Raw genomic sequence first — 47,241 nt, forward strand, 5'->3', positions numbered from 1 at the left:
TCTCTTGAGAATCAAGATCGTAGTATTCTGATATAGGTAACGTGACAACGATATCCACGGATTGAGGGGCTAACCCTGATTCCTGTAGTGCTTGTTGAATACTAAGCGCATTAATGCCGTTATATTGATATTTAATATTCGTTGTAACTTCAATTTCCGTGCTATTTGGAGAATAAGAATATTTTTGGCCTTCTAATAAATAATTATAAACTTTATTGTTATTGAATGATTCTGCTTTCCATGTCGAAATAAAACCATTCTTTATCACTTGTGTATGTAAATGATTTTTTTCATCGAACCATGCCAATTTCGTTGCGGTAGAGCCATCATCACAAAATACAATCATTTTAATTCCTTATTTGTTATACATGACAACCACTATACTACCACATTTATTTAAATTAAGGTAGCTTTATTATGTTATATTCTTTTTTTTGTTTTTTAATGCAACTGTTATGGTTGTTTTAATGCTCTTTATCTAGGATGTATGAATGGTTAATACTACCACATGGTCATTAAAGTGGTATTAATATAAAATATATAAGATTTATGATGTAGTAATATACTACCATTTGAAATTAAGTGATGCTCCCAGAAAAATGATCAGAGAATTTCCCAGAAAAAATAAAAAGAAGGATGTCGCTGCTAATAGCGGCTCCGCTTGCGTTCCCCTATGGAATGTTAGAAGGGCGATGAAAAAAAAGCGTACTGTTTAAATAAATTGAATGCCTAACAGAAATCAAATTTATCAATTTCAATAAGTTAATTCTGAAGGAATCCCTTACTGCCCGATGCCAGCTTGCCATACGCCCATTTTGAGGGGACGGCAAGCCTTAAAGTGGCTTTCGCGGCATATCCTCGCCACACGTGGCTCCGGTATTCCACGTTCCACTTGACCCCAAATGGTCAATGGCTGCGTGACATCGGGCAGTAAGGGAACGGTGACATGGGGTCACCTCCTACTGTCCCACTAAATAGGAGACACTCCACATGTCCCGATTTATACAAGGCGACAGCTTAAAAATTATGGCAACTTTTCCTGATAATGCAATCGATTTTATCCTGACCGATCCGCCTTATCTGGTTGATTACACCGACAGAACAGGGCGCTCAATTGCTAATGATAAAACTGACGAATGGTTATTACCCGCCTGTCAACAAATGTTTCGCGTATTGAAGCCAAATAGTTTGATGGTCAGTTTTTATGGTTGGAATCGGGTTGATAAATTTGTTGATGCATGGAAAAAATCCGGCTTCCGTATTGTTGGTCATCTCGTTTTCAAGAAACGTTATGCATCAAAAACTGGGTTTTTAGGTCACAGCCACGAAAATGCTTATCTGCTGGCGAAAGGCCGTCCTGTGATGCCTGTAAAGCCAATGAGAGACGTACAGTCTTGGCAATACACAGGTAATCTTTATCATCCAACTCAAAAGCCCGTCAGTAGTCTACAACCACTCATAGCGTCTTTTACGCAACCTAACGCAATTGTACTCGATCCGTTTGCAGGTTCTGGCTCTACCTGTATCGCTGCTGCGCTTTCAGGACGGCGTTACATCGGTATTGAGCTTCTTGCTGAATATCATGCCATTGGTCAACAACGTATTGCTGCTTTGCGTGCTCGTCGTGTTGCTTAAAGGGGAAACAAAGGGCGGTATATCCGCCCAGTTATTTTTATTATTTATCTTTTCGTGGGCTATTTCTTTTAATTGGCGTAATTAATGGTTAAATGAATTATGTTATGGTTTTATTTTTGTATTTTCAGCTATTTCTTTAAGTTTGGCGTAAATATTAAATAATAAAATAATTAATTCACAAGAAACCCGAACACCAATAAGACCAATAACAATTGTGGTTAATCCACCTATAAAACCTGAGAAAAAACCACCTAAATGACTACCAGCAAAAATAGCAGCAATTCCAGAAAACAAAACGGCTATTATCCCCAGCCAATAAAAAATTATTATAATCTTAGGGGTTATCATTTCATCTAATTTTAATAAAGATTTAAACATGGTTATTTCCTCTTTTTTATTTCTCTGAATTGGTTAATAAATTGCATTTTTAAAACTTTGTTTATTCCAGCGACCCGTAAATTTTATTCTCATTCATTTTTCCGGATTTTATTTTCTGATAATGTTGATAAATTTTTCTCGCATAGTGGAAACGATTTTTAATTGATGTATTGGTATTTCTCGTTCCCGCGTTATACATGCCAACGGCTAGCCAATTTTTTCCGTAGAGAGCAAAGTTCCGACTTAAAATCATGGCACCAATATGAATATTTAAACAAGGATGATTGATTAAGTTACTTTCAGTTAACGTAGGGTATTCATTTTTAATTACGTTAAAGGTTTTGCTATTAATCTGCATCACCCCTAAATCAAATGAGCCATCTTTATTTTTGTTTTTTGCATGGGGATTAAAGTTTGATTCTTGTCTGGCAATGGCTCTTAAATAATCGGGGTCAATATGATAATAACTTCCGGCTGTCTCAAAACAATCGGCAAGCGATAATTTTGAGACAGCAAGAAAAAATAGCCACATTAAATTTTTAATTTTCATCACGCAGCTCTTTATTCTAAATTAGAACAATTCGGCATATTGTCGCCCCTATAAAGCAAAAGTATTTTTTAAAGATATCCCAATCATCATTTTCAATTTTACCTACTTAAATCAGCTTTTTCTACCACTAACTCACACCACACCACACGCAAAATAAATTTTGCATAATTTATATTTAAATTTCAGTTATTTATGTAATAATAGATTTTTTTATAATCAACAAAAATGATAAGTAAAAAATATTTTTTAAATAAGTTATAACTATTTTTTAATAAACTAATGTTATTTAATGAAAAAATATCAAAATAAAGTTTATATTAATTTTTAATTAAGTTTTAACTTATTTTTTAAATAGCTTTAAAGTGTGATATAAATCAAAAAATACAGCAATAAATAGTTATAACTTAATATTAATATATCTATAACTTAATTATATAATACACAATTACGTGTAAATTTAATTCATTTTTTTTGAGGATTGAAATGAAAGGCGAAAAAAATCATCCCGTTCTGTTGAAAATTCCTTTCAGTATTATGGATTTTATCGATGAAATGGTCGATGAAAAACTAAAAGATGGTGAAAATAAATCTACTGCAAACCGGACAGCGGTTGCATTGGAAATACTAAAAATAGGGGTCAGGGTTTTAAAGAAAAAAAATGAACAAAGGGGCAATAAGGATATTAGTTTAGATGAAAAACTCGCTTTAATCGCTGATGCTGTCCTTAAATCAGAATTAAAGTTAGACTCCATGTTTGAGTTTGCGCATAAGCGTCCTCAGGATATTGACGACAATATGATTAAAGCGTTTGGTTATCAAACTGTGAAGGAAAAAATCAATGAAGTGGATTATAAAGTTAGTCATTTTTTTAGACAAAAATAAAATAACGTTTTTATTTAGGGGCTGTCGTTACGAGTTAAATACAGGTATGGATTGTTCTTTTTTTAGGCAAAAAAAAAATAAAAAAGGTAACGTTGCACCTCAGGTTTGATTAAATTACTCATCATACCACGATGATCATGAGTGAATTTTGACCACAATCTGAGGGCTAAATATACTATCTCTCGGTATGTTCATCTTGTGACTACAGCCCCAAGGATTCTATAATTGAATCGCAGAATTTTAGCAGTGGTGCATAACGGAAAAATGCTGTTTTTACACAACCAGAAATGCCTAATAGGCTATTATGAAAAGCATTTTTCCCTTTTGCAAAAGGGAGGGCATCAAAATCGGTGCTAAAAATCGGCATTGCAGCTGCGTCAAATGCGGTGCTGATAGACCGGTTCTCCTTTCGCCGAAACGTGCATTACTTTAAGATTTTTTATTCCAATAAACCCGGGGCGATTCAGTTGACTACTACACCTTGAGCTTGATAAGTTATATTTAATAAATGACATAAAATAAGCAACTGTCTTGAACGATATATTTATGGAGCAGCGTTATGATACGAGTCATCCCATTCTTCGTTCTTTCTGAGCATCGCATTCAGGATGGTCAGCAGTTTGCGCATACAGGCAACCAGTGCCACTCTTTTGGCTTTTCCTGCTGCAACCAGTCGTGCGTAAAATGCTTTTATCACCGGATTGGAGAGAGTTGCAACCAGTGCAGCCATGTACAAAGAGGTTCGTACTCCGCCCCTACCGCCAAAAATGGTTCGTCGTCCCCTAATTGTACCCGAGTCCCTGTTCACAGGAGCTATGCCCACAAGCGTGCTGATTTCTCGTCTCGAAAGGGTGGCCAATTCAGGAACTTCAGCCACCAATGCAGCAGCAGTCATGGTGCCAACACCTTTAATGCTGCTCAGGCGTTCAGCAGGCTTTTTAAAGTGGCTCTGGATGTGACTGCTCATATCCGTATCGATCTTGGCAAGCTCATCTTCCAGCGCTTTGATAATGGTATTAATGCTTTTTCTGCTTTTAGGATGAGCAGGATGCAACCGATTATGCTCAGCCACCAACATCGTAATCAATTGGGGTCTGCGCACCACCATTGCAGCAAGAAGCATACACTCAGAATGGCGATTAATGACCTCAGCCATCTGCGCGAGCTCCCCGGAGTCAATGCGATCAGTTTTTGCCAGGTATCCCATAGCGCGGTCAAAATCACGGGCCTGTCTAAGATTAACCATAACCACCGCGACATCAAATCCTTCAGCCTAGAGCTAGCAGACCACAGCAGCTTCAAGTCCTCCTGTTGTTGCCTCCATCAGGATCAGCGCTACAGGGTGCTTTCTCAGTTCGGCAATAATACTGTTATCAAAGCCCTTATAGTCATTACTGACTGTAAACTGTGTAATCTCGTGGCTGGCAGCAATGTCCAGCGTTACTTTGGATACATCAATGCCCACACAAAGTGGATTTGGCTGACTCATATTACCCATCCTTGCAAATACGTTATGAATTACGGACAACTGTTCGGGTTTCAGATGAGTGGCTCAGTATATATGTCATTAGCTTATTCTCTGGCTATAAACCCTAGGGGGAATCAGACTACATACCCCTTGCCAAATCTAATCACTATTATTTTAAACAAATTTCAAGATACAAGTGGGGGCAATAATTTCAGTGAACTTAACTGTGCCAATTAGTTACAATGACCCTTTTGTTGAACGTCTATATCAAGACATTGGGGCGCTCATCGTCGATCAATCTGGTGATGTTGGCGATATCGAGTCAAGGCTATTAACTCTTTCCAATGCCAACAGCGTTTCGGTACGCTCATACCGAGAGCGTAATGGTTCACTAGGGATCCCTGATAGTGCTTTTCGGGGCATATCGCTTTTTCATTTTCGTGATATTACGCCAGTACAGCGTTTCTTAACAAGCGGTACTTCCAAGCGTGGGCGAGGTTACGCAGACTATTCAGCACGCGGACTCGATCTGATGCGACAGTCCATTGTTACCAAAGCTCGCAAATACGTATTTAAAGTGCTCGATAAACCAGCTGTGTTCCGTATTGTGCCAGAATCTCAGGCGGCGCAGGGTGTCATCATGGCTTGGGGCATGCAGCTACTTTCCGATGAATTCGGTGACCCAAGTAATAGCGCCTGTGTGGTTGATCGTACAGGTGTGAACTTCAGACGCTTGGAGCAGGGTCTGAATAGGGCGATTGCAGCCCAGCAACCAGTCGTGCTAATTGGCGGATCGTTTGCTTATGTCACACTCTGCGAGGAGCTGGCCAAGCGTAAGTGTCGTTTCGAGTTGCCTACCGGTTCATGCGTGCTTGATGCCGGCGGCTATAAGGGTCGCTCCCGTGTGTTAAAGGCTGGTGAATTCCGGCAGATGTTGTGCACTACATTCACTATCAATGAATCGCAATGCATCAATCTGTTCGGCATGACTGAACTCGCGAGCCAGTTGTACGATAGCGCAGTAACGGAGCTAGGGCCTGGTGGCGAACGACCCAAGCGAGGGCATCTGTCAACCCGAGTGTGGGTGCGGGATGTATGGGACTGGCATCCCGTCAACAAAGGTTCTGGCTTGGTCGAAATCGCCGATCTGTGCATTATTGATCGTCCACACGTTTTTTTTACCGGCGACTGGGGTGTGTCCTCTGATGAGGGCGTAGCAATAATTGGCCGCGTACAGGATACTGAAACGCGCGGTTGTACACTATCGTTCGAAGAGGTCTCACTACCATGAACAGCATATCCTGGATCCCACCATCGGTTTCAGCGGCAGTGACGTCCGAGCTCGTAGAACTATGCACCAAAGTACCTCCAGATAAGGAGGTGGCTTTATTATACGAGCGACCACATGCCGGATCTTGGAAGAGGGCAGCTGTTCTACTACGCAAGGCAGGCGAGCGTCTGAAAGCCATGCCCATTGCACAGATCATCGACGCGATAGATTGTGCGGCCACTAAATGGTGCAATCCAGCGTGGCCTGAGAGGATTGCTTGCCGTGACCGCGTTGCACAGTTCACTGGCTTCTCTCCAGAAGTCGTCGATCGCAGCTTTGACTTAGAATTGAGGAACTACCGTGCAGATTCCCTCTGGCGCGTTCTTCGGCGCGAGATCGGTGATCCAGGGGTACTGGACGGCGCGGTTTTCGATATTAATCTGTGGGGCTACACCACTGCGGTTGGGCCTAATCTCGTGGCAGCCATCTTAAGTGGTAACGTGCCTGGCCTCCCAGCACTGTCAATCGTGCGTGTTTTATTAGCCAAGGCACCAATGATCGCCAAAGTCGCCAGCGGTGAACCGTGCTTCGCTGCAGAGTTTGTACGTAGTCTGCACAAGATTTCCCCCGTGCTTGGTGATGCATTGCTTGTCACCTACTGGAGAAGCGACGAAACTGAGCAGCTACGGGAAGTCACAACTGAAGTCGATACCGTCATTGCTTATGGTGGTATTCCTGCCCTTAAAGCATTGCGAGCGGTGCTGCCACCAAGCGTGCGCTTGCTCGAACATTCGCACAAGCTCTCTGTTGGCTATATTACTCGTGACCATCTTGCGCTCGAACAGAGCCGTCTTGCTAAGGCTATTGCGATTGATATTTCGACCTTCAACCAACAGGCTTGCATTACGCCGCAGGCATACTTCATCCAGGATGAAGCCGGAACGGTCGCTAGTTTCGCTACTATGGTTGCCGCGGCACTGGAGGCCATGTCTAGGAAGCTTCCGCTTGGTACACTATCGCTATCATGTGCTGCCGCAGTGCGACTGGCTCGTTTAGATAATAGTTGGGTCACCGCTATAGATGCGAATACCTCTCTCGAACACGACAAAGGACTCGAATTCACCGTGACCACTGCAGCCACACTGGGGCAATACGAATCCATCAGAAACCGCTTTTTGTGCCTGATCCCTGTGTCCGGTATTGACGATGTCGTCGCACAGCTTGCCCCGTGGCGCTCACACTTACAAAATGTCGGACTCGGCTGTGAGCCGACAGAGCTTACGCCGCTACTACATCAATTCTCACGGATCGGCGTGTCACGAATCTGCTCGCCAGGGCGTATGGCAGAGCCCAGCATGATGTGGTGCCACGATGGGCGCACATGCGTTGCCGAACTGCTGCGCTGGTGTGACGTCGAGATGCACGAATTAATCCCGAAACACGAGAGCTGATATGACTCCACCAACAAAAGCCTTGATTAACGCCAGACACTTTCATCCCCATCTGCCGCACTTCGTAGAAGTAATCGATTGCACGCTACGTGACGGCGAACAATCACCCGGTACGGCGTTCAGTGTCGCGGAAAAGGTGGATCTCGCCTACTCACTATGTGCAGCTGGTTTGACCATGCTGGATGCCGGTTTCCCAGCCGCCTGCGCGGCAGATGTCGAGGCGATACAGGCTATCAGGGCATTAGGTTTGCCGCTAAAGGTGGCGGCCACCGCGCGGGCGTTACCGAGGGATGTAGCACTTGCGGCGGAGGCACACGCCACCGATGTGTTTATCTTCTTACCTACCAGCGACTTCCGCCTGCAGCAGACGTTGGGGGTAGATCGCCGAGATGCGCACAACATGCTGCAGGCCGCCGCGCTGGAAGCCGCGGGGCATTCAATGGGTGTTAACCTTGTTTTCGAGGACGCAACGCGCGCGGACATGACTTGGCTTTGCAACCTGGCTCTACAACTCGCCGGCCAGGTACGTATAGAGCGTCTTGTATTGGCGGACACTGTGGGTTGCGCCCATCCTGCGTCTATCGCACAGTTATTCAGGACTGTCTCTGACCGGATCGAAGGAGCCACGCGGTTGTGCGCCCACTGCCACAACGACTTTGGCCTCGCCGTCGCCAACACAATAACCACTGTGGCGAGCGGTGCCAGCGCAGTTACCTGTACAGTCAATGGTATTGGTGAACGAGCTGGCAATGCCGACTTGTCAGAGGTTGTGGCAGGCCTTACCCATCTTTATGGTGTTAAGCACGGTGTAGATCCAACTCATCTGGATTCACTTTCCCAGCAGGTGGAGGAAATCAGCGGTATCTATGTCAGTGCGAACAAACCGGTTACAGGTATGAATGTGTTCCGCCACGAGTCTGGAGTGCATGTCGATGCGACAGTCAAACAGAATCGCAGCTACGAGTTCTTACCCGCCGCATGGCTTGGTCGACGACACGAATACGTGCTCGGTAAGCACAGCGGGACTGCTGTCGTGCGAGCTCTGTTAGCTGAAACTGGGCAGGTCGTCGATAACACGCTCGTCGATGATATACTCGCGCTTGCCAAGCAGTCGGTGAATAACAAGGATCACGCAGCCTACAGTGCTGCGTATCGTTCTCACCGGCATGTCCAGCGTACTTTGCTGGCTGGACAGGACTTAAATGCAATTAGCCGCGTGCTTGCCGCCAAGCGCTTTACTTCGGAGGAACAGTGAATGGCTGCCACACTAACCGAAAAAATTATTACATCACACACGATCGCGGACACCGACGGTGTATTCAGACTAGTTCGGGTCGACGCAGTGCTGGGGCACGATGCTACGATCGCGCTTATAGCCGATGAATTTGAACAGCGCAGGTTGTCTGTCTGGGATCCTACCAAAGTACTTTTCACAAACGACCATTTTTCTCCACCGGCTACCGTCGAACGTGCAGACATCTCTCGCCGTTTCATCGAATTTAGTCGTTCGCAGGGTATCAAACATTTGATGATCGACCGTGGCATCTGCCACCAGTTACTGGTGGAGCATCCGCTGTGCCAGCCGGGTAGACTGATTGTGGGCGCCGACAGTCATACAGTGATGGCCGGCGCTATCGGGGCATGCGCGACTGGGATGGGCTCAACTGATATTCTGTTCGCGCTTGCAACAGGCTCTATCTGGTTGCGCCTCCCACCGACAATCCGTGTGACGTTCATTGGTACGATCAATTATATCTGCAGTGGACGCGACATTGTTCTCGAGCTTCTACGTCAGATAGGAGAAGACGGGGCACGCTACTGCAGCCTCGAGTTCCACGACCACAGCGTGCCAGGCCTCAGCCAGGACGAGCGTTTTGCGATCTCCAACATGGCAGTCGAACTCGGGGCCAAGTTTGGCGTGTTCGTGCCGGACGCCATCACGGCCAACTACATCGAGCGCCGTGATGGCGTTCTTCTGCAAGAGCTCGTTACGCCAGACGAAGGGGCAAATTACTTGCGCGATATCGAGCTCGATCTACACACTCTGACGCCACGTATAGCTAAACCTTGGTCGCCTGGCAACGTCGTAGGTGTGAACGAGCTGAACGACGAGGAGATCACCGTCGCCTTTCTCGGTTCGTGCTCCAGTGGTCGACTATCGGATATCCGTATTGCTGCAGAGGAGATGGCCGGTAAACACGTCCATCCGAACGTAAGGTTCGTCGTTATACCGGCATCGGTCGAGGTATTTCGCGCGGCGCTGAGTGCAGGCTATGTGGAGACCCTGACCGATGCCGGTGCTATCTTTAACCATAGCAGTTGTGGACCGTGCGGCGGAATCGACAAGGGTGTACTTGGTCAATCCGACGTGTGCGTGTCCACCTCGAACCGAAACTTCCGTGGCCGTATGGGGCACTGGACAAGTCGCACTTACCTAGCGAGTGCGCGCACCGTATCTCGGGCCGCTCTTGCAGGTATGGTGTCACGCGACCTGTATCTCCATGATGGCCACCTGTAACCTGTAAGAGGATGCTCATGAACGATATCAGGGGCACTATTTGGCGATTCGGCAATCACGTTAATACCGACGTGATCCACGCGCCGGAATATTTCAGCTTGGATCCTGAGCGGGTTCGCCAGGGTCTCTTTCATAAGTTAGATCCCACGCTCCAACCTAGGATTCGAAAAGGCGACCTATTCGTCGCGGGCTGCAATTTTGGCTGTGGATCCAGTCGTGAGACCTCGATCCGTAGCCTGCTGCTGAACAAAGTTGGGGCGATTATCGCCGTTGACTTCGCGCGGATATTCTTCCGAAACGCACAGAACAATGGTCTTCCGTGTCTAACTTTCCGCAATCCCGAAGACTTGCAACGTCTACAGACAGGTATGCCGGCAACGCTGTCCTTCACAGATGACTGTTTCTTAACGCAAGAAGGACAGATAATTTCACTTGAGCCAGTACCACGCTTTATCCGCGATATATGGAAGGCGGGAGGTCTTCTAGAATACGCCCAACTTGGAGCACATCTATGAATACGCCGACATTACGCATCCAGTCTTGGCGCGGCGTCTGGGGTGAATCCCTGCTTCGCGAGGTGCTACAACCTTTTGAGGAAATGACGGGAATTGCCACCAAGAGAGTGTTCCATGTCGGGTTACACCTACCCGAATCGCTTACTGATGCTCTCGATCACCGCCGCGAACCTCCAGTAGACGTTGTGTGGTGTAACACTCCACAGGCCTTACGCGCAGCGCGGCGCGGATGGGCAGCACCATTGTCGGATGAGATACCGTCAACCGCACTGTACGATCGGGCCCACATGAATACTAGTCATCCAGATGACCGCAATATTGCGCAGGTGTATGCGGTTCATTACGTGCTGCTTTATCAGCGGAGTTACTTCCCACTTACACCACCTTCAAGCTGGAACGTACTTTTTCAACCAAAATTCGCAGGGCGTATTGTCCTCTATCCCGGAGGAAACGGCATTTTTCCTGTAGCGCAAGTACTGGGCGGTGGCGTAACCAGTGACATCCCGCTTCGGATGGCACCGTGTTGGTCTATTGTTCAACGACTTGCGTCACAACTAGGGACATCGGACTACAGCATCGGCCTCGAGAGAAGATTGAACGACAGAGCGATCGCTCTATGTTATCGGGCATTGCCCAATGCGCTCGTATTCCAGTCTGATGGGCTTGATGTTGGCTGGGTTACCCCAGACGAAGGCATCGCAGACACGACTGATGCGCTGTGGATTCCGCGCGGACTTGACTACAAGCGCACTGCACAAGCACATAGCCTGATCGCGTTTGCACTATCGGCAGAGATCCAGTCGCGATGGTGCGCTACCTTGGGCACCTTACCCATGCACCGAGATGCAGCGATTCCGCCATTATTCGCTTTGCATCCACGGCTACCTTGCAATGCCGGTGACAATACAGGCATATTGAACGTGTCCGAAGCCACCAAGGCTATATGGGAGCCAACTTGGGCGCGCAGGTTTGATTACCTTACCATGTCAATTCCCAAACGAAAGTAAGCGTCGTTAAATCCGCACATTTTTTTACTTCTCCTAATTTGCCATAATGTTCATCGCTAAAAATTGAGGAGAAATATCAGATGGGAGTTTACCGTACAGATGATGAATGGCGAGCCATCATTGAAGCTCAGCAATGTTCTGGATTAAATCCAACTCAGTATTGTCGTCAGAATACGATTACGTTCAACACACCTGTGATAATTGGAATAACATTGATGGAGATCACCGAATAACAAAATGGGCCAAAAGTGATCTCCATCGATGTTAATAGGTGATCTTTTTCATGGTAATACGCAGCTGAGATCAGCTAAAGTCGAAAGGGTCAAAAAATAGCCTTAACGTACAATAATTTTCGATATCCAAACTGACCCCTTATTCGGAGCCATCATTTTAATCTCCATACTCTTTTTCTTTGATTTTTTGTTTTTGTTCTTCTTCATGATGATATGAGATATTGATTTCCTCATTTTCCTTTTCCCGTGTCGGAGACTCTTCTGCGAGTTGAAGATCGGGTATTTTCTCATCATCATGCAGTAGTGCCGATTCTAGTGTTATGTCTTGCTTCTCATTAATTTTTTCTATTTCTCTATCTTGCGGTAAACTTTCATGGATTTCATTTATAGGGATATTGGTATTATCGAGTTCAATCACAATCGAATGGTCTTTGGTATCTTTTTTTAAGGCTTCATCAAATTGTGATAGTGAGTAGAGGTTAACGCTGTTCTCATCATTGCCTTTGTTCAGCACAATATAGACGCCATCGGATGCACCTTTGTAAGTGGCTTCTGCGATGTCTGTTTTTCCTGTATAAACGCCAACCGGAATATGAAGATTTCCTCGTTGAATACCGTGTTCGTTAGTGACGGGTAATAATAATTCAGGTCGGTCATGATGGGAAAATCTGGCCACTTCAAGTAGTGATGGTTCTATCTTTTGTGCCAGCTTTGTGGTACCAATTTCTTTGCTGTTATCCCAAATTCTGATTTCATTTCTAGCCAGTAGGTCTTGCTGTTTATTCAGGATGTCATGCGCGGTTAATCTGTCACCGGAATTTTTTGTCAGGTTTTTCATCCAGGCATTGCCATCTGATAAATAAAGCTGAACGTGTTCTTTTGCGCGGGATAACTCCACATAGGTGTTGTCCATTGCTGCGAGGGTACGCTCGCCTTCATAGACGATGACATACGGATAAGAAGCGCCTTGTGAGGCATAGCTTGTGATGGCATAGGTGTAATCCAGATGCCTATCAGCATATTCTTTTTGTGGTTGATAGGTCACGAGCTTGCCGTTTAACTCAATATAGAGCTTATCGTCCTCAATCCGCTTTATCATTCCCCTTTCGTTATTGGCAATATTGCGGTCTTTATCGGTTGTGGTGAGGCGGATTTTTTCACCTTCTGAGACTTCAATGGTTTTGTCTTCAAAAAGTGCGACGATGGCAGGATTCACTTCAAGCGGTGACAGGTATTTCTCCTGATTATTTTCCCGATTTGCCAGGCTCACAATGCCTTCTTTTGAAACTCCTGTTATCTCAAAATAGTGTTGATTGATTTTTGCGATGTGCCCCAACTGGTTTTGCCAAAATTGGCTATCTTTTAAATCCGCTTCCTGATGGTTGATGCGTTGTAAAACAGGAATACGGGCTGATTTACCCAGCAGCGGTTGACTTTGCATCACCGCATGAATGTTTTCATTTAACTGATTTCGATCGGCATTTAACTGGGTGATAATCACCGTGTTATCACGCGCCTCTTTCGTTCTACCCACATAGTCATCAATCACCATTTTTATCATTTGATTGTCGTTTTCCTGTGGTTTACCTGATGAATTCCCCTTCATGATTGAGTTTTCTGGGATAAATGCGCCATTATTTCTTGCTACCAGGTCAGGGGAAACCTGACGAATAATATCCAATGATTTTTGTGTGTTTCCAGCAATAATTGCTTCAATGGCGGGTTTTAATTCGGGGGTTTGTCTGACGATTTCGTCCATCACCACTTTATCGGCGGCACTTCGTTGCCAGGCAAGGGCAAAAGGGGCGCCCCGCTCAAAGGCTTTTAGCTGTTTTGCATCCCCTGAGAGGACGACTCTTCCTGCGTTATCCGTGATGTTAAGCAGCAATTCTGCCAGGGTTTTATTGCCAATCATCGAGCTTTCATCAATCACAAACAGGGTATTTTTATACGATGTTTTGAGGTTGTTCTGGTGCTTTTCCATCAGGAAACTGGCAATAGTTTGGGATTTTATGCCCGCTGTCTGTAATTCATTGACGGCTTTATGGGTGGGTGCGAGGCCGACGATATTCACGTCGGGTCGATTATCGTTAAGTGCTTGTGCTACCGTTTTAAACTGGGTGGTTTTCCCGACACCGGCATAACCTTGTATCATGATCGTCTGGTCTTTTGAGGTTAAAACCAGTTCGGCGGCTTTTTGTTGACCTTGGGTTAATCCGGTAAAATGTAGTTTTTCGTTATTTTGGATTAACGGTAATTGACTGTTTTTGCCCTGTAAAATCTGCGTGAGGATTTTGACCTCATTATCAAAATCTTCTTTGCGAATAAAGCGCCCATAAAACTCGTGCGTTGTTTCATCCACGCATTTCACTTCACCTTTTTTTAGGCGTTGTTTAAAAGCGTTTATGCAATCATTAAACGTAAAATTACTGGATTTTGCTGCATCGGTAATCACATCCAGGCTATTAAAAACCATACTTGATTTTGTCCGCCGGTCAATCGTGATGTTTAGCTGTTTTTGGATATCAGGAGTGACATTATGTTTTGCGACATCGGCGGCTTTTATGAAGGATTCATTGCCTTGTTGGATATCCGAGAGCACGGTGGTGCTAATTTCACTTTGCTGTAACCGTTTTTGGATACTTTCGCTATCCAAACCAGTGATGCCGATAATATTCTTCCCGCTGCGTCTTATCTGGTTGATAGTCGAATTATTCACTTCTTTTTCGTTAAAAACCGCAATCACCGTTTGGGTTTTATTAAGACTATTTCCAAATGCTTCACAGTAGTGGTATTCCAGTTTGCTATCAGCTTTCGGGGTAAATGATGCTTTTTTACCATGTTCATCTTCCATGATGATTTTATCGGCAAATAAAAAATTGCCTTTTTTTAGTTCCGTCACTGTAAATGTTTTGCCCGCCTGGATATTTTGGCCAAATACACCGGTTGATTTCACTCTATCACCTTCTCTTAATTCCATTTCTTGTACTTTAAAAAGATGATAGTGACTATCGATTTTATTGATTGAAAGCGCAGAGGTGTTACCCGCATTATCCTGTAATAGAAGTTTATTATTTTGTTTGCTAATGCGTGTTATCTGATACTGCTGCCGTTCATTTTCTGTGGTGCGCTCAAGTATCATGCCGATGTTGTAGGTATTACGCTGATTGCGGTTAGCGGCATCTAAAAATATCGATTTTTTGGTGGTCACTACTATCTTATTTTCAGACAGCAATCCTTTTTCGATTAAAATATCACGGGTTTTGGCTGTTATCGCTTCTTTTGTTGGGTTATTTCCTGCCTGAATGATGACATCCTTATTTAAGGCATAAAGGTTAGCGAAATGATTAGCAGCAGCCTGTATTCTGCTTGCTTTGTCCTGTTCAGGTATAAAATAGAAATGTTTATCGGCATTCGATTCAAAAGCGTTAATCGGTTCGGCGCCGAGTGCGCGGGCTATTTCACTGGTCAGCCCCTTATTTTTACGGCTTGCGCTATCTAATGCAATAATCGTGTCGCCATCGGTATATGAACGCCCCAGTAACGACGCGACTTTTTTAAGGGGTAAGTGTTCAGACTGGTAAATCCCGATTAATTGCCGTTTATGGTTGTTTTTCTGGGGGTCATTTAAATAGTCATCAATGCTGATGGTTTTTACTTTCTTATTGACATGCTCCTGTAATTTATCACTGATTTTTTTATTCGGTGTGATAATCACGGTATTTAACTTATTTTCTTTGGCAAGGGCATGGATTTCGTCTATTACCTGAATCTCATAGGCAAACCCGCCTTTAAGATTAACCAGATTAAATCTGACATTGTTTTGGGTAATATTTTTGGCTAACGCGCTTTCCTGTGCTGTTGTTAATTCATGTTTACTGTACCGCAACTGATGAATTAACGTGCTGACCTCATTTTCCTGTTTAAGGTGGGTTTGGGTGGTTAACAGCGTGCTTTCTGAATTAAGTGGTACGAGATTTCCCTGTTTAATCTCCTGGTTAATTTCCTTGCGTAATGTTTCTAATACTTTCGGCTGGCAAGGGATGCGATTAATGACATGGGTTAATAATGCATCATAGGAAAATCGGGTGTTTTTATCCGATAGTACCTTAATCGATTGTGAAATGACCTCTTTAAGATTAACCTCTGGTGTTGATGGGTTGACGGTTTCTGCTTTTTTCACGTTATCCGCGGAATATCCCGTTTTGGCAAGTCTTGCTTGCCATTCTTTATGCAGTGTCTCAACATTGGTAAAGGTTTTTGCCTTACGGGTGGCTAACACGGCGGCACTCTTTTGTTTAGCGGAAGCGGTTTCGCCTACCGCCTCGACAACCTCTTTGCGCCTGGATGAAAAAGGTTCGGTTGGCACGCCTTCTATTTCCCATAAGCCATTTTTCCCTGTTGAAACAAAAGAAAATCCCTGCTTTTGCAAACTTTCCTTTAGGTGCTGGCGATAAATAGACCCAAAGGTAATCTGTAGATCGCGGATAATTTCGTTAAATCCATTGCGGTTGATTTTATCCGATGACAGTGTTTTCCAGCCTTTCTTATCTGACCAGGTAGCATTGATTAACAAGGCATGGGTATGTAAATTAGGGTCGAGATTGCGATTAGTGGTATGCATAAAAAGGGCAGCAATTGTATTGCCGGTCATTTCCGTTTGCGTGATCCCTTTTGTCATTGTGCGGGTTGAGCTTATATTTTCAATCTCTTTGAGGGCTGATGCCACCGCCTTTTTATGTGCATCAAGCACCGCAGTATTGCCTTCAACCAAGGCTAATACCGAAACACTTTTGGGCGCGGAAAAGGTTAAATCATAGCCTGGTCGATGCTGATTTTTACCCGTTTTATTAAAGCTTAACTGCGTGCCATCCGGTAATCTCCCTTCCAGCATCTGTTCAAAGGTGTTTCTATCCACCGTGTCGGTTAATCCTAATCGTTGTGCGCCTTTACCAAACCATTGTGTCCCTTCTTCACCGACAAAGTAATAGTTATCCTTTTCTTCATAATAGTTAGCACTGGCAGAAGCACCCCCACTGGTAAGATTTTTAACCGACAGCATAGGCTAAATTTCCTTTTCTGTGCTTTTTTCATGTGTTAGGTTGTTGTTTGTCTCCTGTGCTGGGTTATCCAAGTTATTCTCTTCTGCTTCTAATACTGGTTTGCCAGTTTTTGCGGTGCCATAATAATTAACCGGTTCAACATAATGAGAAGGTTCAGGGGGTGTTATTTCCATCGTCTGCGGGTTGTTGGTCTGGTTTTGATTGCTTTGATCTGATTGATTGCGCCGACCGGTTACCAGCTTATCGAGCTTATTTTCAATCCCCGATTTATTCAGTTCCTGCTCAATCTGGTTATCAAAAATGGCTGAGACGTTGCGCTCAATTTTCCCTGCGGCAATCGTTTCATACTGCCTGTGTTCCAACGTGAGTTTGACAATTGGCACATCCCCAAGAAGTGAAACAAAACACTGCAAATCATCCAGATTCTGAATATCCGAGAAGCTGACAATTTTTTCACGGGTATCTTCTTTAGAAAAGTTTACGCCATCACGGATGGTATCGACCCCATAGCTATACTGGTCACGAAATTTCAGTAAACGGGTTTCGCCGAGTTCTTTTTGTACCCACTCTGCGACACTGCCACTGGGGGCACGAAAATACAGGGTGGTATTGACCAAATCCCAGATAGCGCGCGCTTCCTGAGCGCCATAGTTCGCTTCCAGTTGCGAGAAGTTTTGAATGCCGATGAGGGTTGCCCCACCAAACTTACGCGCTTCGGAGAGGTAATCGAGAATAACGGGCAGTTTATGAAGGCTCGGTAACTCATCTAATATCGTCCAGATACGCCGTTCTCTACTCGGTGGTAAGGCTAGTACCGATTGCATGGTGATATTGAGCCAGGTGCTGATTAACGGCTTTAAGGCAGCATGCAAACGACCATCACTGGAGATAAAAATCCAGGCATCTTCATCGGCATTTCGCACCCATTCCCGAATTGAAAAAGGCGGTTTACCTTCTTTTTCCAATCCCTGACAGTAGCGCAAGGCTTTGACATAAGCACTTAACACAGTACGAATGGTCATGGCGGTTTTTTCTATACTGCCATCGACCAGATTAGCCGCATCGGTGCCCTGTACAAAATCATGCAACTCAGTCAGAGAAATCGATAATAACCGCTGTAATAATTTTTTAATCGAACGGTCAGAGTGCGCGCGCATATGCTCTGCGGTGGCGACAAACAAAAGACGAGCGGACATCAGCCAGAATGGGTCACCGCTTTTGGCATCGGGGAATAAGGGCAGCGCAAACGTTTCAAAATCAGCTCGGTCTTGACATTCGCGCCATAAATCCCAGTTCGGGCAACGTGCATCCATTGGGTTTAAGATAATGTCCTTGCCTTCCCGATAAAAAAGCGGGATAAAGTTATTGCCTTTATCATAGACAATCGCTCTTTTCCCCTGTTTTCTTACCTGCGTTAACAGGTCATTAATGACGGTGCTTTTCCCTGTTCCCACGGTGCCATGCAGTCCAATATTTTGTTGTTCGCTGTTTTCAACCAGGTGCAAATCGCCAATTTTAAGCGGTGAGAGCTTGCCTTTGGCTTTTAAAAATCGGTTAATCTCTTTTACTGACCCTGCCAGATAACGACCGCCGATAATCTCATTTTTCCGCTGCTGTGCGCCTTTTTTACCTAACCACCAGAACACTGCCACAATCAGACCCACAAAGGTAAAGGAGGCGACACCCCACGCCCAAAATGCCGCTTCTTTCAATAACACATAGCAATAAATAAAATACCGATCTAGGCGCACCTCTCGGGCGGTTTTTTCAAATTCAACCACCTGACCGGTTCTTGGGTTTAACCAGTGAAAGGTGAAAGTGCCGCCTTCACTGCTGCCAATCGCCTCCTGTAGCGGTATGACCAGTGTATCCATTGCCCAGTAAGCTAACCCGTGTATCATCTTCTCGACGGGGATTTGCAAGGCGATGGTGGCAAAAAAGACCATCACCGTGGCGATAATTACCCAGAACGCCACGATATTGGCTATCTGCATAAACATCGCCACCATGTATTTAATTACCTGACCACCCTGGGTCATGTTTCTGGCATCAAGACTCATGATTACGTTTCCTTAGCAATAGGAAGCCCAATTAGTTATCGAAAAAGCATTAAGTTAACTGTGCTTTATTTTTTGAAAAATTAAAGGATATTGGCGATGCTTTTGGCTAACTGGTTTTCCAGTTCCGGTTTTGCTTCTTCAAATTTCAGGTTGACCTTATTGGCATTGGACACAATCCGCGTCTGGTATTTATGACGGTTGGTAGTTTCGGTGCTGGTCTGCAATTGAGAACCGGAGGTTCCCTGTTTAAGACGGGCGGTATCATTTACCGTCACATTATTGTTTTTACTTAATGCACTAATCTGCAAATCGGTGATCATGGTGTAATTCACATCTTCCACCATCGCATCCGCTGCTGCGCCAATCAGCCCTGCGGCTAATCCCACGCCTAATGCGCCACCGGTAGAATCGACGTTATAAGCCATGGCACTTGCGCCCACCGCTGCGCCAAGGGCTGCGCCTTCATAACCTTGCGATAAAAAGCGTTGGGCATCTCTTAAGTCCATCTTATCGGCTTTTAACACATTGGCCTGTATCCAGTAATAGGCGGCGTTGGGGTTATTCACCACGGTATAGCCTTTGGCTTCAACTGCTTTTCGAATCAGGTTCGGTAAACCCGACATCTCTTTATCGGACGTATTTTTGATTTGTAGGTAGACGGTTTTCTGGGAAGCGGGATCTAACCAGATGGTTTCGCTCATCTGGGTTTTTACTTCAAGGTTGCGTTTTTTCACTGCCGTACTGACTGCACTACAGCCTGTTATAGCCACAGATGTCGATATTAAACTAACTAGCAATAAACGCTTAAAAGGGTGTGCCATTTTATAAAAACTCCATGTTAAAGGTGTAAGGGATTACTTGAACAGAATGCTGTTCAAGTAAAAAGGTGATAAAAATGGTTATATCTTAGGATTAACTATCACGACGGCTATAGTCATCATGATCAAACCCACTTGTCGTGCTGAAATCATTGTCATAGTGACTAGATGAATTAAGTGATGAATCATCATAAGAACTATCAAACGAATAGGAAGATAAAGATCCTCCTATATCATAACTGCCTGAACCGTACATATTTCCAGCACAATCTGAACCACATCCACTCATTGATAGCCCCGTGGCTGGATTAGTATCTAATCTATCAGAGATATCATCATCAAAAATATTACTATTTGAATGTTCACTATTGAAAGGAGGAAAGTTATGTGATGAATTAAGACTGTTATTAGGAGCACCGGATAAATGCGGAAAAGCAATAGCAGAGGTGAAGAAAAAGTTAACCAACGCAGAAATTATAATCCCGAAGTAAACTATTTCTGAAAATTCATATCCTTCGAGTAATTCTCTGGCCAAAGTGAAAAGATTGCCGATTAAAAAAGCCAAAATAACAAGGGATTTATAAGTTTTTGGGGTATTACGCCAGTTTTTTGAAAAGAAGCAACATAAAGCCCCTACATTAATGACACTCATGGCGATCATGGAGGAAGTTTGTTTGAAATAAAACAAGAATAATACTTCAAGGATCACCATCATAATAACAAATGAAAAGAATTTCATTGTGATTTACCTCCTTTCTCTTCGTACCTTTTAATATTAGCCGATTTTTCCTTATTTATCGCCTTCTCATTGGCGGTTATTTTATCCTGAGTGGGTGCCACCTGGTGTCCAAAATCGGTTTTTTCTGCCCGTATTGCTTTCGCATATTCACCGGTATTAGCCTCGGCGGATTCAAGTAGACTGACTTTATTGCTTTCACCGGTCTCAGGGTTAACAACGGTTTGTTGTTGCCGAATCTGGCCTTTATCGGCTTGCTTTTCCAATTGTACCGCACTTTGATTAAAGCCGGCTGGATTATATTGACTGGCATCATGTGGGACTTGAATGCCTTGATAATGACTGGCCACCACCGTTTGATTGGCAAAGTGATTATGGCGAATATCCTCCGCAATTCTGTCACTAAACTCGCTCACCAACGCTTCACGTTGTGCTCTAACCGCAGGTGACCCAGAATCCGTTAATACATGACTTGCCTCGGCTTCGCCCAAACGCGAATAAGCAAATTGGGTAAACTCCTGCTCTAGGCGGTGTGAAGCACTTAGGCGCTCAGTTTCCGTTAAATTGGCTTGCTCTGAGATGCGCTGTTCTTTAGTTTGGCTAGCAGTGAATCCGGCAAAGTTTTCGCTGGTATTTTGTAATGAAGTTCTCAAGTCTCTCATTAAAGAACGGGTTTCCGAATTAGAGATACGACTAATTTCATCGTCTGTCATATTCTTAATAACGGTTGCGGATTGACTCGATGCGAAATCTTTTGCCACTTGCATATCTTCGCTGGTTTTGTTGCTTTTCGATGCAGAATCTGTGTTTGTGTCTGTCCATCGATGATCATATCCGGCTTTAAGACTTGCTTTTCCTAATCCAATGCTAATGGAACCGCCAGCATCAACAATATCCGCACTATCCGTTGAAGTTCTATTTTCTCTCGCTGTACTGTTATTTGAAGACATGGCTTCTTTTACGTATTGGGATTGTCGTTGAACATCTTCAACCGCTTGGCGTTGTTCACTGGATAATTTACTATCTTGCGATCCCTGCTTGCTAAACTGATTACTTAGCGCAGTTGAAATATTGTAGGTATCATTAATGGCACTTTTTAAGCCCTGATGGTAACTTTCACTTTCTTGGTGTTGACTGCTTAAGGCTTTGCTAAAGCTGGTGTCGAGCATGGAACTGGTGTCTAAGCTAAACGGCAGTTTTGAGATGGCTGGTGTGGTATCGACAATATGCTGACCACTTTGGGTGGTGCTAATCATCGCTCCGTTATCGATTTGCTGGCTGGAGAGTCCCGCTTTGTAACTACGGTTTAAATCGGTTTTAAAGCCGTTAATGTTTTCCACCTGCATATTAGCCATGTTGTAATTGCCACTGGCCACCGCTGACGCATCCGCGGTCGTTGCCCCTGCCAGAGCGTTCCCCAGATAGGAGCCGGCACTGGCAATCTGTTGCCCCAGTGAGGTGAAGAGTTTAAAACTCAAAAACGGAATCGACATCATCATCCAGCCCGCAATCCCTGCGGTAGTGCTCCCTGTCTGGGTCAGTCTGTCCAGATTCGAGAAGGTGACATTTTCCCCACTAAAGGTCGTGGCCATCATAAAATTATAAATGTGATTAAATATGGCAAACATCACCGGCCATAACATCAGACTGCCCATGATGTTCAGATAATTAATTATCACCTTGTACGTTATTTCTCTCACAAAAAGCGCTAATGCCATAATGGGAAATAAGGAAATACACAACAGCATCAACACCGTATTGAGTTGCGGTAACATTTCACTGGCCAGATGATAACTGGCCTGATGGGACAAACGCATTTTTGCCAGCGACTGTTCGGTGGTAATGAGATTTAACCCCGCAGGGTCATTCATGGCCGCGGCATAGGCATTAAAACCTTTTCTTAAGCCCGCTATCATGATGTTCTGTTTTAAAATATCCGCGGCAGACTGGCTGGCTTTCATGAAGTAGTTATAGCTCCCTTCCAGCATATGCGGTAACACCATCGAGGCATCGTGCCGGCCTGGAAACAGTTTACGCGCATAAAACATCAGCGTACTGCCGGTTCCGGTGGTATCCAGATTAAGTAGCGTTTTGAGTTTGACGGTAGCTTGCTGGCAGGTCATAAACTGACGGCTTACGCCTTCTTTTTTTTCAGATTCCCATCCCTGATAATAAATCCCTCTTAAGGGACTGGGTTTTGAAAAAATCAGACTGTAGATATCACGGGTATTGAGTAGCTGGCTTAAGCTGTATTTGTGGTTTAGCTGGATATCAGGAATAACACAGTTTTTGACGTATTCACTGAAATTGGCGTTAATTTCAGGGCTATGGCTGTGAAAACTTAATGATTCCTGCATCAGTTTTTGGCCAAACATCAAGCCGGTTTTGCTGTAGGCGACACTGTCGGGTAGGTGGAAAAAATCATCATAGAAGGTTGCCACGGAATGCCCGATACCGGTCAGTAGCCAAAGTGGGGTGGCCAGTCCCACTGGCACATTATCCACCCGATTGATTTTATCTGGTCTCGTCAGGTCGTTGACTACCACCGTGACTTTCGGTGTAAGCAATAATGCCGTCACACAAACGAAGGTGAATCCCCAGGCAAAAAGCCCTTTTAAGTCATGGGTTTTAACGTACGTCATCACGCAGGTTAAAATACCGAGCGTTTCCGCTAGATAAAGTAGCCCACCCCAGGTGCGATGATTGACCATGGCTGCCACCGCATTCAAGGTTTGGGTCACCATATCGCCGCCACTGATAAACCAGGTATCCAGTACCATCTTACCCTCCAAACTGATAGTTGCTCATCAATCGGGAAGACAAACCCGATGAGAGTTGCTGGCGCAAATAGTGCAAATTGCGCTCAAGCTCCAGCAGATGATTTTGATTAATACGCATTTTGGTTAAGCGTTGTGCCATTTTCTCGCGCACGGTTTTAAGGCTATTTTGAAACTGTTTGTTTTCTTCTTCGGTATTAAGACTCCCTGCCCCTGCTACTTCCACCAAATCAATCAGGCCGTCGATATAGCTCACCACCATGTCGCTGGCGATGTATTCGGAAAGCGACGTCACCATCGACTCATCGAGGCTTAATGAGGCACTGTCAATCACGTAGCGCAGGATTTGCACGCGGGTGCTGCCAATCAAGGCACGCTCTTTGTCCGTTAGCGCCGCATCGGTGGTGGATTTTTTAAACAGGCTTGACAACAACGTTTGGATTTGTGCTATCATGCCATGGCTGGCGGTGACTGTGATTTTGCTCTTCGTTGGCTTTAGGCATTGCGTGACATCGTCACAACGATAAACCTCCGTTGTGCCACCTTTTAAAATTGCGTCCATTACACTGTCACTTGCGCCTAGCCCTGGTAAAATCGACAATTCTCCTTGATTGCCATAAATCACGGTGCCGACCAGCGTCATCATTAACTCCTTTAATTCCCTGTCTGAACTTATAAATTGATTAATCTTTTCAAACGCGCTCCAGGTTAAGTTGCGATTGCGCGGTATCCGCTTTTTTTCTTCCTCATTGGCGTGCTGGTTAAAGACTTTATTGCTTTCATCACCCACACCACAGCCCTGACGGGAGGCTGCCCAATCCGCAAAAACACTGTGACTACCCGCGATATCCTGACAAATATGTTGGGTGGCCGCTTGTGTTTTTGGCCACAATCCACCGACAATACCCTGGGCGGCCTGACAGGTCGAAATATTCATATTGTTAATATCGGCGGCCATCTTTTGCAGATAATCTTTAACCGCTTTCACTTGCGGCAGTGCAGTTTCTAACGCCAGGTCAAACGCGTAACCGGCGGCATTACTTAAAATCTGTTTGGCCATCACTTTTATCTGGTCGGAGTTAATAAAACTAAATGACCCTAGATAGGCATCAATGCCGCCACAACCGGATTTCATTTCGGGTAAGGTGACTGAGATAAGCTGGATTTGCCTGACGGGATTACGCAAAAAAAGCGACCCACCGGTGAGATAACCTGCGGCCTGCCCCTGCCAAGCCGCCGCTTGGGTGACATTCCCGCCACTGCCACTATCGAGTTGCTGGAAGAACTTGTTTAAATCTTCATTAATACCGGACTGAGCGGATGCACAAAACAGCATCAGGGCGATTAATGGATTGCGGTTTTTCATTACAACACCCCCAGTTTTTCGGCAAGCAGAAAAGATTGTTCAAGTCGGTTAACGAAGGCCGTAGCGCTCAGCATGCCTTGAGAAACCGGAATGGCGACTAAGGTTTGGGTATTGACGATAAAATTCGTTGGGGTCACCTGCGGTAATTCAGGGAAGAACTCCCCAATGACTTCAGGCGTTACCGGTAATACGTTGGTAAAGGTACTATCACCCTGCCCGTCAAAACTGTAGACAAAAACTGGAATACCCCGTTGCTGTGCGGTGGCATTCAGGATGGGATTAAACTGCTGACAATACTGACAATCGGATTTCATGAAATGCACGATTTGCCAATCGGTAATGTTCAGTGTCTGTCCGGTCGATAAGCGAAAGGTATTATGCTTCGCTTTTAGCGCTATTCGCTGTTGCATTATGTTATTCCCTACCGCCGTCTTGTGTTTTTCGAGTGCTGCGATTTCATCAATCGCGCCCGCGTTAGCGGGAATGACGAAAAGCAGCGCTAAAAAAGCAAATAGTATTTTCATCGTTAATCCCTCGGCGCAAAATCAGTGACACGGTTTAACAGGCGTTTGGCTAAATCATCCTGACTGATAAAGCCATAAGCCAGTGGATGGTAGCTGCCGGTTGTTGGGTCTACCAAAAAGAGCGCAGGGAAATAGCGAATTTGCATTTTTGCCGCTTGTCCTCGGTCTTTCTGGCTGTTAGGTAATTCTGGGTTGATGATGCCATCGACACTGATTGGCATCACTGCCATCTGGTATTGCTGGGCAAATTCCCTTACCACCTGGGCTAATTTATTATCCAGTGGCACCTTGCCACGATAAAAGAAAAAGACCCCGTAGCGTTCATTGACGGCTTTAATGGCAGTGGCCTGGGCTTTACGCTCGTTCGCGTAAGACAAGGTTGCGGTGGCGTTATAATGGGAATGCCGGTTGTTGTAATCGAGTTCGGGTTTGAGGAGTAGCACCTTCTGCCAGGTGGCTGAGAATTGACTGGCGTTATCCGACCAGTAGTTCTGAAACGCTATCCAGCGTGCCACTTTCTCCGGCGATTTAGGGTCGAGCACCGCAGCAGTGCGTAATTCATCGCCCAGGGCTTTGATTTTTTGCATGGTTTCCACCGCTGAGGGCGGTTTTTGCGGTGATGGCTGCGCTTCCTGTTGCGGTGCCGGTTCGTTATACCAATGCCAACCGACCGCAGGGGAATAGTGATAACCGTCGTCCGGCTTTGCGGTCACCATCGCAGATAACAGCAAGCCACTGAACAAAAGGTGCTTCATGGTTGTCGACCCTGTAATTCGTTTTTAATCTGCTGGCTGATTTTCTCAGTGAGCTTCTGGCTATCCGGTAGCGTTGTTTTGCTATTAAGTTCGTCATAAAACTCAGTGAAATCGAGCGTATCAAATCTCACCCGTTGCAACTCGTCAATGGTCATCCCACGACAGTCGGGATGTTTAGCACTGCCAAACCCCACACCTAATTGACCACCCCGACCTTGTGCTTGCACAATCTGCGCGAGCTTACTGTCAAACACGCAATAGCTGTGTTTTTTTCGCAAGCACACCCCTAACACGTCTTCAGCGCAAAACTCCCCAACATCAACCACCAATCCTTTTTCTTTGGCGTTGCCAATCGCTTTTTCTTCACCGTCACAACTGGCCAGACCAATATCATGTCCCCAACCGCCGCTTTTACAGCAATTGCTAAAACCAATCGCCGTTTTACGGCACGCCATCGGTTTGCCGGTAAATGCCCTGATATTTTTGCCATCTCCACTGATGTCTTTACCGGCTTTAGCAAGTGCGGCCAATTGCGATACCGCTTCGCCAAAGTCATTATTTTTACCGGATGCAATGGCGGCACATTTGCCGTCTGAGCAGTAGAATTTACCGCCACAGAGAAAACCTTCCCCTTGTGTGGTTTGCTGGCACTGGAATTTCACTGATTCCTTGACGCATAGATTGCCGATTTTCTGCAAACACTGTCGTGTCCCTTCGCTGCAATTGGGGTCTTTTTCCCAACGACCACAGGTATTATCATCGTTTTCAGCGACCACCCACTCCTCGGATTGCTGCCAGCAAGGGAGTGTGACAGGATAACGTTTGCCGTCTTTAACGACATAACGGGTTTCTCCTTTTTGACTGCACCAGGCTTTGGCTTTGACGGCATTCGCTTTATCCACGGGGCAGTTCGCTGTCCAAACGACTTTGGGATGCCAGATTGTTTCATTGACTTTTACGGTAAAGTGCAACGTTAATTTGGCGGGGCTATTAAAGCGATATCTTTTGGCGCTGTCTCGATCGTTGTGTGAGAATCGGATGGGTCGACTTTGACTGAATGTTCGGTCAGTTATATTCAGTTCTCCACTCAGCGTCTGCCTTGAACCAATCCAATAAAAGAAATCACCGCCAAGCCCTGAAACTTCTACACCGCCATAGCAACGATGGCAACCTGGGTGAGTATAAGTCACTTTTTCTATCGTCCCCTCAATATCCGGCGTGATAACCACCACAATCCGACTCCCCTCCTTATGGAACGGTAAGTTTTGCAATTGATAAACACGTGTGACGGTTCTGGTTTGGGTTTCACTTGTCCATTCAACGCTGGCCGTATTGGTACAGGTACTGACTATCGTTTTTCCCCGTTCACAAATATGCGCTTTAAAGCTTGACTGGCTAATGCTTTTTTTGCTGCACTGCTCAGCACTACCTGCGGTAATCCCTTCGGCATTTTCCTGTATCGTCTGGCTGTTTTTCACCATATCCGATTGCCAGTCGATTTTATCCTTGGGATTGTTGATATAAGTTTCACGGGCGAGCTTGCCTAGCTCACTGTCATTAAGGGACTGATTGGCGGCATTGCCTATTTTAAAGGTTTGTTGATAGAAATCCGCCTCATTCGGGTTAGCGGTAAAATTAGGTAGTTCTTTTTGTGGCTGAAAATCCTTAAGCGCAGATTGCGCTTGTGTTTGCGTTTCCTCGGCTAACGCATAGCCCTCTTTCGCCGAATTATCCATGTCGTTGGCAAAGGCCGTTATCGCAAACATAAAGAGTGGCACGGTCAGTATTTTATTCAACACGGCACGCTCCATGACGAGTAATTTGCGTCAATCCTTCATCCAGCGCTAATGACCCATACACGACATCAAACGTGTTGCCACAACGTTTAACCAGCGCAGGAACCTGAGTAATGCCATAGTAGTCAAAGCGCAGCGGATCAATCTGGATGCCGGCTACCTGATATTTTTGTATCAGATTAAGTAAGTAGCGGGCGGTTTTTTCCATACTGTTGTCAATCAAGCCGTTGAAGTAGACGGGTATTTGCTTTATTTGCGCCGATTTTAATAAAGGCACTAACGTTTTTTCAGGAATGCTGGATGATAAAAAATAGGCGGTTTCTTGCTTTACCCCTTCTAACGGCATGCCTTCCTCTGCCATTGTAGTGGCTGATATCAATAAAATTAACAGGGAGCGTAATGTGAGTTTTCGCATCGTTATCCTCCTAAAGCACCACACAGTTGCGTTTTTTCCATACCAGATAGCCGTAGTTCTTTTTAGTGTTCGGCATTTCTTTACCGGTTTGCCAACGAATGACACTGCGACCGGTGGGATGACACTGATTAGCATCCGGCACGGGGTTAACCATCTGATAACGGTAACGGCTTTTAGGCATAATCACGGTCGGGTATTCCTGACACACCGCCTTGTTCTCACCAATCGTGTCCCAAATCATGCCCTGGCGGTGTAATTTAAAATTCATCCGCTCAGTGAGTAATAACGCACTATTAATGCCACTGCTTTCGGAATAAACCGCCCCCGTAAACGGATACATCGAGCCGTGTGAACCCGCGCACCAAAAGAGCACATCGAGTGGCAAGCGGGCTTCGCTGGCAATCGCATCGGCAGCACAAGCTAACTGAGCAATACTGTTGCCAAACAGCATTGCCTCTGGATTGGTAAAGAGTGCCAGATTGTCATCCATCCACATCGGGTCAAGCTCAGAGAGATAGCCAATGTCATATTCCCCACCTTGCATGCAGCCAATGGTGGTTAAGATATTAAGCCAGATAATCAGCGGATATTTGTACCAGTGCACGTGATACATGCCGCCTGGATTTTCATTCGCGCCTTTGGTGCCTTTTCCCATGCCAATTTGTCCTATCGGAATGGTGAAACCGCCCATATTCACCATGCACATTGGCACGCGGGTGACATCAGTCATGGCAAACGGCTCCCAAAACCCAATCGCAAGGCCAATGCGCTGAAATAACGGCGGGGGCGCAGGACATAGCTGAATCGGTGAGGAGGGATTGCGCGTATCCGGCAGGCTACTGCTATTTAAACTGATATCACCAAGGCTGATTGGAAACAGACAGCGCCAGCAGATATCGGTAATGGGATTAACCCAACGACCCTCACACAATGACGCTTTTGCCGACAGCATCGGCGTTAGTAGCAAAAAAGCGAGCAATACGTGCAAGCGTCGCGTTTTCATTATGCACCTCGCTTCGCTTTTTGGACGGCGGCTAATACCGTTTTTTCATCGACCACACCGGTTAACATCGTGGTGGTGTTCACGTCTGGATTGTTGGTGGCAGTCACAATGAACGCAGGTGTGGTTTTTATATTTAACTCTTCCAGGAAGTCTTTGGTTTGCCTGGCTATCTTGTCGCTCGTGACATCCCATCCCAAAAGTTCCTCTTTCGTGCCCGCAAACGCAATCCCTACGCCAAACATGGCTTCTTTTACCGATTGTCCTTGCCCCTTAAATAACTGGCTAAAATAGTGCATAAAGGCCTTCTCTCCCTGCAATATCCAGACCTTTTTTTCAGCCTGCGCCGCTAATTGGGCGTTCGGTGATTCACCTTGCGTATTTCGAAATATCACGCGAATGTCTGGGTGATTTTTTGCCAGCGTTAACAACCGCGGTGCCATTTTTTTACACTCGGCACACGCATAATCGTAAACCGCGACAAGCGTGACGCTGCCTTTTGCATTAATGACCGGATGCATGCCCCCAAAATTTGTGCTGAGATTTTCAATGGCGCTTTTTTGGATTTCTTCGGCGCTCAGCACTTTACAATCTGCTAATTCAATAATAATCTCGCCATCGGTATGTTTTGGCGTACAGCGTTTTGTTTCGGCTAAGACCGCAGCCGGCAACAATAATGCGCTCATTAATAAACCCACTGTGATACGACTTTTCATAAAATCTCCTGTTTTTGTATTCTGATTTCGGTGCCTTTTCTTAAGCTCATCAGCGGATTGAATAATTCATCACCCATGTCGGCATCCGTTTTTGTTTCATCAAAAACGTAAACTTCCTCGTCAGGCGAAAATTCAGGCGCGCTTTGATAACTAAATTCAATCACAACATCAAAATCTTCAATTTCTTCAACATACAAGAGTTGAATACTTATATTGTGAATCCCAAAAGCAATCAGGCCGCTTATCTGCTCCCCAATTTCTTCACCAATGCTTGAGCTGTGAAGATAAAGATGAATGCGGTCATTGCCCGTTTTTTGCGGATTAAAATCTAACTCCTCAAATCTGTTCATTTCACAGCCACCTCAGTTATCCGTAGTAAGGGTTGATTTGGAATTTCATCCACTACGCAGGGTAATTTCTCAATACCAAACCGGTTAACCAAAACGCCACCCTGGTCAAAGTAGATACGCTGATTTAAGGTCTGCGCCGTGGTTTTTATATTTCCGTTCACCAAAATGATTTTGTTAATAGCGGTCGTCGGTTTTTGTGCGGCGACCCAGGCAATCTGTTTTTCATCATCACCATCAATGAAATAGAGCGTTTCATTAAAAGGGGTGATATCAAAGGGATTGACCTTCTGCCCTTTGCGCGCAAACACCGTGCCATTGTGGTCACGAATATCTTTAGTGACGGTGAAGCTCGGATCAAACGTCCGTGTGGTATTTTTCACCGCTTTGGTGAGTCCCTGAACCGGCTCCGGCCGCTCAGCATTTCTTGTTACCCGTTCCCGCCATTCCTGGTGAATTTTTTCCTCATTGCCTAAAAAAGCACTTTCCACCTGTCCTTCAATCACCGTCAGCAGGTTTTGTTCGGCTATCTCCCACACATCGCCAAACGTGCCGATTTCAGTCGCTAGACTTCCCGCACTAAAGCTCATCAAAATACCGACCCAAGGCAGCCACTTATTCATGGTTTTTCATCGCCTCAGCAATTTGTTGCTGGATATCAGCCGTTTTATCCACTGCCCCTGCCATCACAGCCCCGCTCACCAATATTAACGTGTTACCTTTGGCTTCTTTTTCTAAAACAGCCTTCAGAGTGGTGTTGTATTTCGCAATGAGTTGGTCTTTTTGCGCCTCCATTAAGTCAAGTTTGCTAACCTGTACCAAAAAGCGATCAGTGGTCTTCTTCATATCAAAAGTGACAATGTTAGTCGGTGAAAAAAACCAGTGTTGTACGGAAATAATCAACAGAGCACTTAATAAGCTCCCCGTGATAAAATTGATGATGGCGGTTTTTTTCATGCGTTAAGCCTTTTTGACAGGCTTTTTCAGCACAGGCAGGTTAGTCATCACGCCTAATAGGGCAAATAAACCTGAAGACACTAATGCCGCTTGCCCTAAAGAAAGAAAAAATATCAGCGGTGAGGGCAGATTGGCGTTAACGGCGAACAGCTGAATTTGACTGACATCCAGTCCGAGATTGCGAGCAGTGAATCCCACCATCAGCAAAATTATCGCTGACCCATACAGCATGTTAACCATCCATTTAAAATCGGGGTTTGTCTTTAACCAGACTTTCATCCAGTGAGGTTGGGTTATTTTTTGGCTGAAATGCTCAACGATTGCTAAACCCAAGCAAAAAATCCCTAAAATCCAGAGTGCCTGAGTCAGTGCCCACATAAAAGCGACATGCTGAAGGTCGGGATTCTGTTTTGTTAGTTGAATGACCGCTTTTGGCGATATACTCCCTGCGCCTACCCCAACGGTATAAAAACAAGACACCAACAGCATGAAAAACGAAGCGAAACCAGAGTTGATCGCTTTACTTATTGCATGCGTTTTCGTTAATCCTGTGAGTAATGAGATTATTCTTTTCATTTTAGGGTTCTCCAAAAAAGTTAATCGGTTAAGCTGATGACAGCTGCTTCCTAAAGCCCTATCCCATGGCATGAGTGAGGAATACTTTCAAGAATATTTAATAAACACATAACACTTCCTACACTCAGCGTTAGCACTAACGCAATATCAAGCACAACTCGCCTTTTCCCTGTTTCATCCAATCGAATAACACTAAAAAACAATGCGGCAATCATCAGAAACGTAATTATCAAGATATCCAATCCCCCTCCTCCCCTCTCACGGTTTAACCTGTTTCAATTTCGCCAGTAACGCAGGGTCTTTCCGTTGCGCCATTTCAAAAATAATGTCATTGATGTTAGCGCCTTCCTTTAGGCGTTTTTCCCGATAGGTGAAGTCGTCACCGCGGGAGGAAAACAGTTCATTACTTAACGGGTCGAGCATTAATCGATGAAAGCTGCTATAACCGCCCACACTTAAATGCACGGCGCTAAATCCGGCGCGGCTGGCAGGGGGGAACTTTTGAATTAATGCCCACTCCATCTCGTTAAACGTCGCAGGTTCTTCTTTTTGAAAGGTGGTAAAGGCTTTTACGTCTTGCATCATGGTGAATTTAAAACTGCTATTGTCATAACACGCCAGTGACGCGGTACTCAGGTTTTTATCACGGATACCCTGGGTCAAGGTACCAAATGAACCATTATGTTTACGGGCGGTACGGTAACCTTCCTCGATAAAAGCCCTGACTTTGGGGCTTTCGGCATCCAGCAGCTTCCAGCCTTCATCTATGATGTTCATCTTGCGTAAGCTACGCGGCGTGTTGTACATCAGGTTCTCTGACCACAACATCAGCGTAAACAACACCGCCATAAGTAAATCCCGATTGGCTTTTAAGCCACCGAGTTCGGTGACCACAAAGCGCATATCCGGCTTTAAGGTCGGCTCACTGCTGTTAAAGTATTTGCCGTATATTCCTTTGGTAGTATATTTATTCAGCAATACCAGAATTTCATCAATGCGACCGGTGATACGGCTGGCTTCTTGGATTTTCCCGCGATGTTTTTTTAGATAATTAACGACATCATCGATACGCATATCCTGTTTTTTGTTCGGCCAGGATTCGGTGATAGCTTCCAGTATCAGTGATTCATGCACTTCATCCATCAACCCATTGGGACTGGCCAGAATGCACAACTGGTCACGAATGCGCTCAGCGCTCAAGGTGATATCGGTGATATTGGCAAACGGATTAAAGCGCAAGGTTTCCCCGTTAATGTAGGTGCCACCCACACTCTGGCAAAAGGCTTTGTAACTATCCCCGATATCAAAGATGGACAGATACCCGCCACTATCTAACACCTGCCTGGCAATCGTCTGTGCCAGCACCGATTTCCCTGCGCCGGCGGTACCCGACGCAAACCAGTTAAAGTTAGTATTCGGCAAGCTGCCATCAAAAATATCCAGAAACGCCAGTTGATGGCGGTAACTCGGGAAGACTATCCCTGCCTGACTGAGTTTGTTATCGGCGATAATCGGCATGAGATTGACCGCCTGAAAAGATTCTGCACGCTGAATGGCACCGGTTTTTAAGAAGTCCTTCCAGAGCTTCGGATTATCCCCCACCGCAAAGGGAAGATGCCCCAGGAAGTTACGCATCTGCATTAAATCAGCTCTCACCATATTAAGCCCCTGCATCGAAAACGCTTTTTTGGTGCGCTCCGCTTCTTTGGCGGCTTCCTCTTCATCATCACGACAAAAGAGCGTGACGCCGAGATAATAACCGGATAGTGACGTCGCGGTGGACAGTAATCCTTCGCGCAAACTCTTCCATTCCGCGTGCTGGCGTTTGGTTGACGGGATATATTTGGCATAAGACGAGGAGACTTTCCGCTCCAAATCCAGGAAATTCTTATTGGCTTCCCCCTGACTACGCGACTGGTCTTCGGTTTGAATAATAAAACTCATCACAAACGGGCAACGGATACCGTTTTGCGGATTAAGCAGATTGGAAATAATATTGCCGTTTTGCCAGAGGTAGTGCTCTCTCGGATTGCTGTCGAGATTAAAATGAATGGCACGGGTGGAAAACGGGTTATCTTCTTCATTGCGCCCCGTGATTTCCACATACCCAGGCTTAAACCAGTAGCAGGTGTTGTTGTGCACAATCTGCTGATTAATGTCTTTGTCTTCTATCCACTCTGATGAGTATGGTTTTAATCTTTCCGTATCCAAATTAACCATTTCCCGCATCATCTGCAAAAATCGGGTGATTGACGTATTGTCAGCATGGATATCGGACGCATTGAGCGCACTTAACAGATTACGCCGGATTTCACGCACTTTAATGATTTCACTTTCCGTTACCCGCTTGCACGGCTGGCAGAACGCAAAAAACAGATGATAATCTCTAATAGTGAGTGGCAGATTTTGCGGATTGGCAAACTGATTGCGAGCGGCATCAAGATAAAACCCTTGCGTAATCTGATTGCATTCATCGGCACGATTGCCTTGCCAGCTAAAATCCCGCAATCCGGTGGTTAATTTCTCATGCACTGTTTGACTGGACAGTAAAATCACCTGCAGCGGAATATCACGCGGTAAATTGTTCTTAACCAGTTCTTCTAATGATTCGACCAGCTTTTCATTTGCACCGATTAAGGGTTGCGCTTCCAGTAAAAATCCCAGTGAGTGCTGGTTAATGAAAAGTTGATGGTCGGCTTCATAATCCCGATAGGGTAATAAGTCGCGTAAATGCGGATAATCCATCGACTCGAGCTTTTTCATCGTTTCACGGGTGGTGTCTTTTTCCATTAAAGCATTACCCACCAGTTCAATGATTTTCAGCGGATTGACATGTTTTAGCATCACACCTTCTCCACATTTGCCCAACTGGACGGAGTGGTCACGAAATAAACCACTTCGCCGGCATGAACGACTTCATCCGGTGACACGTAAGGAGCAATCCAGGCGCGCGTAATGCGCTCCACTTGCCGAGACGGCGCGCTGATTTCAGTCAGACAAGGGCTTGCGGGACACGCAAAACTGGACTGTGCGGTGACGTTATTCGTTAACCAGCGTGAAGACAGATTTTTAGCCGGTAACGGTAATGGGTTGTTTCTATTCTGCGGTCGCTCGGTTAACACCGTCACCGCGGGTTGCAAATTGTTTAACTGAATTAACCGGTAAGCGGATAGATTCAACCCTGTAGCGGACTTGACGACCCCCCCTTTATGTTGGGCAGTCGAGTGGCTGGCGGTATCGGTCATCGCATCCGCTTCACTCATCCAGTAACCGGAATCTTTGGCGGGTTTGCCAAATTCAAACTCACTATTCATGCCAGCGCAGCCTGAGAGCAAAATAACGCTACTGATAAGCCATATGCGATAACTCAGCATGATGTTGCCCCCTTTCTGTTAGATTTTTTCCGAAAAATCGCGATTGCCAACCTCAAAAAACAAAGTATTAAGGTGGTAGCCAATGACAGACGAAAAACGGGGGTGAGCAGCTCGACAGCGTTATCAAACGTTAAGTACATCGCATCCGGTTCAAACGGATAACTTATTGACAAATTGCCGCTTAATGCAAAAGCAAGCGTAAACCAGACAAACGTCAAGGGGAAATAAAGACTGACATGCATTATCAGTTGCAAACCATGCAGGGCGGTTCTTTTAACGATTGACGTATTTTGCTTAACAGGTAAAATCGCGCTGCTTTTTGTGCTCACCCCATTAAGGGATGGATGTCTAATGATGGCTCTCTGCGCTAACGTATTCATGGATTTATTCCTCTTTGACTGGTTTCATCCTGGTTAATTTCGACGGAAAAGACGGATGACAAGCCGTAAAGCGCAAAGTATCAGCGTGATACAAAGTGACAGGCGAAAAACCGGTTCAAGCAGTTGCCAACCTTCATCCATAGCCTGACTAACATCGCTAAATTTAAAGCCCTCATCCGTTGATAAAGACCCAACATAAAAGAACGCCATCGTTAACCAGAAAAAGATAACCGGTAAGTAAAAAAAGCCGTTTTTAACCTGTTGTAATGTGTGTTCAACGCCATGATTAATGGCGACGATGATTTTTATGGCTAACGTATTCATGGCTTCACGCCTCCGTTATTTGAAGGTGGTTTTGTTGGTGTGACAAAATCGGATAAATCCATTGAGGCCGCACTGCCTAACTGATTAAGTAGCTCCGGCGGGAGGTTGGTTTTTACGCTGTTGCTGACGTTTTTCGCCAGTTGGGTGGGTGATTCACTGGCCTTCTTCGCTGCCAAGTCTTCAATAAACTCCGCCTTAAAGCCTTTTTGGAAAACCACTTCGACGCGATTAGCAGCACCTATCGGGATAACCGGATGATATTGCTCAGCGCGTTCAATGTAGTAATCCGCCAGTTTATTGGCTGCCGTTGATGCCCCACTTCCTAGCGCTTGTCTGGCGACTTCCTGGGTGGTGGCCTGATGGGCTGCGCCCATGCCGACGGTGGTGCTACCAATTTGCGAGAAGGCGTTACCCAAACCGCCTAACGCACCCGCACCAAAGGCCAGTCCGAGCATGGCACCATTTCGCATCACCGGTATCCCTTTAATGCCGTTTTTGCCATAAAACCCGACATGCCCTTCAACCACCTGGTCAATATGTTTATTGTTAATGACACACGACAGGCGCTCAAGTCTCACTTCTGCCCGTTCGCTGGATATCTCACCCCAGGCCGACGCGGTGACAAAGCAGTGGGTTAACTTGTCGAGCTTTTGATTGCCAGGCAAATGGGCAAGACCGGTTAATTTAAACTGCATGGCGACTTTTTTTGTTTCGCCTTTTACAGACGCATTGGCATCCGCTCCTTCCAGTACAATGGCGGTTGAAAACGTTCCTGACGGGACATAAAAGCCCGATGAAGCATTGTTTTCTTTTTTCGGATAGGTAAAACGGGTGCTTTCAAGTTGGCCTTTGGGCGACTGGATAACAATTTTAGGCGGATGGCTCACCTGACTTACCCCTGGTGTTGGACTGCTTTCCATTGCTTTTTTGTTATGCTGGATTTCAACCTGAAGTTGACCCACATTGGCCTTTAACTGGCTATTTTCGTTTTTAACCGCATCAAAATCACGCTTGATACCCTGAATTTCTTTTAGCAACACGTCCATTGTCTGCCGGTTCGCTTTTTCGCTTAGCTGGGCATCGGTGACCACATTGCCTTGCACCTTGTTATCAAAGGTATTGGTGATGGCGCCTGTTAAATCCGGCTCCTGAGTGGTGGTATTACCTGATTGCACAGTGCTGTCAGTGGCGGTTAGTTCAACCCCTGAGGCTTGTCTGTTTATCCACCAAAGTAGCGTGAAAACCGCCACCACAGCGAGGCCAATGGCACTAAATACCACCTTTTGATTTTTTCGGATAAAATGATTGATATTCATTCCGGTTTCTCCTTAATCAGAAGAAACAGCGTGACCTGCTCATGGGGTCGTAAGGTGTTAACGGTCGGATTAAACGCAATGGCCATCGTTTGCGGAACCCAAAAAACTCGCTCATTTAATTGAATAGGTTGTGAGGTTTTGTTCTCAATATTAACCCGTAGTAACCGAACGTGTTTACCCTGAAAGCTCACACTGTCCCGAAAACGAAAGTTGGCTAATACCGACGCTGACCAGCTGACGTTTACACGACCATTTTTAACAAAACCGGTGGGAATATTGTCGTTCATCGCCGCCGTGAAGGTACGGGTAATAAACTGACTGTAAGAATCGCTGGTCTTTTCCCACTCTTGCGCCACCGCATCGGCTTTTGCTTCGGCATTTATCACACTGACATTAATACCTTGGGATTTTTTGACCGGTATGGCATTGACGGTAAAACCAAACCCTTTTTCGGTTTCAATGTAGAGCGAAAACGGCGCGGTTTCCTCGGTGGTAAAAATCAATGCCCCACTGTCAGTGGTTTTTTTATCGGCGAGCTTGCCGGCGGCGCTATTGGCTTCAACAATCCGGTCGTTCATCACCGCAATCACATTCGGTTCACGATTACTCACCGTCAGTCGCACGGCGCTATTGGGGGTAACGGTCAGGGTTTCTGCCCAAACCGAAGCAGAAAGCAACATGAGACTTAAGAAAACCGTCGTTTTCATACCGATAACTCCACAAAATCCGTTAGTTTCAATGCCCCGTCACGCGTCTCAAGTCGCAAGCGATAGTGCTTGTCGACCGGCTCCACCGCTTTAATGCCGTAGAAGAAATGCAATTCGCCGGTAATATCCACCACACCACTATCAGGATTCACTTTGACTTCCTTCAGATAAAAGGTAGAGCTGGCTTCATTAATGTTCATCCGTTGGCGCTCTTCGGCTAACACTTCTATTAATTTTTCGCGTAAATGGGCATCACTGTAAGCCAGCAATAAATCATGGCTGTCTTTGATGGTTTGCGCGGAGACGTTCAAACGCAGATTAAGCAGACTTAAGGCCATCAGCCGAAGATAACGCGCATCACCGCGCGTGCCGTAAAAACTAAAACCTTCGTGGTCAACCATAGGGGTCACAATCGTGTGATGATTGTTAATAAGCTGAGAAGTCAATTCCCTGTTCTGCATCAGCAATCGGTAACAAATTCCCAGACTGAGCACCGTTATCACCACACAGGTCACGACCCCGATGGCCAGTTGTCTTTGTGATGATTTTCGCAGTTGATAATCCATGCACGCTCCTCACGCTATCCAGTACCGTTTAAAACTCTCGGGTAAAACAGTGATAAAAAAACGCATAATGGAAGTCGGTAAACACCAGTACGCCAGCCCCAACAGACAGCTTGACCCCTTGCCTTGCTTAAGACGACGAAGCCCAACAAAGGCGACGGCTAATGCGGGGGCAAATATCCACATATTGACGAAAATCGTACAGATAATTAACGGCAAATAAACCACCACCTCATCCATCGGCAACCCACAAAAACGGCGCTGATGCGTCAATGTGGTCGGAAACTGATAGCGAGAAGCGGCATCCATTTAAATCAACCCGAAGACCACGTTAACAAACACAATCACCGCCGCAATCCCCCCAAATACCGCCAGATTTTTGGTTTTTACGTAAGCAAAAATCGCGGCAAGGATTTCCAGTACGTACAGAATCCAGACAACGGTCGAGCCTTTGCCAAAGGTACTTTTCACCACCTCCTTACCGCCACTGAATAAATCTTTAGTGGCGGCCGCGGCGGCCGGCGCCTCATCGGCATAAACCTGCATAGCCGGAAATAGCATTAATATTCCGAAAAACGTCATCGTTAATAACGATTTTTGTTGTTTTAACATCCTGAGGATAGCTACCGCACCCACAGTGAAAGGGTTTTTTAGGTACGAAGAGATCTTGCCGTTCATTTAAGTCTCCTTAAAACGGTTAATGATTAAATTGAATACGTTTTTACTTGTTAAAATTGATTAAATAGATTACTTATCACTTTTCGAATTCTGTTTCGTTTATTGCTTTCCTCATTTCAACTTGATGGTTACCAGAAAAAATCGACCTTTTGTCTGAGTACAGACTTAGGAACGTAACTGTTTAGCCCTGTTGATTGACAGTATTCGACTAATCCATCAAATCCGGATACGTCAATTTTGCGGTAAAGTTTATCGTTACAAAAATGTAACTGATTATTTCAAAAATCATTTTATTATCAATTATTCTCTCGAAACCGCCGACCTTCTGTTGCAATATCCGGAAAGTTCTTTAAATGATCAAAAAGTCGAATGGTCGCCTCTTGTGTTTTGCTCCGTCTGGAACGTGCAGCTGCTTGAGATAACAACCGATTCATCTCTGGTGTTAGCTCCACTACCGTCGCTACCGATGAAAACGTTTCATCCTTCTTCATAGGGTTTTTCTATCCTTAAGATCCAATGTCGCGGTTGTTATAAGCATAGAAAAATCCAGAATTTCGAATAGCCCCATAAAATGGGGCTTGACAAACAACAAAATTTAAAATTTTTGGCATTAAATCTTTACCAACGCTCCTGGACACAATGCAAATATCAGTACTCTTCTAGCAATAACTGCCTCAAGTTCTACTTTTGAATGTACTTGCAATTTTTCCATGATATTACCTAATTGTTTTTGTACTGAGTCAGTTCTAATCCCTCTTAAAGAGGCAATATTTTTAGGTAAAAAGCGCATATAAAGCCACATAGCGGTATCTATTTCTTTGTTAGATAATTCAGGAAAGGCCGGATAAAAAGGTGAAAAATCCCCACTATCAACATTAATCATTATTAGCTCCTTAGCTATTTTGTTAATAAACAGAGCAATAAGCTCAATTAACTGCATGGGAACTAATACGTTGTCTGTCAGAAGACAGTAGTCGAGGAGGAATATAACGATTTATCCCTTTTTCTCGGCAAAAAGCCCTTAGCTGACAAGCTGAATGCACGTTGACCTTTCCGTAGATGGTTTTCAAATGAGACTCAACCGTTAAGCGCGAAATATCTAGCCGTCTAGCCATTTCCTTGCTGCTTAAGCGATGTATCGTGAAAAAAAGAACTTCCCACTCTTTAGCAGTAAACAGTTTGTTTGTATTTTCCGTAGTAACGGCATAAGGTTTTATGCCATCGACATACTCCATCGGCGACAAAAACAGGAACTCGTGAGCATGGAAGAACGTGCCTAGGTAGCTATTTTCACTACAAAAAAGCGGTAAGAAATGGAACTGCCAAACGGTGGGCGATTTCTTGAAATCAGCAGGCAAATTGCACATCAAAGAGAATGGCGATTTTTCGCTTTGTACTCTCTCTATCAGCGTTTTCAATTCGACAGAAAAAATCATTGAGTGAAGCAAATCTGACATTGTGAGATTCATTTGAAATTCGCCTTCACTATCAACAAATCCACAAGGAACGGCACTACTCAAAAAGAATTTAATCATCTCCGATTTCATACCGCACCTCCGATACTCAGAAGGTACTCACGCTGACGGGTTGTAAGGTGTTTTGACGTGTGAGCAAAGCTCAAAAGCTGCTCAATTGATATGCCACACGCTTTCATTATGCGTGCAATATGCGTACTATTTCGCATAGTCCGACTCCTAGTATCGTTAGGGTTTGGATTAGCTGAGTGCTGGAGGTAATGACTCCAGCACTCAGCAACAATTAATGATTATTTTTATGCACAATTACTTTATCTTTTTCATCAATTTCACAGTGCCAACCTGTTATATCGGATAATTCAAATAAATTTTTTCTTAACTTAAAACGAAATACTCTTAATTCGGAAATTTCACTTCCACAAAGTCTCTTTAATGTCTCAACTTTAATTGGCAAAGGTTTTGCGTGGCTACAATAAAAGCCAAATAGCCATTGAGTTAAAGGTTTGCCTTTTAATTTAAGGCGCAATGCTTTTGTTATACCTGTCCATCCAGCATCGCCAAAACAATCAGCAAGTTTAGGATTTAAAACAACACAATTTTTACCCGTTTTTTCATCTCGATAATGCTCTGAAATTAAACTTCCAGCATAAGTATATTTACCATCTGAAATTTCGATATCACTAACCCTTAACCTCAAAAAAACAGATTTTAACCATTCGTGATCGGATTTTCCTGTATTACGTTTTATATTTTTTAAAAAATCATAGGAAGAGAATATAACAGTATTCCCAAGAGGATTATCTTGGCAACGTTGTAAACATTCTAACCAAACATCAAGATCTGATTGATCTAACTGTTCTCCTGTATACTTAACGCTATAACCATTGATAGTTGCTTTTAATATACTTTTTTCAAATCTCCTCGCCCCCTTAGCCACTACTCCAAATAATGCGCTTCTCAATATTGTATTAGGTACAGGAATTTGAGTTTTTTTACTAATTGGCAAGTATATTTCCTTATATACGTTATTGTTATGATCTAAATTATTATCATTTCCATTAGATATGGGGTTATTTATTTCTAATTCTTTAACTTTTTTAATTGAATTATCTTTTTTTTCTGCAATTTTATTTGCTATGTATTGCGTTCTTTCCCAAATACTTTTCATTATTTAGCCTCTTTCAATAATTCTTTGAAAAGAAGCTCAAAAATAGCTACCATATTATTTGCTAACATAAAGCCTCTTAATTGGTCGGTTAGCTACTGCCCCTTGAACATTCGAATTGGAGAGGGGCAGAAACTATTTTAAGAAAAGTCTAACGGTACCCTTTGAAACGATAATATTTTTAGTTAAAAGCCAATCAGATATTTGCTGAAAAGAAAATCCTCTCTCTCGCATTTCTCTCATTTCTTTTTCGTAAGGCTCTAATAAACCTCTTTTACGACCTTTCGGTTTATCCATTAGATGAAATTAGCCCTCAAGTTCACAATAATATTTTTAATCATTTTAATCATTTTAATCAAACTTGCAAGTAATTTGATTTAAAAAATCAAACACGGGATAGCGGTAACGCAAACACGGGATAGCGGTAACGCAAACACGGGATAGCGGTAACGCAAACACGGGATAGCGGTAACGCAAACACGGGATAGCGGTAACGCAAACACGGGATAGCGGTAACGCAAACACGGAATATTGAAAATTCAAACTCATAAATGGTTGTAATAAAAAAGATTTAACAAAAATAAAATAAATAAATACAATGAGTTATGCTAATTTTGGAAAATAAATAGGAAGGTAATATTTAGCTTAGTGAATTTATAAACCATTGATTTTAAAGGGAAAAAAACAAACAAAGGCGTTATGTAACTTATTGAAAATAAAAGAAAAAATAAAAAAATAAAGCCACCCCAAAAACCAGCTAATCTTTTATAATCAAAAAAATATAATCTTTTTTAATCGGCCTTACCCCCTGTGGATAACTTTTTTCCATCCAAAAACCATGAACCCCAAAATATGTTACTACTGAGTGACCGTATTTCTTTTTTATAATTGTTATATTCCGCTTCCTCGTCTGCTCACTCGCTATGCTCGGTCACAGACTGTGGCGAGCGGTGGAATTTTAATTAAAAAGATTTTTTTGAGTTAATTAACTCTGAAACATTGCACTATTCAGTTGCTACAGCTAGCATCACTAGAATTAACAACTTATCGATTAATTCAGGCACAACATGAACAAACCAGAACTTATTAATCAAATCGCTGGAAAAGCCAATTTAACCAAAAAAGATTCAGAGAAAGCACTTAACGCATTCATCGAAACGGTGACAGAAGCACTAAAAGCTGGCGATAATATACAGCTAGTTGGCTTTGGGAGCTTTCAGGTTAAGAAACGGGCAGCCAGAGAATCACGTCACCCAAAGACGGGCGAACCACTTAAAATTGCTGCTGCAAACGTACCGAGTTTTAAAGCTGGCCAAAGACTCAAAGAGGCGGTGAAGTAATTCATGACTTACAACGCAAGTTCATGTATGTATAAGAATTTCAAAAATAATTTAATAAAAAATTAACATTAGCAATCCCCAAATCCATTCTAGAGTCTGATAGTGAATTTTTCACTTGAGGTCGACATCAGGAATCGATTTTAAGGCACCTAGAACGCTCTGTAAGGCGTTTTCTCAATATAGGTAACCCAAATAGTGCTTTTTGATTTGAGACGCTTAGAATGCGATACAGCGCGTTTTTTGATATCGGTACTTACAGGCTATCGATTTGCAGCGTAGCTGCTTCGTTCAAAATCAAGGTAAAAAGACGGGGCTTCGCCCAACTACGATGTCGCGACTAATCGTCGCTCCGCATTACTGAAAAACCCATCGCTGGAAATATCTTTTGTCTTCGACCATTAAAGACCTGTCTCTCTGCAAAGCCTGTTAAAACCAAAACCCGTCTAGCAGGGATGCTACGCATGGGTTACGTGCAATATATCAATCTCTCACCGCTTCGCGGGTTTCGGCGATTTAACGATTGAGTTTCTCTGTCACTATTGCGTGTCGCCTTACATGCCTAACGGCATTAAAAACAAATTCGGGCATCCAAACATACCTCCTCAATCCAAAAATAGCTTCTAGAGGCTGAGAGTGAAATGTGGGTTTGAGATAGCCATCAGGAATCAATTTTTGTTGGTAAATATTTTAGCCAAAGTTGCGGAGAATGAAAAAACGGCACAGGGTTAACTCAAGGATGCCTCTAAAACCGCCTGTAATCGATTTTGGGCGGTTTTCTTGTAATTGGTCATGAAAAGACACCAATAACAAAAAATAAACGCACCTGAGAAGATAGGGTGCGTTTTTGTATGGCTGGATTATGATGTCTGATATGTAATGAATAAATAGCGTATTTAATATAGCCTGTTTGTTTGCCATAATTCAATCTGACGCTAGCCATCATTGAAGATATCGGATGAGTAAAAAATTTACCCCAACGCCCCACGATAGTGTATTCAAGCAGTTTTTAAGTGAAAAAGAAACTGCCCAAGATTTTTTTGATATATGGCTACCCGATGAGATTAAGGCATTGTGTGACTTAGATAGTCTGAAAGTAGAATCTGGCTCTTTTATCGATAGTGAGATGAAAAATTACCAGAGTGATATCCTGTATTCAGTCAACACAAAAAAGGGTAGCGGATATATCTATGTATTAATTGAAGGACAATCCACGCCTGATAAGCTCATTGCATGGCGATTGATGCGCTATAGCATGGCCGCGATGCAAAAGCATTTAGACGCTGGATACAAAGAATTACCGTTGGTTTTCCCTATCTTGTTCTATACCGGTGATAAAAGCCCTCATCCCTATAGTACGAATTGGTTTGACTGTTTTCATGACAGGAAACTCGCCGAACGTATTTATACCAATCCCTTTCAATTAGCTGATGTTACAACCTTGGATGATGGTGAGATTATGAAGCATAAGCGAATGGCTTTGTTAACTTTGATACAAAAGCACATTCGCCGACGGGATATGACGGAGCTTATGCATGAAATTGTCACGCTGTTGTCGTATAATTATTATACCGATAATCAGGTTATCACGATGTTTAACTATCTCATCCAAGAAGGTAATGCACAAAAACCCATGGAGTTTATCACCGAGATAGCTAAACAATCAGAGAAACACGAAGGAGCACTTATGACTATTGCTCAAGCATTAAGACAAGAAGGATTGCAAGAAGGATTGCAAAAAGGCAAACTTGAAGGCTATCAGTTAGGCAAAAATGATGGGGTTCAAGAGGGCGAAAAACACGCATCGATGAAGATAGCGCGCCAACTTCTTGAGAAAGGTGTAGAAAGAGATATCGTGAAACTATCAACGGGTCTCACTGATGCTGAAATGAGTAATCTGTTTAAAGATTAAACTATGACAGAACGAAAAAAATTAAGCCTTAATCGTCCTAGCAAGGCTTCACAAGAAGAACTGCCCCAAAGTAACTCAGTTTACCGTAAAAAGGTATGGGTGAATGCTACGCCCAAAAAACAGACAAAAAAACCGAAACCTCAAAAGGTAGTAAAACAACAGCCCAAGAAGACGGTTGTTAAACCTAAACAGGAAGTGAAGGTTAAAATTCCAAAACCACCCACGCCGCCTAAAAAGCGATTGCCGTTAGAAGAAGCCATCTCACAGATAACCACTTTTTGGCCTAATCTTTTCCCTAATGGCAAGTTGTGCCCCATGAAAATTGGTATCCAGCAAGATATGTGGCAAGAAGTGAAGGAAAGAGGGTTTTCAATAGCGAAGAAGCGGTTAAAATCCTGCTTAGGCAGCATTGGGCATCATACTGATTATCGGGTACTTATCCAGTTAGGGGCGTTTCGTTATGACAAAGATGGTCAGATAGTCGGAGAGGTCACCCAAGCGGATGTTGAGGATAATCTGCAACGTTTGGCTCGAAGAAATAAATCAAACCATCAATCTACTAGTTTTTAATGTATAAGAATTTCAAAAATAATTTAATAAAAAATTAACATTAGCAATCCCCAAATCCATTCTAGAGGCTGATAGTGAATTTTTCACTTGAGGTCGACATCAGGAATCAATTTTAAGGCACTTATAAAGCTCTTTAAGGCGTTTTCTCGACATAGGTAACCAAATGGTAGCGCTTTTGGATTTGAGACGCTTAGAATGCGATACAGCGCGTTTTTTAATATCGGTACTTACAGGCTATCGATTTGCAGCGTAGCTGCTTCGTTCTGAGATTTTTCTATTTATATATTATGCTGAATTAAACTTAAAAATAGAGCGTTTTTTTATTGGTGCGAAACTCGTGACATTGTTATTCAGTGATGATAAAACGAGAGTTATCATCACTGAATATGCAGTTTTTATCAAAAGCTAACCTTCAATTTTGGCTTTTTTTGTTGAATAGTTTTTTCGCATTATTAGCTGTATTGTTGGCAGGAGGTTTTGGTTGCTTTTCCACTAATTCTTTAGGGTCTATCACCGAAGTGGTGCTTATATTGACTAAATTATCACCCAATCGTTTCCCCTTAAGTGCTCTGACTTGTATTGATAAATTATCACTTTTTAGCAAATTTTTGTATTCTTCTTGAGAAATTGCTATCCACTCAGACCATGTCTGATCAGGGCTAAGAGGGTTGATCACCCTTTTTTGCCATGCGACTATTTCATAAGTATCTTCACTCAATAGTTCAATTGGTGCGGTATCTTTCTGGAGAGTTGAAATAAGAATCATGTTTAAATCACTCACGCTAATCAGATTTTGAGTAAACAAACTTAATATTGTCGGTAATTTATCGTTGAACTTTTTCAATTTCATGGTAAGTGATAAAGAATCACGAACTGCCTTCGCTTTATTCCTTTCTTGGGTGATATAATCAAATAATTCCTTTTGTTCAGGCACATCTGTATTTAAATAAACAAATATTTTTTTATTATTATTCATACTTCACCTGTTATTCAGCGTGAATTTTATGCAATGATTTCACTAAGGCGAGTTGAGGTGTTTCAAGTTTAACAACTCTGTTGCCTAAATTTGCCCAGTGTGATTTTAAATAAGGGTACACCATTTCAGCCCCACCTCCTGTCAAATAGAGACGTTGGAAGCTAGTATTACCATCAAAATTTTGCTCAATATGATTAATGCATGATTGAGCAAGTTTACTTAACGATAATTTTAATTGTTCTTTTAGTTGCGGTATAAGTTTTGAATTATTCACCATCGATGAAATATCTTCATTATTTAATAGTTTTTGCACTAATATATCGGTGATATTAAAATTAAGATTAGTTTCCGCTTTGATAAGTGAGTGGGACATTTCTTTAATTAAAGATTGGGTGCCAATTGTATGATCGCCTGAAACTTTAACCACATCTTTAAAGTCACCCATGACTAGCCCGCAATCTAATGTGGTGCCACCTAAATCCATAATCAGTGACATTTCATAGTCAGAGACTTGCGTTTTTTCCAGTTCAGAAACCAGTGCTGGTATAGATTCAGGGTAAACGTACACGCTATTGAACGTGAACACATCTCCTTTATTTAAGGAAATATCCCGCTTAATATTTTTTATTTTTCTTTCAATATTTTGTGTAT

At 44.0% G+C, this 47,241-nt stretch carries 47 protein-coding genes and 1 pseudogene; 12 read left to right on the forward strand and 36 right to left on the reverse strand.

Annotated features, from left to right (window positions below):
* On the reverse strand, nt 1-346 hold a 346-nt coding region (gene parM, locus V3224_RS22845; protein WP_334472887.1), incomplete at its 3' end, for a plasmid segregation protein ParM domain-containing protein.
* Nucleotides 347-990: 644 nt separating this feature from the next.
* Here parM (V3224_RS22845) and V3224_RS22850 point away from each other — a divergent pair.
* Entirely contained in the window at nt 991-1,635 is a 645-nt protein-coding gene (locus V3224_RS22850) for a DNA methyltransferase (protein WP_334472889.1), read from the forward strand.
* Between the two features lie 102 nt (nt 1,636-1,737).
* Here the strand turns inward: V3224_RS22850 and V3224_RS22855 are convergent, their stop codons facing one another.
* Nucleotides 1,738-2,013, reverse strand: a complete 276-nt coding sequence (locus V3224_RS22855; protein WP_063657475.1) for a DUF4282 domain-containing protein — start codon at nt 2,011-2,013, stop codon at nt 1,738-1,740.
* Between the two features lie 61 nt (nt 2,014-2,074).
* Nucleotides 2,075-2,563 carry a lytic transglycosylase domain-containing protein gene (locus V3224_RS22860; RefSeq protein ID WP_334472891.1) on the reverse strand — a complete coding sequence of 163 codons (489 nt, stop codon included), beginning with the start codon at nt 2,561-2,563 and terminating at the stop codon, nt 2,075-2,077.
* Between the two features lie 483 nt (nt 2,564-3,046).
* Between V3224_RS22860 and V3224_RS22865 the strand changes: the two genes are divergently transcribed.
* On the forward strand, nt 3,047-3,445 hold the full coding sequence (locus tag V3224_RS22865; RefSeq protein WP_334472893.1) for a relaxosome protein TraM: 399 nt from the start codon (nt 3,047-3,049) through the stop codon (nt 3,443-3,445).
* A gap of 544 nt (nt 3,446-3,989) precedes the next feature.
* Here V3224_RS22865 and V3224_RS22870 read toward each other — a convergent pair.
* A pseudogene (locus V3224_RS22870) lies at nt 3,990-4,934 on the reverse strand (IS110 family transposase).
* A 193-nt stretch (nt 4,935-5,127) separates the two neighbouring features.
* Here V3224_RS22870 and V3224_RS22875 point away from each other — a divergent pair.
* The 7 genes from V3224_RS22875 to tnpA all read left to right on the forward strand — a co-directional run bounded on the left by V3224_RS22875 (nt 5,128) and on the right by tnpA (nt 11,907).
* Nucleotides 5,128-6,204 carry a LuxE/PaaK family acyltransferase gene (locus V3224_RS22875; protein ID WP_334472894.1) on the forward strand — a complete coding sequence of 359 codons (1,077 nt, stop codon included), beginning with the start codon at nt 5,128-5,130 and terminating at the stop codon, nt 6,202-6,204.
* Between the two features lie 176 nt (nt 6,205-6,380).
* Entirely contained in the window at nt 6,381-7,634 is a 1,254-nt protein-coding gene (locus V3224_RS22880) for an acyl-CoA reductase (protein ID WP_334472896.1), read from the forward strand.
* Nucleotide 7,635: 1 nt separating this feature from the next.
* Nucleotides 7,636-8,889 (forward strand): LeuA family protein, encoded by a 1,254-nt coding sequence (locus tag V3224_RS22885; protein ID WP_334472897.1) that lies wholly within the window; start codon nt 7,636-7,638, stop codon nt 8,887-8,889.
* Nucleotides 8,890-10,152 (forward strand): 3-isopropylmalate dehydratase large subunit, encoded by a 1,263-nt coding sequence (locus V3224_RS22890; RefSeq protein ID WP_334472899.1) that lies wholly within the window; start codon nt 8,890-8,892, stop codon nt 10,150-10,152.
* 17 nt (nt 10,153-10,169) lie between these two features.
* The gene (locus tag V3224_RS22895) at nt 10,170-10,667 is read left to right on the forward strand and encodes a LeuD/DmdB family oxidoreductase small subunit (protein ID WP_334472901.1); all 498 of its coding nucleotides are present in this window, start codon (nt 10,170-10,172) and stop codon (nt 10,665-10,667) included.
* Nucleotides 10,664-11,674 (forward strand): extracellular solute-binding protein, encoded by a 1,011-nt coding sequence (locus tag V3224_RS22900; protein WP_334472903.1) that lies wholly within the window; start codon nt 10,664-10,666, stop codon nt 11,672-11,674. The genes V3224_RS22895 and V3224_RS22900 overlap by 4 nt, the downstream gene beginning before the upstream one ends.
* 80 nt (nt 11,675-11,754) lie before the next feature.
* Nucleotides 11,755-11,907 (forward strand): IS66 family insertion sequence element accessory protein TnpA, encoded by a 153-nt coding sequence (tnpA, locus tag V3224_RS30285; protein WP_442890919.1) that lies wholly within the window; start codon nt 11,755-11,757, stop codon nt 11,905-11,907.
* Between the two features lie 157 nt (nt 11,908-12,064).
* Here the strand turns inward: tnpA and mobF are convergent, their stop codons facing one another.
* The 30 genes from mobF to V3224_RS23050 all read right to left on the reverse strand — a co-directional run bounded on the left by mobF (nt 12,065) and on the right by V3224_RS23050 (nt 42,092).
* Complete coding sequence (mobF, locus tag V3224_RS22905) at nt 12,065-16,969, reverse strand: MobF family relaxase (protein ID WP_334472905.1); 4,905 nt, start codon at nt 16,967-16,969, stop codon at nt 12,065-12,067.
* Between the two features lie 3 nt (nt 16,970-16,972).
* Nucleotides 16,973-19,030, reverse strand: a complete 2,058-nt coding sequence (gene traD, locus V3224_RS22910; protein WP_334472906.1) for a type IV conjugative transfer system coupling protein TraD — start codon at nt 19,028-19,030, stop codon at nt 16,973-16,975.
* A gap of 80 nt (nt 19,031-19,110) precedes the next feature.
* Nucleotides 19,111-19,851 (reverse strand): complement resistance protein TraT, encoded by a 741-nt coding sequence (traT, locus tag V3224_RS22915; protein WP_334472907.1) that lies wholly within the window; start codon nt 19,849-19,851, stop codon nt 19,111-19,113.
* Between the two features lie 91 nt (nt 19,852-19,942).
* Complete coding sequence (locus V3224_RS22920) at nt 19,943-20,587, reverse strand: hypothetical protein (protein WP_334472909.1); 645 nt, start codon at nt 20,585-20,587, stop codon at nt 19,943-19,945.
* A complete protein-coding gene (gene traG, locus V3224_RS22925) occupies nt 20,584-23,364 on the reverse strand; it encodes a conjugal transfer mating-pair stabilization protein TraG (RefSeq protein ID WP_334472910.1) in 2,781 nt (926 codons plus the stop codon). The genes V3224_RS22920 and traG overlap by 4 nt, the downstream gene beginning before the upstream one ends.
* A gap of 1 nt (nt 23,365) precedes the next feature.
* Nucleotides 23,366-24,727 (reverse strand): conjugal transfer protein TraH, encoded by a 1,362-nt coding sequence (locus tag V3224_RS22930; RefSeq protein WP_334472911.1) that lies wholly within the window; start codon nt 24,725-24,727, stop codon nt 23,366-23,368.
* Nucleotides 24,727-25,251 carry a type-F conjugative transfer system pilin assembly thiol-disulfide isomerase TrbB gene (gene trbB / locus V3224_RS22935; protein ID WP_334472913.1) on the reverse strand — a complete coding sequence of 175 codons (525 nt, stop codon included), beginning with the start codon at nt 25,249-25,251 and terminating at the stop codon, nt 24,727-24,729. The genes V3224_RS22930 and trbB overlap by 1 nt, the downstream gene beginning before the upstream one ends.
* A gap of 2 nt (nt 25,252-25,253) precedes the next feature.
* Nucleotides 25,254-26,006, reverse strand: coding sequence for a type-F conjugative transfer system pilin assembly protein TraF (gene traF, locus V3224_RS22940; protein WP_334472915.1), 753 nt, complete (start codon nt 26,004-26,006; stop codon nt 25,254-25,256).
* Nucleotides 26,003-27,805, reverse strand: a complete 1,803-nt coding sequence (gene traN, locus V3224_RS22945) for a type-F conjugative transfer system mating-pair stabilization protein TraN (protein ID WP_334472917.1) — start codon at nt 27,803-27,805, stop codon at nt 26,003-26,005. Before traN ends, traF begins: the two co-directional genes overlap by 4 nt.
* Nucleotides 27,795-28,217 (reverse strand): type-F conjugative transfer system pilin assembly protein TrbC, encoded by a 423-nt coding sequence (gene trbC, locus V3224_RS22950; RefSeq protein ID WP_334472919.1) that lies wholly within the window; start codon nt 28,215-28,217, stop codon nt 27,795-27,797. The genes traN and trbC overlap by 11 nt, the downstream gene beginning before the upstream one ends.
* Before the next feature lie 10 nt (nt 28,218-28,227).
* On the reverse strand, nt 28,228-29,220 hold the full coding sequence (gene traU, locus V3224_RS22955) for a conjugal transfer pilus assembly protein TraU (protein ID WP_334472921.1): 993 nt from the start codon (nt 29,218-29,220) through the stop codon (nt 28,228-28,230).
* Complete coding sequence (locus V3224_RS22960) at nt 29,220-29,933, reverse strand: thioredoxin domain-containing protein (RefSeq protein ID WP_334472922.1); 714 nt, start codon at nt 29,931-29,933, stop codon at nt 29,220-29,222. The genes traU and V3224_RS22960 overlap by 1 nt, the downstream gene beginning before the upstream one ends.
* On the reverse strand, nt 29,930-30,283 hold the full coding sequence (locus V3224_RS22965; protein WP_334472923.1) for a hypothetical protein: 354 nt from the start codon (nt 30,281-30,283) through the stop codon (nt 29,930-29,932). Before V3224_RS22965 ends, V3224_RS22960 begins: the two co-directional genes overlap by 4 nt.
* Nucleotides 30,280-30,903, reverse strand: coding sequence for a type-F conjugative transfer system protein TraW (gene traW / locus V3224_RS22970; protein ID WP_334472924.1), 624 nt, complete (start codon nt 30,901-30,903; stop codon nt 30,280-30,282). Before traW ends, V3224_RS22965 begins: the two co-directional genes overlap by 4 nt.
* Nucleotides 30,896-31,237, reverse strand: coding sequence for a TrbI F-type domain-containing protein (locus V3224_RS22975; RefSeq protein ID WP_334472926.1), 342 nt, complete (start codon nt 31,235-31,237; stop codon nt 30,896-30,898). Before V3224_RS22975 ends, traW begins: the two co-directional genes overlap by 8 nt.
* 3 nt (nt 31,238-31,240) lie before the next feature.
* Nucleotides 31,241-31,813: a hypothetical protein gene (locus V3224_RS22980; protein WP_334472928.1), complete on the reverse strand. Its 573-nt coding sequence runs from the start codon at nt 31,811-31,813 to the stop codon at nt 31,241-31,243.
* Between the two features lie 258 nt (nt 31,814-32,071).
* Nucleotides 32,072-34,657: a type IV secretion system protein TraC gene (gene traC, locus V3224_RS22985; protein WP_334472930.1), complete on the reverse strand. Its 2,586-nt coding sequence runs from the start codon at nt 34,655-34,657 to the stop codon at nt 32,072-32,074.
* Nucleotides 34,657-35,187 (reverse strand): type IV conjugative transfer system lipoprotein TraV, encoded by a 531-nt coding sequence (gene traV / locus V3224_RS22990; RefSeq protein ID WP_334472932.1) that lies wholly within the window; start codon nt 35,185-35,187, stop codon nt 34,657-34,659. The genes traC and traV overlap by 1 nt, the downstream gene beginning before the upstream one ends.
* Complete coding sequence (locus tag V3224_RS22995; protein WP_334472933.1) at nt 35,181-35,567, reverse strand: hypothetical protein; 387 nt, start codon at nt 35,565-35,567, stop codon at nt 35,181-35,183. Before V3224_RS22995 ends, traV begins: the two co-directional genes overlap by 7 nt.
* A gap of 33 nt (nt 35,568-35,600) precedes the next feature.
* The gene (locus V3224_RS23000; RefSeq protein WP_334472935.1) at nt 35,601-35,891 is read right to left on the reverse strand and encodes a hypothetical protein; all 291 of its coding nucleotides are present in this window, start codon (nt 35,889-35,891) and stop codon (nt 35,601-35,603) included.
* Nucleotides 35,888-37,207, reverse strand: a complete 1,320-nt coding sequence (locus V3224_RS23005) for a TrbI/VirB10 family protein (RefSeq protein WP_334472937.1) — start codon at nt 37,205-37,207, stop codon at nt 35,888-35,890. Before V3224_RS23005 ends, V3224_RS23000 begins: the two co-directional genes overlap by 4 nt.
* Nucleotides 37,204-37,914: a TraK domain-containing protein gene (locus V3224_RS23010; RefSeq protein ID WP_334472939.1), complete on the reverse strand. Its 711-nt coding sequence runs from the start codon at nt 37,912-37,914 to the stop codon at nt 37,204-37,206. Before V3224_RS23010 ends, V3224_RS23005 begins: the two co-directional genes overlap by 4 nt.
* Nucleotides 37,911-38,480: a type IV conjugative transfer system protein TraE gene (gene traE / locus V3224_RS23015; protein ID WP_334472941.1), complete on the reverse strand. Its 570-nt coding sequence runs from the start codon at nt 38,478-38,480 to the stop codon at nt 37,911-37,913. Before traE ends, V3224_RS23010 begins: the two co-directional genes overlap by 4 nt.
* 9 nt (nt 38,481-38,489) lie before the next feature.
* A complete protein-coding gene (traL, locus tag V3224_RS23020; RefSeq protein ID WP_334472943.1) occupies nt 38,490-38,786 on the reverse strand; it encodes a type IV conjugative transfer system protein TraL in 297 nt (98 codons plus the stop codon).
* A complete protein-coding gene (locus V3224_RS23025) occupies nt 38,787-39,155 on the reverse strand; it encodes a type IV conjugative transfer system pilin TraA (protein ID WP_334472945.1) in 369 nt (122 codons plus the stop codon).
* Nucleotides 39,156-39,451: 296 nt separating this feature from the next.
* The gene (locus tag V3224_RS23030; protein ID WP_334472947.1) at nt 39,452-39,646 is read right to left on the reverse strand and encodes a TraY domain-containing protein; all 195 of its coding nucleotides are present in this window, start codon (nt 39,644-39,646) and stop codon (nt 39,452-39,454) included.
* 119 nt (nt 39,647-39,765) lie between these two features.
* Nucleotides 39,766-40,038, reverse strand: coding sequence for a helix-turn-helix transcriptional regulator (locus V3224_RS23035; RefSeq protein WP_334472948.1), 273 nt, complete (start codon nt 40,036-40,038; stop codon nt 39,766-39,768).
* 43 nt (nt 40,039-40,081) lie between these two features.
* The gene (locus tag V3224_RS23040; protein WP_334472949.1) at nt 40,082-40,702 is read right to left on the reverse strand and encodes a helix-turn-helix transcriptional regulator; all 621 of its coding nucleotides are present in this window, start codon (nt 40,700-40,702) and stop codon (nt 40,082-40,084) included.
* A 211-nt stretch (nt 40,703-40,913) separates the two neighbouring features.
* Nucleotides 40,914-41,798 (reverse strand): plasmid replication initiator TrfA, encoded by an 885-nt coding sequence (trfA, locus tag V3224_RS23045; protein WP_334472950.1) that lies wholly within the window; start codon nt 41,796-41,798, stop codon nt 40,914-40,916.
* A 132-nt stretch (nt 41,799-41,930) separates the two neighbouring features.
* Nucleotides 41,931-42,092: a hypothetical protein gene (locus V3224_RS23050; RefSeq protein ID WP_334472951.1), complete on the reverse strand. Its 162-nt coding sequence runs from the start codon at nt 42,090-42,092 to the stop codon at nt 41,931-41,933.
* Between the two features lie 770 nt (nt 42,093-42,862).
* Between V3224_RS23050 and V3224_RS23055 the strand changes: the two genes are divergently transcribed.
* From V3224_RS23055 to V3224_RS23065, 3 genes are all read left to right on the forward strand, one after another.
* Nucleotides 42,863-43,135, forward strand: a complete 273-nt coding sequence (locus tag V3224_RS23055) for an HU family DNA-binding protein (protein ID WP_334472953.1) — start codon at nt 42,863-42,865, stop codon at nt 43,133-43,135.
* 955 nt (nt 43,136-44,090) lie between these two features.
* The gene (locus V3224_RS23060; RefSeq protein ID WP_334472955.1) at nt 44,091-45,044 is read left to right on the forward strand and encodes an Rpn family recombination-promoting nuclease/putative transposase; all 954 of its coding nucleotides are present in this window, start codon (nt 44,091-44,093) and stop codon (nt 45,042-45,044) included.
* 3 nt (nt 45,045-45,047) lie between these two features.
* The gene (locus V3224_RS23065; RefSeq protein WP_334472957.1) at nt 45,048-45,614 is read left to right on the forward strand and encodes a ProQ/FINO family protein; all 567 of its coding nucleotides are present in this window, start codon (nt 45,048-45,050) and stop codon (nt 45,612-45,614) included.
* Nucleotides 45,615-46,026: 412 nt separating this feature from the next.
* Here the strand turns inward: V3224_RS23065 and V3224_RS23070 are convergent, their stop codons facing one another.
* Together V3224_RS23070 and parM (V3224_RS23075) are read right to left on the reverse strand one after the other, a co-directional pair.
* A complete protein-coding gene (locus tag V3224_RS23070) occupies nt 46,027-46,590 on the reverse strand; it encodes a hypothetical protein (RefSeq protein ID WP_334472959.1) in 564 nt (187 codons plus the stop codon).
* A 10-nt stretch (nt 46,591-46,600) separates the two neighbouring features.
* Nucleotides 46,601-47,241 (reverse strand): plasmid segregation protein ParM domain-containing protein (gene parM, locus V3224_RS23075; protein ID WP_334472960.1); only part of this gene is annotated, 641 nt, incomplete at its 5' end.

The sequence above is a fragment of the Arsenophonus sp. PmNCSU2021_1 genome (assembly GCF_036919435.1).
Taxonomy (GTDB): Bacteria; Pseudomonadota; Gammaproteobacteria; order Enterobacterales; family Enterobacteriaceae; genus Arsenophonus; species Arsenophonus nilaparvatae.

Excerpts from the sequence above, each read along its gene's own strand:
- V3224_RS22850 (WP_334472889.1), top strand. The coding sequence starts at position 991 with ATGTCCCGATTTATACAAGGCGACAGCTTAAAAATTATGGCAACTTTT.
- V3224_RS22855 (WP_063657475.1), bottom strand. The coding sequence starts at position 2,013 with ATGTTTAAATCTTTATTAAAATTAGATGAAATGATAACCCCTAAGATT.
- V3224_RS22860 (WP_334472891.1), bottom strand. The coding sequence starts at position 2,563 with ATGAAAATTAAAAATTTAATGTGGCTATTTTTTCTTGCTGTCTCAAAA.
- V3224_RS22865 (WP_334472893.1), top strand. The coding sequence starts at position 3,047 with ATGAAAGGCGAAAAAAATCATCCCGTTCTGTTGAAAATTCCTTTCAGT.
- V3224_RS22880 (WP_334472896.1), top strand. The coding sequence starts at position 6,381 with ATGCCCATTGCACAGATCATCGACGCGATAGATTGTGCGGCCACTAAA.
- V3224_RS22885 (WP_334472897.1), top strand. The coding sequence starts at position 7,636 with ATGACTCCACCAACAAAAGCCTTGATTAACGCCAGACACTTTCATCCC.
- V3224_RS22890 (WP_334472899.1), top strand. The coding sequence starts at position 8,890 with ATGGCTGCCACACTAACCGAAAAAATTATTACATCACACACGATCGCG.
- V3224_RS22895 (WP_334472901.1), top strand. The coding sequence starts at position 10,170 with ATGAACGATATCAGGGGCACTATTTGGCGATTCGGCAATCACGTTAAT.
- V3224_RS22900 (WP_334472903.1), top strand. The coding sequence starts at position 10,664 with ATGAATACGCCGACATTACGCATCCAGTCTTGGCGCGGCGTCTGGGGT.
- tnpA (WP_442890919.1), top strand. The coding sequence starts at position 11,755 with ATGGGAGTTTACCGTACAGATGATGAATGGCGAGCCATCATTGAAGCT.
- mobF (WP_334472905.1), bottom strand. The coding sequence starts at position 16,969 with ATGCTGTCGGTTAAAAATCTTACCAGTGGGGGTGCTTCTGCCAGTGCT.
- traD (WP_334472906.1), bottom strand. The coding sequence starts at position 19,030 with ATGAGTCTTGATGCCAGAAACATGACCCAGGGTGGTCAGGTAATTAAA.
- traT (WP_334472907.1), bottom strand. The coding sequence starts at position 19,851 with ATGGCACACCCTTTTAAGCGTTTATTGCTAGTTAGTTTAATATCGACA.
- V3224_RS22920 (WP_334472909.1), bottom strand. The coding sequence starts at position 20,587 with ATGAAATTCTTTTCATTTGTTATTATGATGGTGATCCTTGAAGTATTA.
- traG (WP_334472910.1), bottom strand. The coding sequence starts at position 23,364 with ATGGTACTGGATACCTGGTTTATCAGTGGCGGCGATATGGTGACCCAA.
- V3224_RS22930 (WP_334472911.1), bottom strand. The coding sequence starts at position 24,727 with ATGAAAAACCGCAATCCATTAATCGCCCTGATGCTGTTTTGTGCATCC.
- trbB (WP_334472913.1), bottom strand. The coding sequence starts at position 25,251 with ATGAAAATACTATTTGCTTTTTTAGCGCTGCTTTTCGTCATTCCCGCT.
- traF (WP_334472915.1), bottom strand. The coding sequence starts at position 26,006 with ATGAAGCACCTTTTGTTCAGTGGCTTGCTGTTATCTGCGATGGTGACC.
- trbC (WP_334472919.1), bottom strand. The coding sequence starts at position 28,217 with ATGCGAAAACTCACATTACGCTCCCTGTTAATTTTATTGATATCAGCC.
- traU (WP_334472921.1), bottom strand. The coding sequence starts at position 29,220 with ATGAAAACGCGACGCTTGCACGTATTGCTCGCTTTTTTGCTACTAACG.
- V3224_RS22960 (WP_334472922.1), bottom strand. The coding sequence starts at position 29,933 with ATGAAAAGTCGTATCACAGTGGGTTTATTAATGAGCGCATTATTGTTG.
- V3224_RS22965 (WP_334472923.1), bottom strand. The coding sequence starts at position 30,283 with ATGAACAGATTTGAGGAGTTAGATTTTAATCCGCAAAAAACGGGCAAT.
- traW (WP_334472924.1), bottom strand. The coding sequence starts at position 30,903 with ATGAATAAGTGGCTGCCTTGGGTCGGTATTTTGATGAGCTTTAGTGCG.
- V3224_RS22975 (WP_334472926.1), bottom strand. The coding sequence starts at position 31,237 with ATGAAAAAAACCGCCATCATCAATTTTATCACGGGGAGCTTATTAAGT.
- V3224_RS22980 (WP_334472928.1), bottom strand. The coding sequence starts at position 31,813 with ATGAAAAGAATAATCTCATTACTCACAGGATTAACGAAAACGCATGCA.
- traC (WP_334472930.1), bottom strand. The coding sequence starts at position 34,657 with ATGCTAAAACATGTCAATCCGCTGAAAATCATTGAACTGGTGGGTAAT.
- traV (WP_334472932.1), bottom strand. The coding sequence starts at position 35,187 with ATGCTGAGTTATCGCATATGGCTTATCAGTAGCGTTATTTTGCTCTCA.
- V3224_RS22995 (WP_334472933.1), bottom strand. The coding sequence starts at position 35,567 with ATGAATACGTTAGCGCAGAGAGCCATCATTAGACATCCATCCCTTAAT.
- V3224_RS23000 (WP_334472935.1), bottom strand. The coding sequence starts at position 35,891 with ATGAATACGTTAGCCATAAAAATCATCGTCGCCATTAATCATGGCGTT.
- V3224_RS23005 (WP_334472937.1), bottom strand. The coding sequence starts at position 37,207 with ATGAATATCAATCATTTTATCCGAAAAAATCAAAAGGTGGTATTTAGT.
- V3224_RS23010 (WP_334472939.1), bottom strand. The coding sequence starts at position 37,914 with ATGAAAACGACGGTTTTCTTAAGTCTCATGTTGCTTTCTGCTTCGGTT.
- traE (WP_334472941.1), bottom strand. The coding sequence starts at position 38,480 with ATGGATTATCAACTGCGAAAATCATCACAAAGACAACTGGCCATCGGG.
- traL (WP_334472943.1), bottom strand. The coding sequence starts at position 38,786 with ATGGATGCCGCTTCTCGCTATCAGTTTCCGACCACATTGACGCATCAG.
- V3224_RS23025 (WP_334472945.1), bottom strand. The coding sequence starts at position 39,155 with ATGAACGGCAAGATCTCTTCGTACCTAAAAAACCCTTTCACTGTGGGT.
- V3224_RS23030 (WP_334472947.1), bottom strand. The coding sequence starts at position 39,646 with ATGAAGAAGGATGAAACGTTTTCATCGGTAGCGACGGTAGTGGAGCTA.
- V3224_RS23035 (WP_334472948.1), bottom strand. The coding sequence starts at position 40,038 with ATGATTAATGTTGATAGTGGGGATTTTTCACCTTTTTATCCGGCCTTT.
- V3224_RS23040 (WP_334472949.1), bottom strand. The coding sequence starts at position 40,702 with ATGAAATCGGAGATGATTAAATTCTTTTTGAGTAGTGCCGTTCCTTGT.
- trfA (WP_334472950.1), bottom strand. The coding sequence starts at position 41,798 with ATGAAAAGTATTTGGGAAAGAACGCAATACATAGCAAATAAAATTGCA.
- V3224_RS23050 (WP_334472951.1), bottom strand. The coding sequence starts at position 42,092 with ATGGATAAACCGAAAGGTCGTAAAAGAGGTTTATTAGAGCCTTACGAA.
- V3224_RS23055 (WP_334472953.1), top strand. The coding sequence starts at position 42,863 with ATGAACAAACCAGAACTTATTAATCAAATCGCTGGAAAAGCCAATTTA.
- V3224_RS23060 (WP_334472955.1), top strand. The coding sequence starts at position 44,091 with ATGAGTAAAAAATTTACCCCAACGCCCCACGATAGTGTATTCAAGCAG.
- V3224_RS23065 (WP_334472957.1), top strand. The coding sequence starts at position 45,048 with ATGACAGAACGAAAAAAATTAAGCCTTAATCGTCCTAGCAAGGCTTCA.
- V3224_RS23070 (WP_334472959.1), bottom strand. The coding sequence starts at position 46,590 with ATGAATAATAATAAAAAAATATTTGTTTATTTAAATACAGATGTGCCT.